The organism is Paractinoplanes rhizophilus (assembly GCF_042664765.1).
GTDB lineage: Bacteria > Actinomycetota > Actinomycetes > Mycobacteriales > Micromonosporaceae > Actinoplanes > Actinoplanes rhizophilus.
Genome location: NZ_JBHTBJ010000002.1, coordinates 345,559 through 400,207 on the forward strand (window position 1 = coordinate 345,559; position 54,649 = coordinate 400,207).

56 protein-coding genes, 1 other RNA gene and 1 pseudogene (2 of these 58 running past the window's edge) are annotated in these 54,649 nt (G+C 71.1%); 27 read left to right on the forward strand and 31 right to left on the reverse strand.

Annotated elements, in window-relative coordinates; translation table 11 throughout:
* The 4 genes from ACFQS1_RS05475 to mptB all read right to left on the reverse strand — a co-directional run.
* Positions 1 to 651: the 5' portion of an ABC transporter permease gene (locus ACFQS1_RS05475; protein WP_378964945.1), read on the reverse strand. It extends 141 nt beyond the left edge of the window; only the first 651 of its 792 coding nucleotides appear in the window; the start codon lies at positions 649 to 651; its stop codon lies beyond the left edge, outside the window.
* A complete protein-coding gene (locus ACFQS1_RS05480; RefSeq protein ID WP_378964946.1) occupies positions 648 to 1,592 on the reverse strand; it encodes an ATP-binding cassette domain-containing protein in 945 nt (314 codons plus the stop codon). Before ACFQS1_RS05480 ends, ACFQS1_RS05475 begins: the two co-directional genes overlap by 4 nt.
* Before the next feature lie 104 nt (positions 1,593 to 1,696).
* A complete protein-coding gene (locus ACFQS1_RS05485) occupies positions 1,697 to 2,866 on the reverse strand; it encodes a glycosyltransferase 87 family protein (RefSeq protein WP_378964947.1) in 1,170 nt (389 codons plus the stop codon).
* Entirely contained in the window at positions 2,790 to 4,172 is a 1,383-nt protein-coding gene (gene mptB / locus ACFQS1_RS05490; protein ID WP_378964948.1) for a polyprenol phosphomannose-dependent alpha 1,6 mannosyltransferase MptB, read from the reverse strand. The genes ACFQS1_RS05485 and mptB overlap by 77 nt, the downstream gene beginning before the upstream one ends.
* Positions 4,173 to 4,230: 58 nt before the next feature.
* On the opposite strand from mptB, the gene ACFQS1_RS05495 reads away from it, so the two are divergent.
* The 3 genes from ACFQS1_RS05495 to ACFQS1_RS05505 all read left to right on the forward strand — a co-directional run bounded on the left by ACFQS1_RS05495 (position 4,231) and on the right by ACFQS1_RS05505 (position 7,063).
* Entirely contained in the window at positions 4,231 to 5,760 is a 1,530-nt protein-coding gene (locus ACFQS1_RS05495) for a hypothetical protein (protein ID WP_378964950.1), read from the forward strand.
* Between the two features lie 211 nt (positions 5,761 to 5,971).
* Complete coding sequence (locus ACFQS1_RS05500) at positions 5,972 to 6,274, forward strand: putative quinol monooxygenase (RefSeq protein WP_378964951.1); 303 nt, start codon at positions 5,972 to 5,974, stop codon at positions 6,272 to 6,274.
* A 36-nt stretch (positions 6,275 to 6,310) separates the two neighbouring features.
* Positions 6,311 to 7,063, forward strand: a complete 753-nt coding sequence (locus ACFQS1_RS05505) for a helix-turn-helix domain-containing protein (protein WP_378964953.1) — start codon at positions 6,311 to 6,313, stop codon at positions 7,061 to 7,063.
* A gap of 237 nt (positions 7,064 to 7,300) precedes the next feature.
* Here ACFQS1_RS05505 and ACFQS1_RS05510 read toward each other — a convergent pair whose 3' ends face one another.
* The 3 genes from ACFQS1_RS05510 to ACFQS1_RS05520 all read right to left on the reverse strand — a co-directional run bounded on the left by ACFQS1_RS05510 (position 7,301) and on the right by ACFQS1_RS05520 (position 9,790).
* Positions 7,301 to 7,576: a hypothetical protein gene (locus tag ACFQS1_RS05510; RefSeq protein WP_378964955.1), complete on the reverse strand. Its 276-nt coding sequence runs from the start codon at positions 7,574 to 7,576 to the stop codon at positions 7,301 to 7,303.
* Positions 7,573 to 8,640, reverse strand: coding sequence for a nucleotidyltransferase family protein (locus ACFQS1_RS05515; protein WP_378964956.1), 1,068 nt, complete (start codon positions 8,638 to 8,640; stop codon positions 7,573 to 7,575). Before ACFQS1_RS05515 ends, ACFQS1_RS05510 begins: the two co-directional genes overlap by 4 nt.
* Positions 8,641 to 9,334: 694 nt before the next feature.
* Positions 9,335 to 9,790, reverse strand: a complete 456-nt coding sequence (locus ACFQS1_RS05520; protein WP_378964957.1) for an Lrp/AsnC family transcriptional regulator — start codon at positions 9,788 to 9,790, stop codon at positions 9,335 to 9,337.
* Between the two features lie 109 nt (positions 9,791 to 9,899).
* On the opposite strand from ACFQS1_RS05520, the gene ACFQS1_RS05525 reads away from it, so the two are divergent.
* Positions 9,900 to 10,904 (forward strand): Leu/Phe/Val dehydrogenase, encoded by a 1,005-nt coding sequence (locus tag ACFQS1_RS05525; protein ID WP_378964959.1) that lies wholly within the window; start codon positions 9,900 to 9,902, stop codon positions 10,902 to 10,904.
* A 94-nt stretch (positions 10,905 to 10,998) separates the two neighbouring features.
* On the opposite strand, the gene ACFQS1_RS05530 is transcribed toward ACFQS1_RS05525, so the two are convergent.
* Together ACFQS1_RS05530 and ACFQS1_RS05535 are read right to left on the reverse strand one after the other, a co-directional pair.
* The gene (locus ACFQS1_RS05530) at positions 10,999 to 14,049 is read right to left on the reverse strand and encodes a bifunctional [glutamine synthetase] adenylyltransferase/[glutamine synthetase]-adenylyl-L-tyrosine phosphorylase (protein ID WP_378964960.1); all 3,051 of its coding nucleotides are present in this window, start codon (positions 14,047 to 14,049) and stop codon (positions 10,999 to 11,001) included.
* 79 nt (positions 14,050 to 14,128) lie between these two features.
* On the reverse strand, positions 14,129 to 14,914 hold the full coding sequence (locus ACFQS1_RS05535) for a type 1 glutamine amidotransferase (RefSeq protein WP_378964961.1): 786 nt from the start codon (positions 14,912 to 14,914) through the stop codon (positions 14,129 to 14,131).
* 98 nt (positions 14,915 to 15,012) lie between these two features.
* On the opposite strand from ACFQS1_RS05535, the gene ACFQS1_RS05540 reads away from it, so the two are divergent.
* The gene (locus tag ACFQS1_RS05540) at positions 15,013 to 15,405 is read left to right on the forward strand and encodes a VOC family protein (RefSeq protein WP_378964962.1); all 393 of its coding nucleotides are present in this window, start codon (positions 15,013 to 15,015) and stop codon (positions 15,403 to 15,405) included.
* Between the two features lie 64 nt (positions 15,406 to 15,469).
* Here the strand turns inward: ACFQS1_RS05540 and ACFQS1_RS05545 are convergent, their stop codons facing one another.
* Complete coding sequence (locus ACFQS1_RS05545; RefSeq protein ID WP_378964964.1) at positions 15,470 to 16,165, reverse strand: helix-turn-helix transcriptional regulator; 696 nt, start codon at positions 16,163 to 16,165, stop codon at positions 15,470 to 15,472.
* A 265-nt stretch (positions 16,166 to 16,430) separates the two neighbouring features.
* On the opposite strand from ACFQS1_RS05545, the gene ACFQS1_RS05550 reads away from it, so the two are divergent.
* Positions 16,431 to 17,075 (forward strand): hypothetical protein, encoded by a 645-nt coding sequence (locus tag ACFQS1_RS05550; RefSeq protein ID WP_378964965.1) that lies wholly within the window; start codon positions 16,431 to 16,433, stop codon positions 17,073 to 17,075.
* A gap of 31 nt (positions 17,076 to 17,106) precedes the next feature.
* Here ACFQS1_RS05550 and ACFQS1_RS05555 read toward each other — a convergent pair whose 3' ends face one another.
* Positions 17,107 to 17,301, reverse strand: coding sequence for a hypothetical protein (locus tag ACFQS1_RS05555; RefSeq protein WP_378965047.1), 195 nt, complete (start codon positions 17,299 to 17,301; stop codon positions 17,107 to 17,109).
* On the opposite strand from ACFQS1_RS05555, the gene ACFQS1_RS05560 reads away from it, so the two are divergent.
* Positions 17,225 to 18,124, forward strand: coding sequence for a fibronectin type III domain-containing protein (locus tag ACFQS1_RS05560; protein ID WP_378965044.1), 900 nt, complete (start codon positions 17,225 to 17,227; stop codon positions 18,122 to 18,124). The two genes, ACFQS1_RS05555 and ACFQS1_RS05560, sit on opposite strands and share 77 nt — an antisense overlap.
* Entirely contained in the window at positions 18,028 to 18,432 is a 405-nt protein-coding gene (locus ACFQS1_RS05565) for an Ig-like domain-containing protein (protein ID WP_378965048.1), read from the forward strand. Before ACFQS1_RS05560 ends, ACFQS1_RS05565 begins: the two co-directional genes overlap by 97 nt.
* Before the next feature lie 200 nt (positions 18,433 to 18,632).
* On the opposite strand, the gene panB is transcribed toward ACFQS1_RS05565, so the two are convergent.
* Both panB and ACFQS1_RS05575 read right to left on the reverse strand, forming a co-directional pair.
* Positions 18,633 to 19,463, reverse strand: a complete 831-nt coding sequence (panB, locus tag ACFQS1_RS05570; protein ID WP_378964966.1) for a 3-methyl-2-oxobutanoate hydroxymethyltransferase — start codon at positions 19,461 to 19,463, stop codon at positions 18,633 to 18,635.
* A 99-nt stretch (positions 19,464 to 19,562) separates the two neighbouring features.
* Positions 19,563 to 21,521 carry an NAD+ synthase gene (locus ACFQS1_RS05575; protein WP_378964968.1) on the reverse strand — a complete coding sequence of 653 codons (1,959 nt, stop codon included), beginning with the start codon at positions 21,519 to 21,521 and terminating at the stop codon, positions 19,563 to 19,565.
* On the opposite strand from ACFQS1_RS05575, the gene ACFQS1_RS05580 reads away from it, so the two are divergent.
* Positions 21,472 to 22,824, forward strand: coding sequence for a glutamine synthetase family protein (locus ACFQS1_RS05580; RefSeq protein WP_378964969.1), 1,353 nt, complete (start codon positions 21,472 to 21,474; stop codon positions 22,822 to 22,824). The two genes, ACFQS1_RS05575 and ACFQS1_RS05580, sit on opposite strands and share 50 nt — an antisense overlap.
* Before the next feature lie 28 nt (positions 22,825 to 22,852).
* On the forward strand, positions 22,853 to 23,278 hold the full coding sequence (locus ACFQS1_RS05585) for a DUF350 domain-containing protein (RefSeq protein ID WP_378964970.1): 426 nt from the start codon (positions 22,853 to 22,855) through the stop codon (positions 23,276 to 23,278).
* 125 nt (positions 23,279 to 23,403) lie between these two features.
* On the opposite strand, the gene ACFQS1_RS05590 is transcribed toward ACFQS1_RS05585, so the two are convergent.
* Together ACFQS1_RS05590 and ACFQS1_RS05595 are read right to left on the reverse strand one after the other, a co-directional pair.
* Complete coding sequence (locus ACFQS1_RS05590; protein ID WP_378964971.1) at positions 23,404 to 24,825, reverse strand: RNB domain-containing ribonuclease; 1,422 nt, start codon at positions 24,823 to 24,825, stop codon at positions 23,404 to 23,406.
* A 194-nt stretch (positions 24,826 to 25,019) separates the two neighbouring features.
* The gene (locus ACFQS1_RS05595) at positions 25,020 to 25,805 is read right to left on the reverse strand and encodes a hypothetical protein (RefSeq protein WP_378964972.1); all 786 of its coding nucleotides are present in this window, start codon (positions 25,803 to 25,805) and stop codon (positions 25,020 to 25,022) included.
* Here ACFQS1_RS05595 and ACFQS1_RS05600 point away from each other — a divergent pair.
* A complete protein-coding gene (locus ACFQS1_RS05600; protein WP_378964973.1) occupies positions 25,804 to 27,066 on the forward strand; it encodes a pentapeptide repeat-containing protein in 1,263 nt (420 codons plus the stop codon). The genes ACFQS1_RS05595 and ACFQS1_RS05600 overlap by 2 nt on opposite strands.
* A 248-nt stretch (positions 27,067 to 27,314) precedes the next feature.
* Here the strand turns inward: ACFQS1_RS05600 and ACFQS1_RS05605 are convergent, their stop codons facing one another.
* Both ACFQS1_RS05605 and ACFQS1_RS05610 read right to left on the reverse strand, forming a co-directional pair.
* Positions 27,315 to 27,521 (reverse strand): hypothetical protein, encoded by a 207-nt coding sequence (locus tag ACFQS1_RS05605; protein ID WP_378964974.1) that lies wholly within the window; start codon positions 27,519 to 27,521, stop codon positions 27,315 to 27,317.
* Positions 27,522 to 27,662: 141 nt separating this feature from the next.
* Positions 27,663 to 28,685, reverse strand: a complete 1,023-nt coding sequence (locus tag ACFQS1_RS05610) for an aspartate-semialdehyde dehydrogenase (RefSeq protein ID WP_378964976.1) — start codon at positions 28,683 to 28,685, stop codon at positions 27,663 to 27,665.
* Positions 28,686 to 28,797: 112 nt separating this feature from the next.
* On the opposite strand from ACFQS1_RS05610, the gene ACFQS1_RS05615 reads away from it, so the two are divergent.
* On the forward strand, positions 28,798 to 29,595 hold the full coding sequence (locus tag ACFQS1_RS05615) for a class I SAM-dependent methyltransferase (RefSeq protein ID WP_378964977.1): 798 nt from the start codon (positions 28,798 to 28,800) through the stop codon (positions 29,593 to 29,595).
* Between the two features lie 28 nt (positions 29,596 to 29,623).
* Here the strand turns inward: ACFQS1_RS05615 and ACFQS1_RS05620 are convergent, their stop codons facing one another.
* Positions 29,624 to 30,253 (reverse strand): M15 family metallopeptidase, encoded by a 630-nt coding sequence (locus ACFQS1_RS05620; protein ID WP_378964979.1) that lies wholly within the window; start codon positions 30,251 to 30,253, stop codon positions 29,624 to 29,626.
* A 157-nt stretch (positions 30,254 to 30,410) separates the two neighbouring features.
* Entirely contained in the window at positions 30,411 to 31,547 is a 1,137-nt protein-coding gene (locus tag ACFQS1_RS05625) for an ABC transporter permease (protein WP_378964980.1), read from the reverse strand.
* A gap of 485 nt (positions 31,548 to 32,032) precedes the next feature.
* On the opposite strand from ACFQS1_RS05625, the gene ACFQS1_RS05630 reads away from it, so the two are divergent.
* Positions 32,033 to 33,091 (forward strand): type I glyceraldehyde-3-phosphate dehydrogenase, encoded by a 1,059-nt coding sequence (locus ACFQS1_RS05630; protein ID WP_378964981.1) that lies wholly within the window; start codon positions 32,033 to 32,035, stop codon positions 33,089 to 33,091.
* Between the two features lie 44 nt (positions 33,092 to 33,135).
* Positions 33,136 to 34,059 (forward strand): threonine/serine dehydratase, encoded by a 924-nt coding sequence (locus tag ACFQS1_RS05635; protein ID WP_378964982.1) that lies wholly within the window; start codon positions 33,136 to 33,138, stop codon positions 34,057 to 34,059.
* 53 nt (positions 34,060 to 34,112) lie between these two features.
* On the opposite strand, the gene ACFQS1_RS05640 is transcribed toward ACFQS1_RS05635, so the two are convergent.
* Positions 34,113 to 34,877, reverse strand: coding sequence for a sulfite exporter TauE/SafE family protein (locus ACFQS1_RS05640; RefSeq protein ID WP_378964983.1), 765 nt, complete (start codon positions 34,875 to 34,877; stop codon positions 34,113 to 34,115).
* Positions 34,878 to 34,932: 55 nt separating this feature from the next.
* Between ACFQS1_RS05640 and rnpB the strand changes: the two genes are divergently transcribed.
* From rnpB to ACFQS1_RS05665, 5 genes are all read left to right on the forward strand, one after another.
* Positions 34,933 to 35,335: RNase P RNA component class A (rnpB, locus tag ACFQS1_RS05645), an RNA gene on the forward strand.
* Between the two features lie 499 nt (positions 35,336 to 35,834).
* The gene (locus tag ACFQS1_RS05650) at positions 35,835 to 37,118 is read left to right on the forward strand and encodes a glycoside hydrolase family 18 protein (protein ID WP_378964984.1); all 1,284 of its coding nucleotides are present in this window, start codon (positions 35,835 to 35,837) and stop codon (positions 37,116 to 37,118) included.
* A gap of 144 nt (positions 37,119 to 37,262) precedes the next feature.
* Positions 37,263 to 37,550 (forward strand): DUF3311 domain-containing protein, encoded by a 288-nt coding sequence (locus tag ACFQS1_RS05655; protein WP_378965045.1) that lies wholly within the window; start codon positions 37,263 to 37,265, stop codon positions 37,548 to 37,550.
* Between the two features lie 4 nt (positions 37,551 to 37,554).
* Complete coding sequence (mctP, locus tag ACFQS1_RS05660) at positions 37,555 to 39,201, forward strand: monocarboxylate uptake permease MctP (protein WP_378964985.1); 1,647 nt, start codon at positions 37,555 to 37,557, stop codon at positions 39,199 to 39,201.
* Between the two features lie 832 nt (positions 39,202 to 40,033).
* Entirely contained in the window at positions 40,034 to 40,423 is a 390-nt protein-coding gene (locus ACFQS1_RS05665) for a ClpX C4-type zinc finger protein (protein ID WP_378964986.1), read from the forward strand.
* A 215-nt stretch (positions 40,424 to 40,638) separates the two neighbouring features.
* Here the strand turns inward: ACFQS1_RS05665 and ACFQS1_RS05670 are convergent, their stop codons facing one another.
* Entirely contained in the window at positions 40,639 to 40,776 is a 138-nt protein-coding gene (locus ACFQS1_RS05670; RefSeq protein WP_378964988.1) for a hypothetical protein, read from the reverse strand.
* A 190-nt stretch (positions 40,777 to 40,966) separates the two neighbouring features.
* Here ACFQS1_RS05670 and ACFQS1_RS05675 point away from each other — a divergent pair, with 190 nt between their 5' ends.
* Positions 40,967 to 41,443 (forward strand): VOC family protein, encoded by a 477-nt coding sequence (locus ACFQS1_RS05675; protein ID WP_378964989.1) that lies wholly within the window; start codon positions 40,967 to 40,969, stop codon positions 41,441 to 41,443.
* 68 nt (positions 41,444 to 41,511) lie between these two features.
* Entirely contained in the window at positions 41,512 to 42,399 is an 888-nt protein-coding gene (locus tag ACFQS1_RS05680) for a GNAT family N-acetyltransferase (RefSeq protein ID WP_378964990.1), read from the forward strand.
* 18 nt (positions 42,400 to 42,417) lie between these two features.
* Here the strand turns inward: ACFQS1_RS05680 and ACFQS1_RS05685 are convergent, their stop codons facing one another.
* Genes ACFQS1_RS05685 through ACFQS1_RS05695 form a run of 3 tightly spaced genes read right to left on the reverse strand, consistent with a single transcriptional unit; the run spans position 42,418 to position 44,156 of the window.
* On the reverse strand, positions 42,418 to 42,966 hold the full coding sequence (locus ACFQS1_RS05685) for a GNAT family N-acetyltransferase (protein WP_378964991.1): 549 nt from the start codon (positions 42,964 to 42,966) through the stop codon (positions 42,418 to 42,420).
* Positions 42,963 to 43,670, reverse strand: coding sequence for a hypothetical protein (locus tag ACFQS1_RS05690; protein ID WP_378964994.1), 708 nt, complete (start codon positions 43,668 to 43,670; stop codon positions 42,963 to 42,965). The genes ACFQS1_RS05685 and ACFQS1_RS05690 overlap by 4 nt, the downstream gene beginning before the upstream one ends.
* 30 nt (positions 43,671 to 43,700) lie before the next feature.
* Positions 43,701 to 44,156 (reverse strand): MarR family winged helix-turn-helix transcriptional regulator, encoded by a 456-nt coding sequence (locus tag ACFQS1_RS05695; RefSeq protein ID WP_378964995.1) that lies wholly within the window; start codon positions 44,154 to 44,156, stop codon positions 43,701 to 43,703.
* A gap of 191 nt (positions 44,157 to 44,347) precedes the next feature.
* Here ACFQS1_RS05695 and ACFQS1_RS05700 point away from each other — a divergent pair, with 191 nt between their 5' ends.
* A complete protein-coding gene (locus tag ACFQS1_RS05700) occupies positions 44,348 to 44,980 on the forward strand; it encodes a TetR/AcrR family transcriptional regulator (RefSeq protein ID WP_378964996.1) in 633 nt (210 codons plus the stop codon).
* On the opposite strand, the gene ACFQS1_RS05705 is transcribed toward ACFQS1_RS05700, so the two are convergent.
* On the reverse strand, positions 44,874 to 45,179 hold the full coding sequence (locus ACFQS1_RS05705; protein WP_378964997.1) for a histidine kinase: 306 nt from the start codon (positions 45,177 to 45,179) through the stop codon (positions 44,874 to 44,876). The genes ACFQS1_RS05700 and ACFQS1_RS05705 overlap by 107 nt on opposite strands.
* A gap of 135 nt (positions 45,180 to 45,314) precedes the next feature.
* Here ACFQS1_RS05705 and ACFQS1_RS05710 point away from each other — a divergent pair, with 135 nt between their 5' ends.
* The 3 genes and pseudogenes from ACFQS1_RS05710 to ACFQS1_RS05720 all read left to right on the forward strand — a co-directional run.
* Positions 45,315 to 45,734 (forward strand): SHOCT domain-containing protein, encoded by a 420-nt coding sequence (locus ACFQS1_RS05710; protein ID WP_378964999.1) that lies wholly within the window; start codon positions 45,315 to 45,317, stop codon positions 45,732 to 45,734.
* A 108-nt stretch (positions 45,735 to 45,842) separates the two neighbouring features.
* Positions 45,843 to 46,679, forward strand: coding sequence for a 1-aminocyclopropane-1-carboxylate deaminase/D-cysteine desulfhydrase (locus tag ACFQS1_RS05715; protein ID WP_378965000.1), 837 nt, complete (start codon positions 45,843 to 45,845; stop codon positions 46,677 to 46,679).
* A 46-nt stretch (positions 46,680 to 46,725) separates the two neighbouring features.
* Positions 46,726 to 46,851 (forward strand): annotated as a pseudogene (locus ACFQS1_RS05720) (DNA-binding response regulator); the annotation flags it as partial.
* A gap of 14 nt (positions 46,852 to 46,865) precedes the next feature.
* Here ACFQS1_RS05720 and ACFQS1_RS05725 read toward each other — a convergent pair.
* From ACFQS1_RS05725 to ACFQS1_RS05745, 5 genes are read right to left on the reverse strand one after another with little or no spacing between them, the layout of a single operon-like run.
* Complete coding sequence (locus ACFQS1_RS05725; protein ID WP_378965002.1) at positions 46,866 to 48,020, reverse strand: bifunctional RNase H/acid phosphatase; 1,155 nt, start codon at positions 48,018 to 48,020, stop codon at positions 46,866 to 46,868.
* Positions 47,978 to 48,712 carry a zinc ribbon domain-containing protein gene (locus ACFQS1_RS05730; protein WP_378965003.1) on the reverse strand — a complete coding sequence of 245 codons (735 nt, stop codon included), beginning with the start codon at positions 48,710 to 48,712 and terminating at the stop codon, positions 47,978 to 47,980. Before ACFQS1_RS05730 ends, ACFQS1_RS05725 begins: the two co-directional genes overlap by 43 nt.
* Positions 48,709 to 49,572 carry a Nif3-like dinuclear metal center hexameric protein gene (locus ACFQS1_RS05735; RefSeq protein WP_378965004.1) on the reverse strand — a complete coding sequence of 288 codons (864 nt, stop codon included), beginning with the start codon at positions 49,570 to 49,572 and terminating at the stop codon, positions 48,709 to 48,711. Before ACFQS1_RS05735 ends, ACFQS1_RS05730 begins: the two co-directional genes overlap by 4 nt.
* Before the next feature lie 10 nt (positions 49,573 to 49,582).
* Positions 49,583 to 50,167 (reverse strand): flavoprotein, encoded by a 585-nt coding sequence (locus ACFQS1_RS05740; RefSeq protein WP_378965005.1) that lies wholly within the window; start codon positions 50,165 to 50,167, stop codon positions 49,583 to 49,585.
* Between the two features lie 58 nt (positions 50,168 to 50,225).
* Positions 50,226 to 51,452 carry a helix-turn-helix domain-containing protein gene (locus ACFQS1_RS05745; RefSeq protein ID WP_378965006.1) on the reverse strand — a complete coding sequence of 409 codons (1,227 nt, stop codon included), beginning with the start codon at positions 51,450 to 51,452 and terminating at the stop codon, positions 50,226 to 50,228.
* Between the two features lie 241 nt (positions 51,453 to 51,693).
* Here ACFQS1_RS05745 and ACFQS1_RS05750 point away from each other — a divergent pair, with 241 nt between their 5' ends.
* Complete coding sequence (locus tag ACFQS1_RS05750; RefSeq protein ID WP_378965007.1) at positions 51,694 to 52,383, forward strand: bifunctional DNA primase/polymerase; 690 nt, start codon at positions 51,694 to 51,696, stop codon at positions 52,381 to 52,383.
* 359 nt (positions 52,384 to 52,742) lie between these two features.
* Here ACFQS1_RS05750 and ACFQS1_RS05755 read toward each other — a convergent pair whose 3' ends face one another.
* Positions 52,743 to 53,594, reverse strand: a complete 852-nt coding sequence (locus ACFQS1_RS05755; RefSeq protein ID WP_378965009.1) for a hypothetical protein — start codon at positions 53,592 to 53,594, stop codon at positions 52,743 to 52,745.
* A gap of 236 nt (positions 53,595 to 53,830) precedes the next feature.
* Between ACFQS1_RS05755 and ACFQS1_RS05760 the strand changes: the two genes are divergently transcribed.
* Positions 53,831 to 54,649, forward strand: the 5' portion of a protein-coding gene (locus ACFQS1_RS05760; protein ID WP_378965010.1) for a hypothetical protein. Its footprint extends 54 nt past the window's final position; the window shows 819 of its 873 coding nt (coding positions 1-819); it begins with the start codon at positions 53,831 to 53,833; the stop codon falls past the right edge of the window.

The window sequence follows — 54,649 nt, forward strand, 5'->3', positions numbered from 1 at the left end:
GACCGGGTTGACCTTGACCCAGGCCTGGAGCCAGCCGGGCATGGTGGCGGTCGGCGCGAACGCGTTGCTGGCGAAGGTCAGCGGGAACAGCAGCACGAAGCCGAAGATCTGCACCTTCTCGGGCTCGCTGACCAGCATGGCGACCAGCACCGACATCCACGACGCGGCGAAGGCGAACAGCAGCAGGAGGCCGAACATGCCGATCACCTCGGCCGGGCCGGTGCCGATCCGGAAACCGAGGATGGTGCCGACGACCAGCAGCAGCGCGATCGCCCACGCCTGCTTGACCACGTCGGCCACGATCCGGCCGGCGAGCGGGGACCAGCGCGAGATCGGCAGCGACCGGAGCCGGTCGAAGACGCCCTTGCTGATGTCGGTGTTCAGGCCGACGCCGGTGTTGAGCGTGGCGAAGAGCATGTTCTGCACGATGATGCCGGGCAGGCCGAAGGCCAGATACTCGCTGGTCGACCCGGCGATGGCGCCGCCGAAGACGTACGTGAAAAGCACCAGGAACATGATCGGCTGGACGCTGAAGTCGAGCAGCTCGAAGGGGTTGTGCTTGATCTGCACGAGCGTCCGCCAGGCGAGCGTGGCGGTGTTGCGCACGGCCACGACGGGGCGGACGCGGGGCTCGATGGTGGTGGCGGTCATGCGGCGCCCTCCTCTGCGGGGTGGCCGGTCAGGGTGAGGAACACCTCGTCGAGGCTCGGGCTGCGCAGCGCGAGCTCGGCGACCAGCAGGCCCTTCTCGTCGAGGCGGCGTACCAGGTGGGCGAGCGCGGCGGGATCGGTCACCGGGGCGCTGACGATCGAGCCACGCAGGTCGACCGGGCCGGAGGCGATCGAGCCGACCAGGGCGGCGACGGTGTCCCGGTCGTCGTCCGAGGCCGGGCGTACGGTGACGGTCTGCGCGCCGGTGCGGGACTTGAGCTCGTCGGACGTGCCGGTGGCGATCACCTTGCCGTGGTCGATGACCACGATCTCGTCGGCGAGCTGGTCGGCCTCGTCGAGGTACTGGGTGGTGAGCAGCACGGTGACGCCGTCGCCCACCAGCTCGCGGATGATGTCCCACATGTCGTTGCGGCTGCGCGGGTCGAGGCCGGTGGTCGGCTCGTCCAGATAGAGCAGTCGCGGCCGGCCGACCAGGCTGGCCGCGAGGTCGAGGCGGCGCCGCATGCCGCCGGAGTACTTGCCGGCGGCGCGGTCGGCCGCGTCGTCGAGGTGGAACTGGGCCAGCAGGTCGCGGGCGCGCGCCCGGGCATCGCGCCGGGACAGGCCGAGCAACCGGCCGATGAGCAGCAGGTTCTCGACGCCGGTGAGAGTTTCGTCGACCGAGGCGTACTGGCCGGTGAGGCCGATCAGGCTGCGCACCTGATGCGCCTGCCTGACCACGTCGTAACCGCCCACCGTGGCGTGCCCCGCGTCCGGCTGGATCAGCGTGGCCAGCACCCGGACCGCGGTGGTCTTGCCGGCACCGTTCGGCCCGAGCAGGCCGAGCACGGTCCCCTCGCGTACGGCAAGATCGACGCCGCCGAGGGCGGTGGTGTCGCCGAAGCGCTTGACCAGCCCCTCGGCGACGATCGCGTTCGTCATGTGAAGACTCCCGTCATGTTGTTCGACAGGAGCCAGCGTGCGCCGGGCCGCTGATACGGCGCTGACATTTTCCACGGCGCCGTGTCAGCGCGCGTCAGCGCCCGCTACGCGACGATCCGCTGCGGTTCCTCGACGGCCGGCGAGCGCGCGGCGCCGATCGGGGTCCAGGCCAGCAGGGCCAGGCTGAACCAGACGTAGAGGTTGCCGCCGATGATCTCCAGGGGCGGGCGCGGCGCCGTCTCCCACAGCCAGGTGACGCGCGAGGTCATGATCAGGTACGCCGAGCCGGCCAGATACCGCGGCCAAGCTGTTCGGCCCGGGCCGGCCGGTCCGGCGTCGACACACCGGATCAGGGCCGGGATCAGCCACACGCAGTGGTGGACCCAGGTCACCGGGCTGATCAGGCAACCGGCCACGCCGGTCAGGGCCAGGCCGCCCATGACATCAGCCGGCGCCCGCCGTACCCGGAAAATCCAGAATCCCAGGGTGACCAGTACGCAGAGCAGCCAGACGCGGGATTCGACGCGGTCGATCGGGAGCCGGGCCAGAAAGCCGCGCTCGGACTGGTTGGAGAGGAACGAGAGGACGCCGACCCGGTTGGTGTCCCACAGCGCCGAGGTCCAGAATTCGCGGGTCTCGTCGGGAAATACGGCGCCGGCCAGCAGGGTGGCGCCGGCGGCGGTGCCGGACGCGACGGCCGCCGCCCGCCAGCGCCTGGTGATCAGCAGGTAGACGATGAAGATCCCCGGGGTCAGCTTGACCGCGGTGGCCAGGCCGATCCCGACGCCGGCCCAGCGCCGGCCGCGCGCGACGCCGAGGAGCATGTCGCCGGCCACCAGCGTGAGCAGCAGCGTGTTGACCTGGCCGAAGGTGATCGTCTCGCGGACCGGTTCGAAGGCGAGCGCCAGGCAGCAGGCGACGCCGAAGGCGAACCACACCGGCGTGGGCAGGCGCTTGAGCAGCGGGCCGGCGAACCACCAGACGAGCAGGGCGGTGGTCAGCACGGTGGCGATCACGGCGATCACCACCACGGCGCCGAACGGCAGGAGCGCCATCGGCGACATGACCAGGCCGGCGAAGGGCGGATAGGTGAAGCCGTACGGGGTGTCGGGGCGCAGCCAGTCGTAGACCATCCCGCCGTCGCCGTGGAACCAGTACTGGATCGCGCCGTAGTAGACCTTGGAGTCGAAGTACTCGTTACGGGTCTCGGCGAGGTAGTTGATCACCAGCGTGACCAGGCCCAGCAGCGACAGGATCAGGATTTTTGGTCGCATACCTTTTTATCCCGAGATAGCAGAGCAAGGCGGTCACGGCGATCGCGCCCTGGGACTTGACGGCCAGCGCGAGGTTGTAACCGTCGGGCAGGCACAGGGCGGCGGCGACGGCGGCCGGGACGATCAGCCAGCGGGTCTCGCGGCGCACCGTCGCGGCCAGCGGGATCAGGGCCCAGACGGCGTACCAGGGGTGGAAGACCGGCGCCAGCAGGACGGTGGCGGCCAGGGCATAGGCCGCATGGACCAGCGGGTCTCTCGTCAACGCCCGCCACCAGAGCACGACCAGCGTCACCGCCAGCGCCACGATCCCGATCGCCCGGGTCACCGGCACGGCATCCACCCCGAACAGCCGGAACACCATGCCGACGGCGGTGGGCGGCGAGGTCCACTGCACCGAGACGCCGCTGCCCTCGAGCCCGGTGATCCACCCCAGCCCGCGCCCGGACGCCAGCGACACCGCTCCCAGCGTGACGACCACCCCGCCGATCAGCTGGGCGACGGCTTTCTTGGCCGGCAGCACCATCAGCAGCGCGAACGGGACCACCACGACGGCCGTGGCCTTGACGCCGACCGCCAGCCCGAGGAGCAGGCCGGCCGCCAGGGGACGCCGGGTGACCGCCAGGGCCAGGCCGGCCACCATGAAACCGACCATCACCGCGTCGTTGTGCGCGCCCGACACCAGGTGGATCGGCACGAGCGGGCACGCCAGCGCCAGCCAGACCGCCCGCTCGACCGGCACCCCGGCGCGGCGGGCCAGCACCGGCAGGCATGCCGCGATCAGCACGACGCCCAGCACCGCGAACAGGCGAAGCACGGCGAGGGCGGCGGTGAGCGAACCGGCCTTCGCCGCCACCGCGGCCAGCAGCAGAAAGACCGGGCCGTAGGGCGCCGGGGAGTCCCTCCAGGTGGGCGCGACGGCGTCGGCCCAGGGACACCCCAGAAGATCCACCCCACCGGCGTACGGGTCGAGGCCCGCCGCCTGCTGCCAGCCCTGACACGCGTACGAGTAAATGTCGTAACTGCCGAGCGGAAGGAACGGCAGCAGCGGAACCACCCACAGGCCCGCCGTCGTGTACGCCCAGCGGGCCGCCGGCACGTGCCGGCGGCCGGCCCACCACGCGCCGATCAGCAGGACCGTCCCGAACAGCCAGGCCAGCGGCAGGACCACGCCGTCCCGGCCGGCGTAGATCGTGCCGGGGGTGATCGTCGGTTGCCACGGGGTGCTCGCCCCGCCGAGCCAGGCGGCGACCGCGAGCAGCAGGCTGCCGGCCAGGCCCGCGTAACGGACCAGGGCGGGGCGGGACATGGCGAGCACCCTACCGTGACAGCCTGCAACCATCGGGCCGCCCGGTAGGTTGGGGCGCGTGTTGGCCCGGCACCGTCTCGAGTGGGGCACGGCCGTGGTGGCGGCCGTGCTCGGCGCGGTATACCTGGCGCTGCCCCCACTGGGGTCGGATCTGTCCGCCCAGGTGGCCCGGGCCTCGTTCTTCGCCGATCACGGGTACACGCCGATCGACTTCCGGTGGTACGCCGGCGTCGCTCAGCTCGGTTACAGCCTGTTGTCGCAGCCGGTGATGGCGCTGCTCGGCGTACGCGTCACCGGCGCCCTCGCCCTCGTCGCCGCCGCCGTCCTGCTGGCCGTGCTGTTCCGGCGCACCGCCGCGCCCCGGCCCTGGCTGGGCGCGCTGACCGGGGTCGCGTGCGTGGCCGGCAACCTGGTGAGCGGACGTGTCACCTATGGCCTCGGGGTCGCGTTCGGGCTCGGCGCGCTGGTCCTGCTCACGGTTCCCCGCTGGCGATGGCTGGCCGTGGTGCCGGCGCTCGCCGCCGGGGCGACCAGTCCCGTCGCCGGCCTGTTCCTCGGGCTGGCCGGGGCGGCGCTGCTGCTGAGCGGGCGCGTCGTGAGCGGACTGCTGGTCGCGGTGCCCGCTGCGGTGCCGCTCGCGCTGACCGCCCTGCTGTTCGGCGACGGCGGCTGGATGAACATCAGCCACGACGACACGCTGCGGGCCGTGGTGGCGAGCCTGGCGGTGGCGGTGCTCGTGCCGCATCGCCCGGTGCGGATCGGGGCGCTGCTGTCCGCGCTCGGCGTGCTCGGGGCCGCGCTGCTGCACACGCCGGTGGGGCTCAACGCCACGCGGCTCTCGGTGATGTTCGCGCTGCCGCTCCTGGCCGGCTATGCGGCTCTGCCCGTCGTTCGGCGAGGGGCGGGTTTGCCGCTCTGGGCCGTTCTCGGCCTCCTGATCGTGGCGTGCTGGTGGCAGCCGCCCGTGGTCACCGGTGACGTGCGTGACCTGGGAAATCCGACCTCCTCGCCGGAGTATTTCGCGCCGCTGCTTTCCCGGCTGGCGCAGGAGCAGCTGACCGGCCGGGTCGAGATCCCGCCCACCCGGGACTATTGGGAGTCGGCCCACATGGGAGACGTGCCGCTGGCCCGGGGTTGGTTGCGCCAAGCCGACATTGCCCGAAACCCGTTGTTTTTCAATAGAATCCCCGGCACTTCGGGTACGGGGGTGGCCCTCACCGCCGATTCGTATCGCGCCTGGCTGTCCGACATGGCCGTGCAGTTCGTGGCCGTCCCCGACGCCTCGCTCACGTGGTCGGGCCGGCCCGAAGCCGATCTGATCGCCGCCGGCCTGCCGTATCTGAGCGAGGTGTGGCAGGGCGAGCACTGGGTCCTCTACCGCGTGGCCGGCGCTTCGCCCATCGCGCCCGGCCTGGTGTCCCAGAACGCCACCTCGGTCACCTTCGTCGCCGAGACGGCCGGGAACGTGGTCGTGCGGGTGCATTACTACCGCTGGTTGCGCGCCTCCGGCGGGGCTGTCGTCTCGCGCAGCGGGCCGTGGGCGCTGGTGCGGGTGCCGGAGCCGGGCCGCTACACGCTGACCAGCTGAATCCCGTCGGTCTGACCGGCGCTCCGATGGCACGTGTCCGATGCGAGCGTGAAGCTGTCCGGCCGGCGGCGGCATGCCGGCCCGCCGCCGCGTGAGGATCGAGCGGTGACAACGCGGCCGGCGCCGCTCGATTCCGTGACCGCTCGATTCGGTCGCGGCTCGATTCCGTCACCGCTCGATTCCGTCATCGCTCGATCCGAGGAGTTCTTCTATGTTCATCGCGATTCTGGACTTCAGCACGACCGCCGCCGACCGGCCGGCCGCCCTCGCCCAGCTCGACCGGGAGCGTGCGGAGGTGCGAGCCATGCCGGGCAATCTCGCGTTCCGGGTCTACGCCGGGCGGGAGGACGACACCCAGATCACCCTGGTGCACGAATGGCGGGACGACGAGTCGTTCGCCGGGTATCTGGGGTCGGCGTCGTTCGCCCGCTCCGGGGAGGTGCTTCGCCCGATGATGGTGGGCGCGCCGGTGAGCCGGCGTTTCCGCGCCGACCTGATGGAGACCGTGGGCTGATCCCGGGCCTTACGATCAGCGCGTGCGAGAGCGTCGATGAGCCGTCCGGCGTACAGCTTCGTGCGCACGTTTCCGGCCGAGCCGGAGCGTGAGCTTTGCGTCGACCGCCACTACCTGCTCTGCGCCTCGGCCGGCGTGCTGCGGCTCGAGGCGGACGGGCAGGCGTGGCTGCTGCCGCCGGCCCGGGCCGCCCTGATCCAGGCCGGCCGGCCGATCCGGGTGAGCATCCCGCAGCCGGTGACGACGGCGTCGGTGCTGTTCGACGCCGGGTTCGTCCCGGCGCCACCGGCGGCGCTGGCGGTGTTCGACCTGAACCGGCTGGCCGGCGCCCTGCTGGCCGAGTGCGGCGCGTGGGGCCCGAGCGAGGAGCCCCTGCCGGCCTACGCGGAGACGCTGTTCGCGGCGCTGGCCGCCGTCTGCTGGCGGCTGGCCGAGCATCCGAGCCCCATCGTGGTGCCGGCCGGCCGCTCGCCCGAGCTGCGGAAGGCGCTGCGGCTCACCGAGCAGCGGCTCGGCGGCCGGGCCCGGTTCGAGGAGATCGCGGAAGACGTGGGCCTGACGGCGCGATCGCTGGCCCGGCGGTTCGAGGACGAGACCGGCATGACGTGGCGTGCGGCCCTGCGAAGGATGCGCATCCTGGCGGCCGTCGAGAAACTGGCCGACGAGAATGTGCCGGTCACCGCCATCGCGTTCGACGTCGGCTACAACTCCCTGTCGGCGTTCAACGCCGCGTTCCGCGAGCTGACCGGCCGCACGCCGACGGAGTATCGGCTCAGCTTCCGCCCGTGAGGGGCTCGTCGTGACCCGAGCCCGCAGCAAACGGGCCGCGCGGCCCGCACTGACCGAACCCAGCACGTGGGCCGTTCGGCTCGCCCTCCCTTGAGCCGGGCTGCGGCTCGCCCTGACCCGGGCCGAGCGCACCGGACACGCGAGACGGCCAGCCGGCGACCTGCCATGCCAGGTTCGGTCGGGGACTGGCGGCCAAGACCGGGTTAGGACTCGCTCGGAGGGCGATCGGCTGCGTTGCTAGGCGACGCGCGCTTGGGACGCGGCCTCGAATCGCCGCAGCCTGGTGAGAGCGCTGCTGGCTATCTCCAGCGTGCCCTTGAAGTAGCGCGCGTGCGTCTTGAGCAGGGAATCCTTGGATGACGCACCGAGAACAACGACTTCGATGTCGGCGTTGTCCGCGTACTCGTTCTCAGCGTCGAACCGTGCTGTCAACGCATCATCGGCGTTGCTGAACTCCTGGAACCGGACAACGGCACCGGACCGGCGATCGAACACCACAAGGTAGTGCCTCACCTGATGCCCCCTTGGTCCACGTACTCGGTCAACGTTTGAAGCGTATCCCGCAGACTAGCTTGCTGCTGCTTCAACCGCGACCCAAACTCGTCAGCCGCACTGTCAACGACTTTGTCGCACAGAAGTATCTTCCGGCGAACGAAGTCCGCGTTCGGTGCCTGGATGTTGGGTACCGTGCGCCGGATGATCCTGCCGGCGACGCGTCTTGCGCTCTGCATACGGCGGCGAAGGCTCAGCCGCAAGGCTCGACTCTCGGTCCCTCTGGTGATGAAATCCTTGAAGATTCTCCGCAAACGAGGGTAGTACAACACGGCATCCGCATCCGGATCCGTCATCTCGCGATGGAAGGTGTTGGCTATTCGCTGTTCGAGGCTGGCTGGGGTTCGATTCTGGAAAACGTTCATCTGACGTTCGGTTGCCTCGATAGCCGCGATCTCCAGGGAGACAGCTCGTAGGTTGCGGATTACTTCACCGCGAGTGACCGGGCTGCCGTCGCGGTGATGAATCCCCTCGGCGGGCAACTGAGGGTTTTCGGGGTCTGCGCCGTAGCGAATGTTTCGTCCCCAGCGGTCCGCGAGACGTTCGACGATCTGGGCCCAATAGTTCTGGAGTTCGGTTCGAACCTGAATTTCAACCGGTACGCCGTCGGGGAAGACGATGACGTGAACTGCCCGGTAGCCGTGGCTGGGTGCCACGCGGCGGTCGACGACCTTCGGTGCTTTGCCGGTCCAGGCGTGAAAGTGGGTCACGATATTGCTGACAACACCGTCCTGCTCGGTCCAGCCGCCGTCGATGACGGTGCGGGCGCCGGCGAGGTCTTGGACGCGAGCGAGCAGCATCCCGTGTTCGCGGCGAAGCTTCTCGATGAGGACCGAGCGAGTCTTCACCCGAGTCGTTGCGTGAAGGCCAATGCCGGCCAGCTGCTCCTCGACGGTATCCAGGATCGCCTGATATGCACGAAGGACCTGGTTGAGCTGGGTGAGGTCTTCCCTGGCCGGAGGGTCGCCGGCGGCAATCCGCTCGCCCAGCCTGTTGAACTGCTGTTTGGAGATTGGCAAGGCCACCCGGTGACCGTACTCGCTGGAGTCGATCACGAACGGTGCGGGTGAATGCCAGAATATTGCGAGTAGAACGGCCCCGGTCTGACATGAAGCGTCGTCATATCGTGCATATGTGATCTGTCATTGGGCCTGATCGCGGGGGCGAGTGTTTGCGTGGCCGGGGCACGCGGCTGGGTGACCGGTGCCGGTGGTGGGAGGGTGCTACCGCCGGAGGATGGCGACATGCGCCGCCGATCTTGGACAGAGGACACCAACAAGAGCGGTACGGCCGGCGCTCAGGCATTCCACGCCGACGATCACCCTCAACGAGTACGTGCACGAGTGGCCGGACGTGCTTGATCGCACTCGGTCGCTGGTGGATGGGACGCTCGGGACAGGCGAAACGGCGTGGAGGCGTTGGTAGCTGTTGGCACCGGAAGGTTATTCCGGCGACACTGTGCAAGATCGTCTCCCAGGCTTCTCCCGGTGGTCGGGGGCTACGCCGTGGTCGGCACGATCGACGCGCTGGGCTGGGCCGGCGGCGTCTCCGCCCTGGTCGCGGCGGCCGCCTGGCTCGGCGGATCCGTCTGGCTGGTGCACCGGCATACCCGCATCGAGAACAATCCGTTCCGCCTACTGCTTGCCCTGGACCAGCGCATCATGAACACCCGGGCCACGTTCATCGCGTCGATCCCGACCGGCACCTCCGCGGCGCCGGCTAGCCGAGCGGCTCGATCACCGGCTTCCGCACGTGCTGATAGATCACCGAGCTGCGGAACCCGACGATCTCGCGCCGCCCGCTGAACTTGTCCATCAGGAACGCGTGCAGGGCGTCGACGCTCGGCACCGCGACCTGCACCAGGAAGTCGTCCCCGCCCGCCACCACGAAGACCGCCAGCACCTCGGGCAACCCGGTCGCGTACGCCTTGAAGCCCTCGATCACGTCCCGGCTCAACGGCCGCACCTGCACGTGGAGGAACGCCTGCACATGCCGGTTCAGCGCGCCCAGGCCGACCTCGGCGTGGTAGCCGGTGAGCACCCCGCGATCGCGCAGCAGCCGCACCCGCTCGAGGCAGGTCGACGGCGCGATGCCCACCGCCCGCGCCAGGTCGCGGTTGGTCTGCCGGGCGTCGCGCTGCAATTCCCGCACGATCGCCGAATCAACGTCGTCCACGGCCACCCTTTCCGGCCCGGTGCCGAACAAAGTTCGGCAACCCCGCGTGCGGTCACTCCAGGCGCTTAGCTTTCGATCAATTCTCATGCGATCGTACGGAGGAAGAGCGATGTTCCCGCATCAGCGAGTGATTGTCCGCCGCGGCCCGGAGTCCGGTCTCCCGATCATCGTCGCGGTCCACTCCACCGCCCGGGGACCGGCGATCGGCGGATGCCGCATGGCCGCGTACCCCGACTGGCGGGACGGTCTCGACGACGCCCTCCGCCTCTCCGCCGCGATGACCACCAAATGCGCCCTGGCCGGCCTCCCGCACGGCGGTGGCAAGACGGTGATCGTCCTGCCGCCCGGCGCGGCCGGGCCGGCCCGCACGGCCGCCCTGCACGACGCCGGTACCACCATCGAGGAGCTGGCGGGCGCCTACGCCACCGGGCCCGACGTCGGCACCGGCCCCGACGACATGGCCGTCATCGGGGAGCGCACCGAGCACGTCTTCTGCCGGCCGGCCGAGGCGGGTGGCAGCGGCGACTCCTCCCCCGCCACGGCGGCCGGCACCATCGCGGCCCTGCGCGCCCTCTGCGAGTTCCGTTTCGGCTCGCCGGATCTGTCCCGCCGGTCCTTCGCCGTCCTGGGCCTGGGCCGGGTCGGCGCGCGCGTGGCCCGCCTGCTGGCCGACGCCGGCGCCGAGCTGACCGTCAGCGACATCGACGACTCGAAGCGCCCGGAGAACGTCGCGTGGACCGATCCGGGCAAGTGCCTGGCGGCCGAGGTCGACGTCCTGGTCCCCGCCGCCCTGGGCGGCCTGCTGACCCCGCGGACCGTGCCCACCCTGCGCTGCCGGGCGATCGCCGGCCCGGCCAACAACCAACTCGACCGGGAGAGCACCGCCGCCCTCCTGCACGACCGCGGCATCGTGTGGGCACCCGACGCGGTCGTCAGCGCCGGCGGCATCATCCACGCCACCGCGGTCGAGCTGCGCCACGAGCCCCCGGCCCGCGCGATGGCCCGGGTCGAGGCCATCGGCGACACCCTCGGCCGGGTGCTGCGCGCGGCGGCGACCGACGGCATCCCGCCCGCCGAGGCAGCGACCCGCCTGGCCCGCGCCGCCATGCCGTAGCTGGCGCCCGTGCTCGCGGGCCGGACGACCTCGACCGGGCCGGCCCGTGCGGCACACCGCCGGCGCGATCGTCGGGCGTCCGGGCCCAGCCTCGCTACGAGTCCATCACCCGTTCCATGGCCGCGCGCGAGCGCCGGGTCAACCGCAGATACCGGTCCACGAACTCGCCCGGGTCGCCGCCGCCGAGCAGCTGCACCGCGCCGGCCAGCTCCACCCCGTGCCGGGGCAGCTGGTCGGTGGGCCGGCCGCGCACCAGGGTCAGCGCGTTGCGCACCCGGGCGGCGAGGGTCCACCCGGCCTCCATCGCCGCCGCGTCGGCCGTGCCGACCAGTACGGCCGCCACCGCGGCGCTCAGCGCCTCCAGCGTCTGCGTCTTGCGCAGCTCCGGCACCGCGTACGCGTGCCGCAGTTGCACCAACTGCACCGCCCACTCCACATCGGAGAGTCCGCCCCGGCCAAGCTTGGTGTGCGTGTTCGGGTCGGCGCCGCGCGGCAGCCGCTCGGTCTCGACCCGCGCCTTGATCCGCCGGATCTCGGTGACCTGCTCCCGGCCGAGCCCGCCCGCCGGGTACCGCATCGTGTCGGCCAGCCGCTCGAACTCCCGGCCCAGCGACTCGTCGCCGCAGACGAAGCGGGCCCGCAGCAGCGCCTGCGCCTCCCACACCCGCGACCAGCGGGCGTAGTACTGCTGGTAGGCCCCGAGGCTGCGCACCAGCGGACCCTGGCGTCCCTCCGGCCGCAGGTCGGCGTCGATGCCGAGCGGCGGGTCGGGCGCGGGCGCGGCGAGCAGCCGGCGCAGCTCCTCGGCGATCGCGTGGGCCTCGCTCTCGGCGGCGCCGCCCCCGGCCGGCGGGTCGTAGACGAACAGCACGTCGGCGTCGGAGGGGTAGCTCATCTCGTACCCGCCGAGCCGGCCCATCCCGATGATCGCGAAGCGCAGGCCGGGCGTGCGGGACTTCGCGGCACGCGCGACCTTGAGCACCGCGTTGAGCGTGGCGTCGGTGACGTCGGAGAGCGCCATGCCGATCGTCGTCACATCGATCGGCCGCGCGGTGCCGCTACCGGCGCCGGGTCCTCCGGCCGGCGCGGCGAGCCCGGGCTGTTTCGGCGCCAGCACCCCGGCGTTGCTCAGGATGTCGGCGCAGGCCAGCCGGAACAGCTCGCGGCGACGCAGCGCCCGGACCGCGGCGGTGGCCTTGGCTGGGTCGTCCGCGTGCCGTTCGGCGGCGGCCGCGAAGCCCTCGATCAGCGCCTGCCGGTCGCGCGGCACCAGCTCGGCGTCGTCGGCGAGCAGCCGCAGCGCCTCGGGGTCGCGGGTGAGCAGGTCGGTCGCGTACCGGGACAGGCTCAGCACCCGGGCGAGCCGGCGCGCCACCGGGCCGCCGTCGCGCAGCAGGCGCAGATACCACGGCGTGCTGCCCAGCTTGTCGGAGACGTCGCGGTAGTTGAGCAGGCCGCGGTCGGGCTCGGGCGCGTCGGCGAAGTCCTGCAGCAGCATCGGCAGCAGGGTGCGCTGGATGGCCGCGGTACGGGTGACGCCGCCGGTGAGGGCCTGCAGGTGGCGCAGCGCGCCGGCCGGGTCGGCGAAGCCGAGGATCACCAGGCGCTTGCGGGCCGACTCGGGGGTCATCCGCAGCGCCTCGGCCGGCACCCGGGCCACCGATTCGAGCAACGGCCGGTACAGCAGCTTCACGTGCAGGCGGCGCACCTGAGCGGCGTGGCCGACCCAGTCGGAGCGGAACGCCTCGACCGCGTTGCGGCCCGGCATCGCGGTGTAGCCGAGCGCGGCGGCCAGCCACTTCAGCGCTTCCGGATCGTCCGGCACGGTATGCGTACGCCGCAGATTTTGCAGTTGAAGCCGGTGTTCGACGCCGCGCAGGAAGCGATATCCGCGCAACAACGTCTCGCCGTCCTCGCGGCCGACGTATCCCCCGGCGACCAGCGCCCGCAGGGCCGGCAGGGTGCCGCCGCTGCGCAGGGTCTCGTCGATGCGGCCGTGCACGAGCTGCAGCAGTTGCACGGCGAACTCGATGTCGCGCAGCCCGCCCGGACCCCGCTTGATCTCGCGGTCGAGCTGGTTGGCCGGCACGTTGTCGATGATTTTGCGGCGCATGTCGCGGACGTCGGCGACCGCCTCCGGACGCTCGGCCGCGTGCCAGACCAGCGGCGCGAGGTCCTCGATCCACTCCTGGGCGAGCGCGAGATCGCCGGCCGCCGGGCGCGCCTTGAGCAGCGCCTGGAACTCCCACGTGCGCGCCCAGCGCCGGTAGTAGGCCTGGTGGCTGGCGAGCGTGCGCACCAGCGGCCCCCGGTTGCCCTCGGGCCGCAGCGCCGCGTCGACCTGCCACGCGACCTGCCCGCAGATCTCGATCAGGCGCGCCGCGACCGTGGTGCCCGCGCTGAGGTCCTCGTCGGCCGCCGCCACGAAGATGACGTCCACATCGGACACGTAGTTGAGCTCGTTGCCGCCGCACTTGCCCATCGCGACCACGGCAAGGCGCGGTTCGGGCACGCCGGCCGGCAATCCGGCGACGGCGATCTCGTACGCGGCGGCGAGCGTTTCATCGGCGAGCCGGGACAGCGCCGCCATCGTCGGCTCGAGCCCCCGCCCACCGGTCAGGTCGGCCGCCGCGATGCGCAACAGCGAGATCCGGTAGGCGTGGCGCAGCACCGGCACGGTGCGGTCGCCGTCGATCTCGAGGTGGCCCTCCGCGTTCGGCGGCAACCCGGTCACGCTGGTCGCCAGCACCCGCCAGTCGTCCGGGTTGGCCACCAGGTGATCGCCGAGCGCCGACGACGCCCCCAGCACCGCGACCAGCCGACGGCGCAGCCCGTGATCGCGGAACAGCGCCTCGAACAGCGCGTCGGTCGCCTCGTTGGTGTTGATCTCGCCGCCCGGCCCGGCGACCCCGCGGCCGTTGCTGCGGTCGGCGGCGCGTCCCGCCGCCTCGACCAGCCGGTGCAGCTGGCGCAGCGCGAGCGTCGGGTCGGCGGCGCGCGACAGCGAATGGATCAGCTCGGCCGCATCGGTGCCGGCCGGCCCTTGCGCCTCGGCCTCCCACAGCCGCAGCCCGGTCGGGCCGAGCAGGTCGGCGGCGTGCTTCTCGGCAAAGCCGTACCGGGCGAGCCGGCTGGGCCGCGTCACGCCGGCCCCTCGGCTGTGCGTGCTCCAGCTGTGCTTGCCTCGGCTGTGCTTGCCTCGGCGCGCGCGCCGCCGGCCATTGTCACTGCCCCAGCAGCGGGAGGGTCCGGCCCGTGCCCGCGTCCGGGATGTCGGCGTCCGGCAGCGTGCCCAGCGCGAGGGACGCGAAGCGGGCGGCGAACGGCTGCCACACCTCCTCGACGTCGGGCAGCGCCTCGGCCACCGCGTACGCCACCGCCTCGGGGTCGTAGCCCAGCTCGTCGAGGGTGTCCGCGTCGTCGGCCGCCCACCGCTCGATCATCTCGACGTCGCACTCGATGTGGAACTGCACGCCCCACGCCCGGTCGCCGAGCCGGAACGCCTGGTGCGGATACCGGCTCGAGGCGGCCAGCAGCGTCGCGGTCAGGGGCAGCTCGGTGATCTCGTCGCGGTGCCACTGGATCACGTCGGGCAGCAGCGGCACCCACCGGAACAGCGGGTCCTTCTCGGCCGCGTCGCGCTTGCCGACCAGGCCCGGCCCGATCTCGGGGCCGGAGGTGCTGCGCTCGACGAGGCCGCCGTGCGCCTGGGCGAGCAGCTGGGCGCCGAGGCAGACCGCGAGGGTCGGCACGTGGTTGCGCACGGCCTTGCGCAGCAGCCCCTCGAGCGCCGGAAACCAGGGCGCGCCGGGGGTGCCGTCGGCCGCCGCGTACACGCTCTGGTCACCGCCCATGACGACCAGCGCGAGATAGTCGTCGAGCGTCTCGGGCAGCGCGTCGCCCGCGTGCGGGCGCAGGACGGTCAGCTCCAGGCCGGCCTCGGTCAGCCACTCGCCCAGCCGGCGCAGGTCGTCGGTCGGGTCGTTCTCGATGACAAGTGCGGTTCCCACGCCCCGAGGCTAGTCCGAACCGATTCCGGAAACACCGACAGGAGGCTGTCGCCGCCGCCCGCGAAGGTTCACCTACCTACTGATGCGAGGAGAACGACATGTCCGCAGTGAACGGGATCGGCTGGTTCGAGATCGCCACGGACGAGCCGGCGGTGGCCGAGCGCTTCTACGCCGACGTCTTCGGCTGGACCTACGGCAACGACCGGGGCGAGGCCACCGGCGCCGACGACATGGCCTACCGGATGGTCACGCCGCCGGGCGCCGAGCGGCCGGCCGGCGGCATCTTCCCCACCGGCGGCAAGGCGCCGAACTACGCCATCTTCTACGTCCTGGTCACCGACCCGGCCGAAACGTGCCGCGCAGCCGAGGCAGCGGGCGGCAAGGTGCTGCTGGCGCCGAGGACCACCCCCGACGGCCTGTCCTTCGCCCACCTGCTCGACCCGTCCGGCAACCACTTCGGCATCTTCACCCCACCCCCCGCCAGCGAGTGACCGACCTGGCCGGGCGCGCCACCCGGGCCCGGCGCGGTCCGGCCCGGCGAGCCGCGGGCATGGGTCAGGTCAGCGCGAGGCTGCGCACGGCGTGGTCGGGCACGTCCAGGTCGTCGGGCTGCAGCGCGCGCGGTGGCGGCACCTCGGCGGTCACCGTGACGGAGGCGATCCGGTCGGTGCGGAAGGCGCGCACCGACCGGCGCAGCCGGCAGTACGCCACCAGATACCAACTGGTCGGCGTGCCCAAGAACGCCAGCGGCTCGATCTCGCGCACCGTCGCGGCGCCACCCCGATCGCCGTAGTGAATGCGCAGCACCCGCCGCACCTCGAGCGCATCGGCGATCACCCGCGGCACCGTCGTGGCCGGCCCACCGCCGACCAGGCGAATGCGCCCGGCGAGCGCGCGGGCCGCGGCCGCATCGGCGGCCGGCATGGCGACAATAAGCTTGCGCAGCGCCGTCGAAGCCGGGCCATGGAACGGCGTCCCCTCGAGGCGGTGCAGCGCAAGCGCCATCGCGACCGCTTCGGCCGCGGTGAAGTTGACCGGCGGCAGCGTGTGCGCCTTGTCGAGGCAGTAGCCACCGGTGCGCCCCGCCTCGGCATAGACCGGGGTGCCCGACTGCTGCAGGGCCGAGATGTCGCGCTCCACCGTGCGCACGCTCACCTCGAAGCGGTCGGCCAGCCAGCGAGCACTGCGCGGCCGCGGCGCCACCGCACGAAGCTCCTCGACAAGGGCGTACAGACGATCGGTCCGGTTCACGTGCGAGACGCTAGTCCGGGGCTACGACATTCAGCCCTCGACGATCTATACCCAAAGGCCCGAAAGCCGTCTCGGCCTCACCACGATCGGCGCCGGCCTGCGAGCCGTCCGCCGCTGATCTCATCACTCAGGCGAAACGCCGTAAAAGCCGGAAATACCTCTTGATACATACACAACTTAACTTCATGCTCAAATCTCTACAGCGACGACGTAGCGCCGCGTTACTTGCGGTGACCGGGCTCGACCTGCTGGCGGTGGTCGGCCCGTGCCGGCCGAAGCCAACGGCGGACCGACCGGCGTGGCCGCCTACTACGTCGACGCCAGCACCAGCGAGGCCGTGCGCGTCGGTCAGGACGGAAGCCACGAAGTCCTCGGCAACAACCTCGGCGGCAGCCCCGGCATCGCGGTCGGCAGCGACGGCACCGTCTACGTGGCGAGGTCCTCCGACGGGAACGTCTACCAGATGGAAGCCGGCCAGGCGGCGGTAGAGATCGCTTTCAGCACTGACATCCCGGAGGCCTTGGACCTCGCCGTGGATGACGCGGGCACGCTGTATGTCGCCACCGAGGAGGACGGGGTGGTGAAGCGGCTGGCCGACGGCACGGAGTCCGTCCTCAAGTCCGACGACATCTCTCAGTACTCGTCCATAGCTGTCGGTCAGGACGGCGTCGTCTATGTGCTCGACCGCGTGAACGGATCAGTCAACCGAATGGACCCTTCCGGTACCTCGTCCACCCAGGTCGCCGCCGACCCCGAGGTCAACGAGATCAGCTATCTCTCCATCGACGGCCAGGACCGGCTGTACGCGGGCACCGCAACCGGAACAATCTATCGAATCACCCAGGGGTCGGCCAGGCGTCGGTGGATGCGCTCACCACGACCCTCGGGGCCACGACCGACATCGCGGTGACGCCCGACGGCACCGTCTATGCGACCCTGGGCTACCCAAACCCGTACACCTTGATCCGCCTGACCAGCAACGGCGACCCCGAGACGGTCGACACCAACGTCAACGCGAGGGGCCTGAGGGTCATGCCCCTGCCGGAACCGCCGGCCACCGTGACCGCCGTCGCCGGCGACAGGTCGGCCGAGGTCAGCTGGGACCCGGCGGGCACGAACGGCGGCAGCGCGATCAAGCGCTACACCGCCGTTGCCGACCCGGGCGGCGCGACCTGCGTCCCGGACGTGCACAGCGACACGAGCTGCACCGTCACCGGGCTGACCAACGGCACCGAGTACACGTTCCGGGTCAAGGCGTCGAACACCGACAACGATCGCGGTGAGTCGGCGCTGAGCGCCGCCTCCAACGCCGTGACACCCGGAACGCCGAGCCCGTCGCCGTCCTCGTCGTCGCCGTCGCCGTCGCCGTCGGTGTCGTCGAGCTCGCCGTCGCCCTCGCCCTCGCCGTCGCCGTCGGTGTCCCCGAGCTCCCCGTCACCCTCGCCCACGACCATCCCGACCACGCCGCCGACCCCCTCGACGAGCCCGAGCCCCACGCCCACACCAACGACCAGCCCGAGCCCGACGCCCACACCAACAACCAGCCCGACCCCGCAACCCACCAAGCCGCTCACGCCGACCGGCCTGACCGTCGTCGCCGGCACGTCCTCGATCCAGGTTTCGTGGCAGCCTCCGGCGGACAACGGCGTCGCGATCACCGGCTACCGCGCGATCGCCGACCCCGGCCCCGCCGTCTGCACCACCACCGGGGCGACCAGCTGCCTCCTCGGCGGCACGGCCGGCGTCTCCTATCGGGTCCGGGTGGTCGCGCTCTCCGCCGCCGGCGCCTCGCGGCGTCCGGTTACTCGGCCGCTGTGGTACCGACCGCCCCACCGATCGCCGCCACACCGCCGGTCACGAGCATGCCGTTGGACACCGACCGCGGGCAGATCTCCAGCGCCGCACCCGGCCAGCAAGTGGTCCTGGTCGGCACGGGGTACGCGCCCTATTCCACCGTGACCCTCACGCTCTATTCGGATCCGATCGTGCTGGGCCAAGTCCGGGCCGACGCGAACGGCGCGTTCCGGAAGGCAGTCACCGTGCCGGCGGACCTGGCGACCGGCAAGCACTCGTTCGCCGCGACCGGGGTTGACGCCGGCGGCAAGGCGCGGGCGATGCGCCTGGATGTGACGGTCCGCACCGTACGGCACAACCTGCCGGTCACCGGCGCGCCGATCGTCTGGCTGATCGTCATCGGCCTCGGCCTCACCGCGACAGGCGCCGGCCTGCGCCTGGTCAAGCCAGTGAGGCACCAGCCGCCGGCATAAGAGACGGCCTGGCCCACCGAGGAGCCCCGCCCAACGAGGAGGCCCCGGCACAACAGAAGCCGGCCCCAGAAAGCCGCCCGCGTGATAGAAGCGAGATCTCGCGGCAGCCCAGCCCGGCGCCGGCGGCACGGAGGCCGGGACGGCACCGCCCGGCCCCGCGGACAGCGGGACCGGGCCGTCAGTCGTATCAAATAATGGTTTTAGAAGGTGTGCTCGGCCGCCGGGAATTCGCCGCCGCGCACCTCCGCCGCGAACTGGCGGGTGGCTTGCGAAAGGGCGCCGGCCAGGTCGGCATACTGCTTCACGAAGCGCGGGGTGCGTCCGGTGCGCAAGCCGGCCATGTCCTGCCAGACCAGCACCTGCGCGTCGGTGTCCGGACCGGCGCCGATGCCGACGGTGGGGATGGGCAGCTCCTTGGTGATGGTCTTGGCGACCTCGCCGGGGACCATCTCGAGCACCACGGCGAAGGCGCCCGCGTCGGCCACGGCCCGGGCGTCGGCCACGACCTGCGCGCCCTCCTCCTCGCGGCCCTGGACCCGATAGCCGCCCAGGTTGTGCTCGCTCTGCGGGGTGAAGCCGACGTGCCCCATCACCGGGATGCCGGCGGCGGTCAGGGCCTCGATCTGGGCCGCGACGCGGCGGCCGCCCTCGAGCTTGACCGCGTGGGCGCCGCCCTCCTTCATGAACCGGACGGCGGTGCGCAGGGCCTGGGTGGGGCCCTCCTCGTAGCTGCCGAACGGCAGGTCGGCCACGATCAGCGCGGTCCTGGTGGCGCGGACGACCGCGCGGACCAGCGGGAGCAGCTCGTCGACGGTGACCGGCAGGGTGGTCTCGTAGCCGAACACGTTGTTGGCCGCCGAGTCGCCGACCAGCAGGACCGGCACGCCGTTCTGGTCGAAGATCGACGCGGTGTACTGGTCGTAGGAGGTCAGCATCGGCCAGCGGTCGCCGCGGGACTTGGCGGCGAGGAGGTCGCGGGTGCGTACCCGGCGGGTGGCCGGGCCACCATACAGGGTGGGAATATCCGACATAACCGTCTCCTTCCCTCGAGGCCGCGACGTATGCGGTCCCCGGGTGCTGACCATGGTGGCACCCGGAGCCGCCGCGCGGTCAGGGGTCAGTGGACGTTGTCACAAACCTTCTCGAAACCTGTTCGTAATCGGCAGGCGGCGGTCGCGGCCGAACGCCTTGCCCGAGATCTTGGGGCCGGGAGCGGACTGCCGGCGCTTGTACTCGGCCAGGTCGACCATGCGCAGCACCCGGTCGACCAGCGCGGCGTCGTTGCCGGCCGCGATCAGCTCGTCGCGACCCATGTCGTGGTCGACGTAGCCCTGGATGATCGGGTCGAGCACGGCGTAGTCGGGCAGCGAGTCGGAGTCCTTCTGGTCGGGCCGCAGCTCGGCGCTCGGCGGCTTGGTGATCGAGTTCGCCGGGATGGGCGCGTCGGCCTGCGTGTTCCGCCAGCGGGCCAGCCGGTAGACCATCGTCTTGGGCACGTCCTTGAGCGGGTTGAAGCCGCCCACCGAGTCGCCGTAGAGCGTCGAATATCCCACCGCCAGCTCGCTCTTGTTGCCGGTGGTGAGCACGAGGTGGCCCTCCTGGTTCGACAGCGCCATCAGGATCACGCCACGCACCCGGGCCTGCAGATTTTCCACCGCGAGGCCGGAGACGGCCAGCTCGGCCAGGAACGCGTCGACCATCGGCTGGATCGGCTGGACGCGGTAGTCGATGCCGGTGCGCTTGGCCAGCTCGGCCGCGTCGTCGCGGGAGCCCGGCGAGGAGTACGAGCTCGGCATGGAGACCGCGAAGACCCGCTCGGGACCGAGCGCGTCGACCGCGATCGCCGCCACCACGGCGGAGTCGATCCCGCCAGACAGGCCGAAAATTACCGATTGAAACCCATTTTTCGTGACGTAGTCCTTCAGGCCGAGCACGAGAGCCGACCACACCTCGGCCTCGTCGACGATCCGGGCTGCGATCCCGCCGTCCCTTTTGTCCCGGTGAGCCGGCCGCGGGTCGACGGAGAGCGTGACACGCGAGACCGACATGTCGTCGTCGATCCACTGCTCGACGATCGGCAGCGGCTCGGCATCGGTCTTCTCGGCCCGGTTGGGCGTGGCGTCCGCCGCCGGCAACGGCAGATCGTGGATCAGCAGCGACGAGGTGAACTGCCCGGCCCGTGCCAGCAGCTCGCCGCCGGCCGTCACGATCATCGAGTCGCCGTCGAAGACCAGCTCGTCCTGGCCGCCCACCGCGTTCACGTACGCCACCGTCGCGCCCGCCTCGGCCGCCCGCCGCATCACCAGCGGCAGCCGCACGTCGTCCTTGTTCAGCTCGTACGGCGAGGCGTTGATGTTGAGCACCAGCCCGGCCCCCGCCCGCCGCGCCGCCGTGAACGGCCCGCCGGCCTGCCAGATGTCCTCGCACACGGTCAGCGCGATGTCCACCCCGCCGAAGCGCACGATCGTCAGCGACTCCCCCGGCTCGAAGTAGCGGTCCTCGTCGAAGACCCCGTAGTTGGGGAGGTGATGCTTGAAGTACCTCGCCGCCACGCGCCCGCCCAGCAACAGCGCCGAGGCATCCCGCCGCCCCCGGCCCGGCGTCGCATCCGAGCTGGTGGCCGCGGGACCGTCGGAGTCCACATAGCCGACCACCACGGCCAGGTCGCCGAGCCCGTCGGCGGCGAGATCCGCGGCTAAAGACGACAAAGCAGACACCGACGCCGAGACGAACGAGTCCCGGAACACCAGGTCCTCGATCGGATAGCCGGTGAGCATCATCTCGGGAAAGGCGACCAACTGGGCCCCGGCATCGGCGGCGGCACGAGACCAGGAACGCACCGCGGCGGCGTTGCCGGCGATGTCACCGACCGTGGAGTTCACCTGGGCGAGGGCGATCCGAAGAGTGGGCATGACGCTTATTCTTCCGCACGCGACGGGAAGCCACCCGGGACGCCCGGCAGGGCCGGGCCAGCGTAATCTCGGCGTAACGGAGCCGGGAAACACTGGCCCGTCAGGCGCGCGACGAGCAGGAGTGAACGTGGACCGACAGCAGGAGTTCGTGCTTCGCACTCTCGAGGAGCGCGACATCCGTTTTGTCCGGCTCTGGTTCACCGACGTGCTGGGCACCCTCAAGAGCGTCTCCGTCGCCCCCGCCGAGCTCGAGTCCGCCTTCGAGGAGGGTATCGGCATCGACGGCTCGGCGATCGAGGGCTTCGCCCGGGTCTACGAGTCCGACATGGTCGCCATGCCCGACCCCACGACCTTCCAGGTGTTCCCGTTCGAGGGCGGGGCCAGCGGCGAGAGCGCCCGGATGTTCTGCGACATCCTGCTGCCCGACGGCAGCGCCGCCTGGGCCGACCCGCGCCACGTGCTGCGCCGCGCCCTGGCCAAGGCCGCGGAAAAGGGGTTCACCTTCTACACCCACCCCGAGGTCGAGTTCTTCCTGGTGCAGGACGGCCCGCTGGACGGCTCGGTCCCGGTCCCGGTCGACACCGGCGGGTACTTCGACCACACCACCCACTCGGTCGCGCGCGACTTCCGCCGCCAGGCCGTGCTCGCCCTCGAGCGGATCGGCATCTCGGTCGAGTTCAGCCACCACGAGGTCGCTCCCGGCCAGCAGGAGATCGACCTGCGGTACGCCGACGCGCTCACCACGGCCGACAACATCATGACCTTCCGGCACGTGGTCAAGGAGGTCGCGCTCTCCCAGAGCGTGCGCGCCACCTTCATGCCCAAGCCGTACACCGACCAGCCCGGCAGCGGCATGCACACGCACCTGTCGCTGTTCGAGGGCGAGCGCAACGCGTTCTACGACGGCGACGACCCGATGAAGCTGTCCAAGACGGCCCGCGCCTTCATCGCCGGCCTGCTGGTGCACGCCCGCGAATACACCGCGGTCACCAACCAGTGGGTCAACTCGTACAAGCGGCTGTTCCCGCTCCAGCTGCCCAACGCGATCACCGAGTCGCCGGCGTTCGTGAGCTGGGGCCACCTCAACCGCAGCGCCCTGGTCCGGGTCCCCGCGTTCGGCAAGCCCAACTCGGCCCGCGTCGAGGTCCGCTCGATCGACTCGGCGACGAACCCGTACCTCGCGTTCGCCGTCATGCTCGGCGCCGGGCTCAAGGGCATCGAGGAGGGCTACGAGCTGCCCCCGGGCGCCGAGGACGACGTCTGGTCGCTGTCCGCCGCCGAGCGCAAGGCGATGGGCTACGACGCGCTGCCGGAAAACCTGTCCGAGGCGATCGACGTGATGAGCCGGTCCGAGCTGGTCGCCGAGGTGCTCGGCGAGCACGTCTTCGACTTCTTCCTGCGCAACAAGCGGGCCGAGTGGGAGCAATACCGCCGCGAAGTGACCCCCTACGAGCGGGAACGCTACCTCGGCGCCCTGTAATCTCTCCTGACCTTGGAAAGGAGAGAGCGTGCTGCAAGATTTGCTCGAGGGCGCCGGCCGCAGCATCGTGTTCGGGCTCGTCGGCATCGGCCTGATGGCCCTGGGATACGTCCTCATCGATATTCTGACGCCCGGCAGGCTGCGTGATCTGATCTGGGCCGACCGCAACCCGAACGCGTCGCTGCTGCTCGCGGCCAACCAGCTGGGCATCGCCCTGATCGTCTTCACGGCCATCTTCACGAGCTACGACTCGTTCGGCCGGGGGCTCGCCTCCACGGTCATCTTCGGCCTCATCGGCATCGTCATCATGGGCCTGGCGTTCCTGGTGCTCGATTGGATGACCCCCGGCAAGCTCGGCGAAGTCATCTGCACCCCCGAGCGCCACGGCGGCGCGATGGTCTCAGCCGCGACCCATTTCGGCGCGGCGCTCATCATCTGCGCCTGCATTTCCTGAAAGGCTTTTTCGGGTACGACCAGCGGCCGGTCCCCTAGTCTGCCGGGCCGGCCGCTGCCGTCCCGGCCTCCGTGCCGCCGCTGCCGGGCTGGGCTGCCGCGAGATCTCGCCGCGCGGCCCGCCCCTCACCGGCCCCCGTGCTCGAACTCCACCTTGCGGGTCACCGGGTCGGCGACGGTCAGCGTGGCTCGGATGCGCTCGCCCAGCGGCAGATCGCCGACGCAGCGCGCCCGCACCGCCGGGTCGTCGAGCGCGACCGTCCCGCCGGCCGGCCTGCTCCCGCGCGCCTCGTCCCGGTCGACCACGCCCGCCTCGAAGGTCTCACCGACCCGGTCGCGCAGCAGCACCGCCTCGGCCAGGTCGATCGCGCCCCGGTTCGCCGCGCCGGCCAGCCGGTCGGTGTCCCCCATCGCCTTCGGCAGCTTCGGCAGCGCCTCCCGTGCCCACGACGGCACCTCCGCGCCGGCCGCCAGCGCCAGGCACACCTCGGTGGCATACCGGTCGGCCAGCCGCCGCAGCGGCGCGGTCACGTGCGCATAGGGCGCGCCCACTCCACCGTGCCCGGTGTCGGCCGGCGCCGCACCGTCGAAGGGCGTGTAGGCCGCACCCCTCAGCAACTCCGCCGCCTGATCGAGGAAGGCCGCGCCGCGCGGCGTGCCCGGATCGACCGCCGCGATCACCGCGCCCACCGAAGCGCCCTCGGGCCAGGCGACCCCCAGCGACCCCGCCGCCGCGCGCAACTTCTCGATCCCCTCCGGCCGAGCGGCCGGCATCGTGCGAAGCAGCCCGATCCCGCCGCGCAGCATCAGCTCGGCCGCGGCCATGCCGGTGAGCAGTGAGATGTGCGCGTTGTGCTCCTCGACCGGCAGCGGCGCCCGCAGCACCAGCCGCCACCCGTCGCCGTCGCGCTCGACCTCCTGCTCGGGCAGCGGCAGGTTGACCGCGCCCCGGTCGGCCGCCCGCGCCGCCAGCAACCGGCCCAGCTCCGGCAGCAGCGCGATCGGCTCGGGCGCCGTGCCCGCGTCGACCTGCCCCTGCACACTGTCGTAGTCGAGCTTGGCCCGGCTGCGCACCAGCGCCCGCTCCACCGCGACCGCCGTGGTCGCGCCCTCCTCGTCGAGGTCGATCGTCCAGACCACCGCGGGCCGGTCGCCGTCCGCCAGCAGGCTCGCCGCGCCCTCGCCGAGCACCTCCGGGTGCAGCGGGATACGCCCGTCCGGCAAATAGATCGTCTGCCCGCGCACCCACGTCTCGGCCTCGAGCGCGCCACCCGGCCGCACGAACGACGCCACGTCCGCGATCGCATACCGCACCCGATAGCCACCGTCGCGCCGGCTGAGATGCATCGCCTGGTCGAGATCGCGCGAGCCCGCCGGATCGATGGTCACGAACGGCACGTCCGTCCGATCGACGACCGGCCGCAGAGGCTCGGCCGCCGCGGCGCGCGCCTCGCTCAGCGCCGCCTCCGGAAACTCGCCCGGCAACCGCAACTCCCGCCGCAGCACCGAGAAGTCGATCTGCGGCGCCCACACTCTCTTGATCGGCACGGCTCATTCCTACCAGCAACGCCGTCGCCGGCGCCCATCGAGCAACCCAAAAGCGTGGCCATTCATCAACGCAAGCCCGTGGTCACCCCAGCACGCAAAAGCCGGTGGCCACGCCCCAAGGACATGACCACCGGCACAACGCTCGTTTCTCCGGGCCCGCCGTTTCTCCGGGCCCGCCGTTTCTCCGGGCGCGGTTATCGCGCCCGCTTGGCGGCGACCTTCCGCCCGGTTGCCGCACGCCCCGAGCCGGCGCCCGGAGCGTTCCCCGCCGCCGCCTTCCGCGCCGCCGCGGCCGTGGCCGCCTTGGCCACCTTGGCCGCGTTGGTAGCCGACGTCTTGGCGGTCGGGCTCGCCTTGGCCACGTTGGTAGCCTTCGCCACGTTCGTGGTCTTGGCCGCCCGCCCGCGCGCCGTAGCCGTCTCGTTGGTAGCCGACCGCTTGGCCGCCTTGACCGGCGCCGCCCGGTTGGCCGCCTTGGCCGCCATCGACCCCGCCAGCCCGGCCCGAGCCGCGCCCGCCTTACCGGCAGGCGCCTTGCCGACAGGCGCCTTACTGGACGCCGCCTTGCCGGCAACCGCCTTACCGGCCACGGTCTTGCTCCCGGTCATCCCGCCGGCGGTCTTCTTGGCTGTCGTGGCCGTTGCCCGCCCGCCGACGACCTTGGCCGCGGCATTTTTCGCCGTGCCGACCGCCTTGGCCGCCGTCTTGTTCGCCGTGCCAACCGCCTTGGCCGCCGTCTTCTTCGCGGTCGTCGCCTTGGCCGCCGTGCTCTTGGCGACCTTCGTCGCCGCCGTCTTGGTCGGCGCGGCCGTCTTCTTCGCCGTGCCAACCGTCTTGGTCGGCGCGGCCGTCTTCTTCGCCGTGCCGACCGCCTTGGCCGGCGCGGCAGTCTTCTTCGCCGGGCCAGCCGTCTTGGCCACCTTGGCCGGCGCGGCCGCCTTGGCTCGAGTCCCCGCAACCTTGGCGGCGGTCTTGGCCATGCCCTTAGCGGACGCCGACCGGGCCGCCTGCTTGTTTGCCGTCGCCGTATCCGACTTGCCGGCCGCGGCTCGCGCCGCACCCCGGTTGGCGGCCGCCGTCGTGGCCGCCGCCGACTTCGCCGCCGCGCTCCGGGTGCCCGCGGTCCGGGTAGCCGCCGACTTCGCCGCCGCAGTCTTGGTCGCCGCCGACTTCGCCGCCGCAGACCTGGTCGCCGCCGACTTCGCGGCCGTGGTCTTGGTCGCCGCCGACTTCGCCGCCGCAGTCCTGGTCGCCGCCGACTTCGCGGCCGTGGTCTTGGTGGTCGGCTTGGTGGCGGTTCCGCCCGTGGTCGTCGACCGGGCCATCGTCGCGGTCTTGGCGGCCATCGTGCTGGCCTTGGCCGCCCGGGTGGCCGCCGTCGTCTTCGCCGTGTTCCCGGCCGCGGTCATACCGGTCGCCTTCCTGGTGCTCTTCGCGGCTGTGCCCATCTTGGCGGCCGACGCCCTGGCGCTCGCGGCGGTGGCCGTCCTCGCTGTGGCGGTCTTCGCCGCCGGCGCCTTCGCGGTCGCCTTGGCCGCCGCTGCCTTTGTGGTCGCCTTCGCCGCCGCGGCCTTCGTGGACGCCTTCGCCGCCGCGGCCTTCGTGGTCGCCTTCGCCGTCGCCGTCTTTGTGGTCGCCTTGGCCGCCGCCTTCTTGGCGGTGGCCGCGCCGGCGCTCGTGGTCTTCGCCGCGCCCGTCGCCCTGGCCGCCGCGGCCCGGGCCCGCGTGGCCGCCCTGCCCGCCGCCTTGGCGGCCGCCGCGGCTGCCTTCTTCATCTCGGGGTCCGGCTTGACCGTCGGCATCCCGCTGATCGAGCCGATCGTCGTCAGCATGTCGCCGGTGCGGCTGCGCCGCCCCACGTTGCCGCCCGCCGAGCGGACTCCCGACTCGGTGGGCTCGTCCAGATCCGGCGCCGGCGGCATCGAATCGTCCATGTCCGCCGCGGGCGTGGGCTCCGGCGGAATCGTCGCCGACATCATCCCCGGCATCGGGCTCAGCGCCGCGGCCGCCCGCCGTGAGGTCACCGGCCGCCGGTTGATGGCCGGCCGGGCCGCCTTACGGACGGCGGACGCCGCCTTGTTGGGCGAGGTGGGCTTGGGCACGGCGGGTCGCGTCGTGGTGGTCGTACGGATGGCGGCCTGGCGGGCGGCCCCGGCCGTTCCCCGATTCGCCACCGGCTTCGCGGCAGCCGACTTCGAAACGGCCCGCTGGGGAGAGGCCTGCTTCGAAACGGCATGCTGAGAAGCGGCCTTTTTCGAACCGATTTGCTGGGGAGCGGCCTTTTTCGCTGCGGCTTGTCGGGGGACGGCGGCCTTCCTCGCCGGCGCCTTGGCGACGCCTGCGGTCTTTTTCCCGGCGCCTGTGGATGCTCTGGTCGGAGCCTTTTTGGCAGCGGCCATCAGGGTGTTCCTCCTTGCGAATGACTGCGGGCTCGTCTCCGCCTGGAGACTGCGAATTCCGGCGTGGACACAGGGGGTCGCGTGCCGGTGCTAGCTGACCTCCCCGGTCCAGCGGGCATCCTCGGCGTCCCACTCGGCATTGCGCTTCTCGACGGTTTCGAGTGCCCGCGTCGCTTCGTCGGCCGTGGCGTAGGGACCGAGCCGGTACTGGGCGGGACATAGGTCGTCGCCGGTCTCGACACGGCGGTCGCGAAGGCACCAGAAATAGCCGCCTCCGCCGGGCCCACTGTCGTTCATGTAATCACTCTGCACCTCAAACCGACCATCCGCCACCGATTCGGGCAAAAAGTCCCAATTTTCCACAGTGGAGGTGAAGTGATCTCAACAAAAACCGCCCCGGCCATGGTCGGCCGGGGCGGTTCTCGGGAAGTCAGAAACCTACAGCTCGGCGGCGACCAGCTCGGCCACCTGGACGGCGTTGAGCGCGGCGCCCTTGCGCAGGTTGTCGTTCGAGACGAAGAGCGCGAGGCCGTTCTCCACCGTCTCGTCGGCGCGGATGCGGCCGACGTACGACGGGTCGCGGCCGGCCGCCTCGAGCGGGGTCGGCACGTCGGAGAGCTCGACACCCGGCGCGGTCGCCAGCAGCTCCCGGGCCCGGGCCGGCGTGACCGGCCGGGCGAAGCGGGCGTTGAGCTGCAGCGAGTGGCCGGTGAAGACCGGCACGCGGACGCAGGTGCCGGAGACCAGCAGCGACGGGATGTCGAGGATCTTGCGGCTCTCGTTGCGCAGCTTCTGCTCCTCGTCGGTCTCGTCGCGACCGTCGTCGACGATCGAGCCGGCCAGCGGCAGCACGTTGAAGGCGATGTTCTTGGCGAACGAGCGGGGCGCCGGGAACTCCACGGCGGAACCGTCGTGGGTCAGCTCGGCGGCCCGGTCGGCGACCTTCTTCACCTGCTCGTCGAGCTCGCTCACGCCGGCCAGGCCGGCGCCGGAGACGGCCTGGTACGTGGTGACGACCAGCGCGACGAGACCGGCCTCGTCGTGCAGCGGGCGCAGCACCGGCATCGCGGCCATGGTCGTGCAGTTCGGGTTGGCGATGATGCCCTTGGGCCGGTTGCCGGCCGCAAGCGGGTTGACCTCGCTGACGACGAGCGGGACGTCCGGGTCCATCCGCCAGGCCGACGAGTTGTCGACGACCACCGCGCCGGCGGCGGCGACCCGCGGCGCGAGCTCCTTGGAGCTGCCCTTGCCCGCCGAGAACAGCACGATGTCGAGCCCGGCGAAGTCGGCCGTCGCGGCGTCCTCGACGGTGACCTCACCGTCCTTCCACGGGAGCGTGCGACCGGCGCTGCGAGCGGAGGCAAACAACCGAAGCTGGTCTACAGGAAAGTCGCGCTCGGCCAGGATGCGTCGCATGACGCCGCCCACCTGTCCCGTCGCGCCCACAATGCCGATCCTCATGCCGACAAAAGTACGGCCTGACGTGCCCGGGAAGAAATCGCTTAACTCACCGCGTACCAAATAATGGGATCTTTCTCTCAAATAGAGAGACGGCGGGGTTAGTTTCGGAGGCATGGCGACCTACACGCACGGACATCATGAGTCGGTCTTGCGCTCGCATCGGTGGCGCACCGCAGAGAATTCGGCGGCATACCTGTTGCCCCGGCTGACTTCCGGGGTCTCGGTCCTCGACGTCGGGTGCGGCCCCGGCACCATCACGGCCGACCTCGCGATGCTCGTCACACCGGCCCGCGTGACCGCGCTGGAGGTCACCGAGGAGGCGCTCGACCTGGCCCGCGCCGAGATCGCCCGGCGCGGCCTGGCCAACATCGACTTCCGGGTCGGCGACGTGCACGCGCTCGACTTCCCGGACGACACGTTCGACGTGGTGCACGCCCACCAGGTGCTGCAGCACGTGACCGACCCGGTGGCCGCGCTGCGCGAGATGCGCCGGGTCACCAAGCCGGGCGGCGTGGTGGCGGTGCGCGACAGCGACTATGCGGCCTTCACCTGGTTCCCGGAGGTCCCCGAGCTGACCGAGTGGCTCGATCTCTACGAGCGGGTCGCCCGCGGCAACGGCGGCGAGCCCGACGCCGGGCGCCGGTTGCTCGCCTGGGGGCGCGAGGCCGGCTTCACCGAGCTGACCGCGACCTCCAGCACCTGGTGCTTCGCGACGCCGGCCGACCGCGCCTGGTGGGGCGGCATGTGGGCGGAACGGGGGCTGAAGTCCGATTTCGCCGCCACCGCGGTGCGCACCGGCGCCGCGACCGAGGCGGATCTCCGGCGCATCTCGGACGGGTGGCGGCGCTGGGCGGCCGACCCGGACGGCTGGTTGTCGCTCCTGCACGGCGAGCTGCTGGCCACCGCCTGAACCGCCGCCTGAGCCCGCCGATACGGCGCTACCGCACGCCTGGCGGCTGGCCACCGCCTGAGATCGAGTCGGGCTTGAAGCCCCAGTGCCAGCTCTCGCGGGAGGCGGTGTTGAAGTATCCGTACTTCGCGCCGTTCTCCCGCACCCAGGCCAGCGCCTTGGCGTTGAGGTCGAGGTCGGCGGCCATGCCCCAGCCGTGTTCGCTGGTGCCGGGCTTGGCCGCCAGCCCGCCCTGGGAGTACAACCCCTTCCGCCGGACGAGGTCGACCTGCTCGGCGTACGGGCGGTAGGAGTCGGTGATCCCGATGTGCACGCCGTCCTTCTCCGCGTCCGACATCATCCGGGTGAGCGCCTCGGCCGCCGGGCCCCAGAGCTTGTGCCGGGTGGTGCCGACCGGCTCGAGCTCGCTCGCCGGGATCTTGCCGTTGCCGTACGCCTCGAGGTCGGTCGGGATCCCCTTGCCGTTCAGCGAGTAGCTACGGCCGGACGCCGGCGTCTGCGAGACGGCGTCGGACAGATAGCTGGCGAAGTCGTCCCCGCCCGCGCCGGTCGACGACGTCGTGCCCGACTGCGCGGTGCGGCCGGCCTGCTGGGTCTGCAGCGCGATGATCCGGCTCTGGATGTCGGCGATCCGGTTGTTCACTCCCTCGATTCCCACACCATTCCGTTCGGCGCGGGCCTCGAAATCTGAGCGTCAGCCCGCGATCGGCAGCGAGATTGTGTGCCCGGTCTCCGACGCCTTGGCCTGCGGGACGGTGACCGTCGTGCGAACCGGCATGGCCAGAGCAATCGGCCGGCCGGGCGAGAGATGAGGGTTAGATCGGGACCGGCTCGCGCCGCTCGGCGCCCTCGAGGCGCTCCACCAGGGCCAGCTCGACCTCGGAGGTGGTGTTCCGGCCGTGCGGGAGCATGTTGGTGATCAGCACGATCAGCGCGCCGATCCCGGCGTAGAGACCGAGCACGACGAGGTGCTCGTGGATCGGGGCGGCCGGGAAGTAGAGGTCGTCGCGGACCGCCTGCACGCCGGCGCCGGTCGGCAGGTTCTCGCCGAGGCGCCGACCGAACGCCGGCAGGAACTCGGGCAGGATGCTGGCGCCCGAGATCACCGTGCCGAGCGTGAAGTACATCGCGCCGATCAGCGCGCCGGCCGGGCCGAGCAGCGCCACCGCGCCGGCCGTGGACGCCGTGATGGCGAGCGAGATCAGCGAGAAGATGCCGAGCATCTCGCCCCGGTCCGCGGTCTCGCCGACACCGAACCAGGTCATCGACCAGAGAATGACGGCGGCGGAGCCCACGGCGTACCCGATCAGGATCGACACGTGCGCGATGCCGCGCCGCCAGGAGCGCCGGGCGCGCGGGATGAGCCGGCCGAGGCCCATCGACGCGATCGTGCCGCCGAGCGCGAGCGCCTGGGTGAGGAAGCCGAGCGAGACGCCGTTGACGTCGTCGCTGGGCAGCGGCACCACGTCGGTGATCGCCGGTGGCGTGTTGAGGCCCTGCGCGTCGCTCACCCGCATCGTGTCGCCCTGCTCGGCGAGCGCGCTCAGGGTCTCGGCGGTCTGCTGCTGCACGACGCTCGTGTAGGTGGTGCGCAGCAGCGTGGCGGCCGGCACCCCGGCGGCGCTCGCGACGTACAGGTGCGGCTTGCTCGCGGTGATGTCGACGCCGCCGTACACGTCGCGGCGCTTGATCGCGGTGATCAGATCGTCCGAGGTGGCGTAGTCGGTGATCCGGAAGTAGTCGTTCCGGGAGAGCAGGGCGATCACGCCGGCCCGCTTGGCCGGCGGCGAGACCAGGCCGACCGGCAGGTGGTGCGGTTGCGCCTTGTGCCCCATGCCGAGGTAGTAGGCGGTCAGACCGAGCTGCACGAGTACGCCGATCACGCACACCGCCAGCGCGAATCGCCGGAACCGCATGAGCGACTCCACCTGCTGCTCCTCCGGTGCGACCACACCAGCAGCATTACGGACGAAACCGGATCATGCGGCCGTTTCGCCGATGCTCGCCCAGCGGGGAGGCGTCGCGCCGGCGGCTCGGCCGGCGCGTGATTCTCCGGACGCGGCTGATCGGCTCCGGAATACCGATCGGCCGTCCCCCGGGTTGGAATTCTCACCAAAAATGGCACGCCTGGCCGGAAAACGCATCGCCGATCCGGAAGACGCGGACCGTCCGGACGACCCAATTCACCTTTCCCGAGGGAAGCCGCATCAAGCACCACCAATGCCCGAAAGTCCCTTTTCACGATCGCGTGACTCACGTGACCAGGTCTTATGTGGATCTAGCCACTCCTGTGACGTGTCCTGCGTTGACGTGCAACTTGCACGACTCATAGTGTCGAGGGCGTGACGGTGGGTGGTATCCGGGGTAACCGGCCCTGCCTGGCGGCACAGGACAAGCACGGGACAAGCACGGGACACAAGCGGCCGAGGAGCCTTCGATGACTGTCACGATCGGCATCAACGGAATGGGCCGGATCGGCCGCAGTATCACGAGGATTGTAGCGGCGGCGGGTGATTCCGGAATATCCATTGGCGCCGTGAACGACCTTACGTCGACCGAGAAAATGGCGTACGGGCTGCGCCGGGACAGCATTCGCGGCTCATTTCCCGGCACGGTCACGGCCCGCGCCGACCACCTTGTCGTCAATGACCACGCGATTCGCGCCTTCCACCACCCGCGCCCCGAGCGCATCCCGTGGGCCGACGCCGGCGTCGACGTCGTCATCGAGGCCACCGGCCGGTTCCGGGCCGGTACCAGCGCCCGCCGGCACATCACCCACGGCGGCGCCCGCAAGGTAGTGATCAGCGCGTCCGCCGACGACCCCGACGCCTTCCTCGTCTACGGCGCCAACCACCACGTCTACGACCCGGCCCTGCACGACGTGGTCTCCCCCGGCTCGTGCGGGGTCAACGCGCTCACCGTGATGGCCAAGGTCCTGCTGGATCGATTCGGCCTGCGCTCGGTGAACACGTCGGTGATGCTCGCCGTCCAGGGCTGGCAGAAGGCGCAGGACACGGTGGTGGGCACCTCCCGCGAGGACCCACGGCTCGGCCGGGCCAGCGGCGAGAGCATCATCCCGCACAATTACGTCGTCGGCGACCTGGTGCGGGTGGCGCTGCCCGAGATCGGCGAGATGCGCTACAGCTACTACTGCGTGCCGACCCCGATCGGATCGCTCGCCGAGCTGTCCGGCCAGACCCACCGGCCGGTGAGCGTCGAGGAGGTCAACCGGGCGATGGCTCAGGCCGCCGCGGGGCCGCTGCGCGGGATTCTCGCGTACGACCCGGACCCCACCGTCTCGATCGACGTGAAGAACAACCCGGCGTCCTGCCTCTTCGACCCGTCCGGGACGCAGACGACGGCCGACGGCGGGGTGAAGGTGCGGGGCTGGTTCGACAACGAGTGGGGCCTCTCCAGCCGCTGCCTCGACCTGGCGCGCCTCGTGGGTGAAGCGTCGCCGGTCGCCTCGCGGCGGGTGAGCTGGAGCATCGCGTAGGCGGCCCGGCGGCCGGCGGGCCGTGCCGCGTTAAAGTCGTGGCGATGATTGACATCGGGGATGTGCGGGCGGCGGCACGGCGGATCGGCGATCGGGTGCGGCACACCCCCGTCATGCGGGCCGGCCCCGGCCTGTGGTTCAAGCTCGAACACACCCAGCACGCCGGCAGCTTCAAGACCCGCGGCATGGTCAACCAGATCGTCGCCGCCGCCACCCGGGGCGTCCTGCCCTCGGCCGGCATCGTCGCGGCGTCCGGGGGCAACGCCGGCCTGGCGGCCGCCTACGCGGCGCGCGAGCTGGGCGTTCCCGCCGAGGTGTACGTGCCGTCGACCGCCCCCACAGTCAAGGTCAACAAGCTTCGCAAGCTGGGCGCGTCGGTCGTGCAGACCGGCAACGAGTACGCCGAGGCGTACGCGGCCGCCGTCGAGTGGGCCCAGGCGTCCGGGGCGTACTTCTGCCACGCCTACGACGACGAGGACATGGTCGCCGGCAACGGGACGCTCGGCCTCGAGCTGCTCGACCAGCTGCCCGGCGGCTTCGACACCGTGCTGGTCGCCGTCGGCGGCGGCGGCCTGATCGCCGGCATGATCGCCGCCCTCCGTCCCTCCGACGTGTCGGTCGTCTCGGTCGAGCCCACCACCTCCGCGGCCCTGCACGCGGCGCTGGAGGCCGGCGGCCCGGTCGACGTGCCGGTGTCCGGGGTGGCGGCCGACTCGCTGGGCGCGCGGCGGGCCGGCGACATCGCCTTCGCGCTGGCCCGGGACGCCGCGATCCGGTCGTTGCTGGTCGACGACAAGGCGATCGTGGACGCCCGCCGCCGGCTGTGGGACGACTACCGGCTTGTGGTCGAGCACGGGACGGCGGCCGCGTACGCGGCCCTCACCTCCGGCGCCTACATGCCGGCGCCGGGCGAGCGGGTCGTGGTGCTGCTCTGCGGGGCCAACACCGATCCCTCGGATCTCGCCTAGCCGTTCGCCCGGCTCAGCTCTCGTCTCGCCGGATCGCCCGGCACAGGTCTCGGCTACCGGATCGCGCGGTACAGCAGGATCAGGCCGATCACCGTGCCGAAGGTGACGATCAGGTACCGCAGGACCTTGGCCGGCAACCGGCGGGCCAGCTTCGCCCCCGCGTACCCGCCCACGATCGTCGCCGGGGCGAGCACCAGCACCGACCCCCAATGCACGTCCGCGAAGATCGCGAAGACCACCACCGTGACCAGTCCCACCGACGCCGACAGCACGTTCTTGAGGGCGTTGATCCGCTTCAGCGGCTCGTCCAGGATCAACGCCAGCGCCGCCACGTACATCACCCCGAGCGCCGCCCCGAAGTAACCCCCGTAGATCGCCCCCACAAAGACAACCAGCTGAAGCGTGACCGCGGCCCGGCGCGCCGACATGTGCCGCGGGTGCCCCACCAGCCCGCGCAGCCGGTCCTGGAACGCCAGCGTCGCCGCCGCCCCCAGCACCAGGAACGGCACCACCAGCTCGAAGACCCGCCCCGGCGTGAGCAGCAACAGCGCGGTCCCCGCCACCGACCCCACCACGCTGGTCGGGATGATCGCCCGTACCCGGCGGCCCTGTCCGGCCAGGTCGGCCCGGCTCCCCACGACGCTCGACACGTATCCCGGAAAGACGGACACCGAGTTCGTCACGTTGGCATCGACCGACGGCAGCCCCGTCGCGATCAGGCTCGGAAACGTGATCAGCGACCCGCCCCCGGCGATCGCGTTCACCGTCCCCGCCGCCACACCGGCGACGAGCAGCAGAAGTATGTGCGAGAGATCCATGGTGGGTGTGAATCTACGGCCTCAACCCGCCACCCGTAGAATTCTTGGTGACGGACGAGTCGGCCGGGCGGTCGCGTCGGCACTCCCCGCTTCGGGAGGTGTCACCGAGGAACGTCCGGACTCCGAAGAGCAGGGTGGTTGTTAACGGCAACCCGGGGCGACCCGCGGGACAGTGCCACAGAAAACAAACCGCCGGCCCGCAAGGCCGGTAAGGGTGAAACGGTGAGGTAAGAGCTCACCAGCACCCCGGGCGACCGGGGTGGCTAGGTAAACCCCACCCGGAGCAAGGCCAAGCAAGGCCGGGGTTCGCGAGAGCCCCGACCGGCGCAGGCGCTCGAGGGCTGCTCGCCCGAGCCTGCGGGTAGGCTGCATGAGCCTGTCGGCAACGGCAGGCCGAGATGGATGACCGCCCCCGGCGAGAGCCGGGACAGAATCCGGCGTACAGGCCGACTCGTCCGCCATCCCGCAAGTCAGGACTTTCGCCATCTTGGGCGTCTTGACCTCTTCCGCGTCAAGGAACGATCACTTCGTACTCGGTGATCCTGCGACAACGCCTTTCCCAACTGAGCCCGCCACACCGCCACCGATGCCTCGTCACCCGGCGTCCCAGCGACCTCGACCACCGCCGCGCGGACCGGCTCGCCGCGACCCGAGGCGAACAACCGGCGCGCCAACCGCCGGCACAGGCTCACCATCGCAAACCGGCCATTCGGGCGAACGCGTCCGGCCGGCGGCCGGCGACGGCTCGATGGCGCACGGAGCCGGTCCGCGGCGGCGGGGGCCGCGCCCCTGCGGTTGTCGCGCTCCGTTCCGCGTACGGGAAAAAATGCGCAAGAAATGCGACAAGCGCGGCCACCGGCCCGAAGTCGGCCCGGCTGACCATTGATTCGGCGCTTGTGGACGTTTAGCTTCCTCGATTAGGAAACTTTGTTCACCGTTTACGCCCCTGGAGGGCTCATGCGCGGTCTGACCCGCCGTCTCGTCGCCGTGGCCGCTGTGGCTGCGTCGATCGTGGCGGTTTCGCCTGTCGCGGCACAGGCGCATGGCAGGAGCAAGTCCTACGTCAAGGTCGGCTACTTCACGCAGTGGGGTATCTACGGCCGCGACTTCCAGCTCAGCAAGGTGCAGAACTCCGGTGCGGCGGCGCGGCTGACGCACCTCAACTACGCGTTCGGGCCGGTCACGGCGGATGGCGTGTGCGCGTCGGCCGATCCCTGGGCGGACTGGCAGACCCCGTTCTCGGCGGAGCTCAGCGTCGACGGGGTGGCCGACGTCGCGGGGCAGCCGATCGCGGGCAACCTCAACCAGCTCGCGGAACTGAAGGCGAAGAACCCGAAGCTGCGGGTGCTGATCTCGCTCGGCGGCTGGACCGGGTCTGCCTATTTCTCGGACGCGGCGCTCACCGGCGCGTCACGCAAGAAGCTCGTCAGCTCCTGTATCGACTTGTGGATCAAGGGCAATCTGCCTGGCCTCTCTGCCGGGGTCGCGGCGGGCATCTTCGACGGGATCGACCTCGACTGGGAGTGGCCGGGGTCGGAAGGGAACGCCGGCAACGTTATCCGCCCGCAGGACAAGCACAACTTCACTCTGCTGACAGCAGAGTTCCGGGCGCAGCTTGACAAGCTCGGCAAGTCCACGCGCAAGCACTACGACCTGACGGCGTTCCTGCCGGCGGCGCCCGCGAAGGTCACGGCCGGGTTCGAGGGCAAGATCTTCAAGTACCTCGACTTCGGGACCGTGCAGGGGTACGACTACCACGGGTCCTGGGAGCTGCGGTCGAACCAGCAGTCCTCGATCTACGTGCCGAAGGGCGCACCGGACAATCCGGACTTCTCCGCCGACGGCGCGATCAACGCGTGGGTGCGGGCGGGCGCGCCGAAGCGGCAGCTCGTCCTCGGCCTGCCCTACTACAGCCAGGGCTGGACCGGGATCACCTCGGGCGGGAACGGCCGGTTCGCGACGGCCACCGGTCCGGCGCCCGGCGTCTTCGCAAACGGGACAGAAGACTACAAGACCGTGAAGAACCTGCCGGGCTTCCGGCTGTACCGTGACTGGCGGGCCGGCAACTCCTGGCTCTTCGACGGCACCACCTTCTGGACCTACGACGACCCGGCGCAGATGCTGCAGAAGACGCTCTACATCCGGGCGAAGGGCCTGGGCGGGGCGATGATGTGGTCGCTCGACGGCGACGACGAGAAGGCGTCGCTGACGAAGGCCATCAATCTCGGGCTGACCTCGTAAGGGTGTTTTGCGCGGGCGTGGCGGTGCCGTTGAGCGCACCGCCGCGCCCGTTCGGCGCACGGTGATCGACTCGCTTCACCCCGCCTCGTTAGCGTTTTCGTGGGCCACATCCCCGGCCCACCAGAATGCTAGGAGGTGCGGCTGATGGCCGAGCCTGAATCTCCCGAAACGCCGCCGGAGGAAACCGGGGCGGAAACCCCGGCGGAAAGCCGGGCGGAAACCCCGGCGGAAGCCCCGGTGGCACGCAAGTCCGATCGAAGCCCGTGGAACTGGCTTCTGCTCATCCCCATCGTGGTGCCGCTGCTGACGTTCATCTACAACCACGACGCGCCCCGGATCGGCGGTTTTCCCGCCTTCTACTGGATCCAGTTCCTGTTCATCCTGGTCGGCGTGGCGACCACCAGCCTTGTCTACCGGATGACGAGGCGGTGACCCGATGAGCGACCACATCACCGAAATCATCATCTTCACCGCGCTGTTCCTGCTGGTCAGCGGCATGGGATTCGTGGCGGCGCGGTGGCGGGCGCCGAAGGACATGGCGCATCTCGACGAATGGGGTCTGGGCGGCCGCAGCTTCGGCGGCTGGATCACCTGGTTCCTGGTCGGCGGCGACCTGTACACCGCGTACACCTTCGTCGCCGTGCCGGCACTGATGTTCGGAGCCGGCGCCGCCGGATTCTTCGCGGTGCCCTACACCGTGATCATCTACCCGATGTTCTTCCTGATCCTGATCCGGCTCTGGTCGGTGTCGCATCGGCACGGCTTCGTCACGCCCGCCGATTTCGTCCGCAGCCGTTTCGAATCCCCCACGCTGGCCCTGCTCGTCGCGATCACCGGCATTGTCGCCACGATGCCGTACATCGCCCTGCAATTGGTGGGCATCGAAGCCGTTCTCAAGACGATGGGCGTCACCGGCGACAGCATGCTCGCCCGGCACGCGCCCATCATCATCGCCTTCGCGATCTTGGCGGCGTACACCTATCAGTCCGGCCTGCGGGCGCCCGCGCTGATCGCCTTCGTCAAGGACACATTGATCTACATCGTGATCCTGGTGGCGATCCTCTACCTGCCGTACAAGCTGGGCGGCTGGGGCGGCATCTTCGATGCGGCCGACAAGAAGTTCCAGGCCAGCCCCAATCCCGGCGACGGCATTCTGCTCAATGCCAACAACCAGCTCCAGTACGTCACCTTGGCGCTCGGCTCGGCGCTCGCGCTGTTCCTCTACCCGCACAGCATCACCGGCGTCCTGGCCAGCCGGAATCGCAACGTCATCAAGCGGAACATGTCGGCGCTTCCGGCATACAGTTTCCTGCTCGGCCTGATCGCGCTGCTCGGCTTCATGGCCATCTCGGCCGGCGTCAAGCCGCTGCCCGGCTCGAGAGCGGGCACGGTCGACAGCAACACCGTGGTGCCGCTGCTGTTCGACCAGCAATTCCCGTCGTGGTTCGCCGGCATCGCCTTCGCCGCGATCGGCATCGGCGCGCTCGTTCCCGCCGCCATCATGTCGATCGCCGCGGCCAACCTTTTCACCCGCAACATCTACAAGGAGTACTTGAAGCGCGACGCCACCCACGCCCAGGAGGCGCAGGTCTCGAAAATCGCCTCGCTGGTCGTCAAAATCGGCGCGGTCGCCTTCATCGTCTTCCTCGACCCGCAGTTCTCCATCGACCTGCAACTCATCGGCGGCGTCATCATCCTGCAAACCGCGCCCGCGGTGGCGCTCGGCCTCTACACCCGCTGGATGCATCGCGGCGCGCTGATCGCCGGCTGGGTGGCCGGCATGGGCCTCGCACTGTGGATGCTCTGGCAGATCCCGAACGCCGCCGCCAAGCGGGCACACTTCGGCGGTTCCGCTTTCCCGCTCGAGAAATTCTGGTTCTTCGACTCCCCGAAGACGATTTACGTCGGCTTCGTGGCGGTCGCGGTCAACCTTGTGGTAGCCGTTCTGGTGACATTCCTGTTGCGCGCCATGAAGACCCCCGAGGGCGCGGACGGGACCACCCCGGACGACTACTTCGCCGACGAGGGCGACCCCCGCGTCGACAAGAGCACCACCACCGTCGAAACGATTTCGTCCACTTGAGACAGGGCCCGCTCCGGGTCGGAGAACGCCGCAACCCCGCCGTGGGTGCGGCGTTCTCGCCTTTCTCGCGCAATTTTTGATCGTACGGGCGGAGGGGCGCGACAAACGCAGCCGCGGCGCACCCGGCGCGCGGGACCGGCCACTGCAACTCAAGGCCGTCCCCCCGCCGCCGGGCCAAGCGGCCTTAGATTGCTTGGGTGGATCTTTCCGAGCTGGGCACGCCGATCTGTCCGGCGGGCTCGGCTCGACCGCGCTGAGCCTGGCGAAGGCCCCGGCCTCGACGACATCGAGCCGGCCATCTTCCACTCGGTCCTCGACGGCTACGTCGCCCCGGGCGGAGTGTTGCCGCCGTGGGGGTGATGAAGACGTGCTGAGCTGGGCGCCATGGCCAGGGCGCGTGCGTGGTCACGACAAGTGCGCCCGTCACCCGTGCGGGTGGGTGGCCGGCGCTTGCCGGGCGGCGTTTGCCGGGCGGCGGCCCCGCGTTTGGCTCGCTTGCCGGCGCCGCACCGTCGATCTTGATGAACTACGGCTTGTGGCGAACGGAATTTCATCACCGCTAGTCGCTCAGGATCAGCGTCCGCCCGATTTAACCTGATATATAAGGGCAGCCGTAGCTACGACGTCCACAATGTGGACTCCTTCTCCCAGTCACCGGGACGCACGGCTACCCCGGTCCGAGCTGGTTCGATTGCATGATCGACGGCTGGCTGGGGCACACCAGCGACCCCGCTCAGGTGATCCGCTGTCAGCGCCTTGCCCGCAGGTGCCGTCAAGCATAGCCTGACAGGCGTCAGGGCAACCCTGACAAACTGCGACCGCCGGAGGAATCATGACAAGCGAAACGCACGCCGCCGCGACGGCAACCGCGTTGTCCTGCTCCTTCTGCGCCAAGCCAAGCTCGGCCGTCGAGAAGGTGATCGCCGGCCCCGGCGTCTACATCTGCAACGAGTGCGTCGGGCTGTGCAACGACGTCCTCCGTTCCGAGCAGGGCGATCCTGCGGCCTCCGACGCACAGCTGTCAGCCTGGGAGAACGGCCTGACAGACGAGCAGATCCTCGATCAGCTTCCGCGCTTGGCAGCGGCCGCGGCCCAGGCCGAGGCCGGCCTCCAGCGACTGGTCACCATCCTGCGGGAACGCGGGGTAACTTGGGCACGCATCGGCACGGCCCTTGGGGTTACGCGGCAATCCGCATGGGAACGCTTCTCCGGCGACGAGTAGCGCCCGCGGGCCAACTACATCGGTGGATCTAACTGTCGATGGCGACGCCGGTCTGCAGGTAGGTTGTCGGACGGCCCCGTCGACGCGCGGCCAGGAAACTGGGTCTCCAATCGGAGAGTGGGAAGTCACCGTCGTAGCCGCGCAGGTACGCAATGCCGGTCGCGGTGGCCCGGCGCAAATGTAACCGACCTCTGGTTACATTTCAGCCTAGGTCATTACATTTGAGTTCCATTCGCGCTCTCCGCCGCCAGCCGCTCGCCGTCGACCGTCACAGGGCGGTTCGCATCGTGCGGCTGGTTGCCGATGGCCTCGGTGATCAGGCCGGAGCTGGCGAAGAAGTCGGCGAACAGCACGGCGAGCGGTCAACCTGCTGCGCGAACGAGGACTGGTCTACACCGTCCCGCAGCGAGGAACGTTCGTGAGTCCCAAGTAACCTCGGCCAGAGCGACGACCAAGACTTGGAGGATGGCGGACGAGTCGGCCTGTACGCCGGATTCTGTCTGCGTTGAACGCCGCGCGCGGCCAAAGTCATACACTGCGTCGATGTCCGAGACCGACGCTCGGCGCCCCGAGGATCTCCGGTTCCTCTCCGGCATCATTCTGGTGTCCGGCGACCCCGCTCGCCTGGTCGCCTTCTACCGCGACGTTCTCGGCCTGCCCCTCGCCGAGGAACAGCATGGCGACTCCGAGCCGCATTGGGCGTGCGAGCTTGGCGACGTCCACTTCGCCATCCACCCCACCGCCGACTACCCGGGCGAGCCCGCCGCCACCGGCGCGGTCAAGCTGGCCCTCATGGTCTTCGACCTGGATGCGTTCGTCGCGTGGCTGTCCGGCCGTGGCGTCGAGCTCTGCTACCCGCCGGTCGCGTTCGGCACCCAGTCGCGGATCACCGCGGTCTGCGACCCGGACGGCAACCTCGTGGAGCTGACCCAGCTGGGCCCGGCCTGGCTGGACCACCTCCGCGCCAACCGGGCGGCCGGCGGCGATCTCGTCGCACACTGGACCGGCCGCGGGCGGTGACCTTAGGCTGGGCCGGTACCGCGCGGTAGCGGCTCGTCCATCGGCATGCCCGCCTGGAAGGTCCGCTCATGATCCGTCCGTTCGTGCGGAGTGACCGCGAACAGGTCACCTCTCTGGTCAACGCGCACATCGCCGCCGTCGTCCCCGGCGCCTCGGTTTCCGTTCAGGCCCTGATGAGCCAGCTCGAACGCGAGCCCGGCGAGTTCATCGTCGACCGCTGGGTGCGCGACCGGGTCACCCTGGTGGCGGAGCAGCGCGGCCGCGTCGTGGCCGCCGCCCATCTGCTGCGGTACAGGGACGACGCCGACACCGCCGAGAACTACCGCGACGCCGGGGAGATCCGCTGGCTGGTCTGCTGGCCGGACGCTCCCTACTGGCCGGACGCCGAGGCGGCCGGCGAGACCCTCGCGGTCGCCTGCCACGCCCAGTTCCAGCGGTGGGGTGTGGCCCGCCGGTACGCCGACGGCCAGCTGCCGGCCCCGGGGGTCTACGGCGTGCCGGAGCAGTGGCCGCACATCCGGGCCCTCTACGAGCGGATCGGCTTCCGCCACGAGGGCCGCACCGAAATCGTCCACATCGCTCGCGTCGACCGGCTCGACCGGCCGGAGATGCCGCTGGCCACCCGCCGCACCGTCGGGATCAACGGCACCCGGATCACCGCGGTCCGAGGGGCGGAGGATGTCGGCTACATCGAGGTGGACACCAACCTCGACGCCGGACCGCGGATGTCGCGCCTCGGCACCTGGGCCGACGTCGGCAACCTCTGGGTCGAGCCGGCCCACCGGCGCCGGGGCATCGGCCGCTGGCTCGTCGGCCAGGCCGCCACCTGGCTGGATCTCGGCGGAGCGACCCGGCTTCTCGACTACGCCGACGCCGACGAGCAGGACTATTCGGCCTTTCTCGCCGCGGTCGGCTTCACCGTGCTGACCCGCACCGCCCGCACTTTCGTCGGTTGAATCAACAGCGGAACGAGATCAGGCCTCGTTGGCCGCCCACCATTCCCGGTCGAGAATCCCCATGCGCACTTGGTCGTGCCACTTGCCCGCGCGGAAGACCGCTTCGCGGTCGCGTCCCTCTTCGACAAAACCGGCTTTCGCGTACGTGTGGATCGCGCGCTCGTTGAATCCCGTCACCACCAGCTGGATCCGGTGGAGCCCCAGCTCGGTGAAGCCGTACCGCACCATCAGCCGGGTCGCCTCGGCGCCGTAACCCCGGCCCTGGTGCGGCGGCCCGATGATGATGGCGAAGGTCGCCGTACGGTTGTGGGCATCCGCCCCGAAGAGCGCGACGTGACCGAGCACCGTGCCCTCCGCCAGGTTCACCACCGTGAAGCCGGCGTCGGTGCCCGCGTTGCGATTCCACGTGCGGAACTGCTCGGCGATCGGCTCGGCCGGGCGCGGGTGGTACGGCCCGGCGGTCTGCGTCACCATCACGTCCGGGTCCTGCCACCACGCCACCAGCTCGGTCAGGTCTTCCTCGCGCAGCTCACGCAGCCGGATCCGCTCACCGGTAAATGGGTTCATGGTCCGACGATAACGACGCCCGCGCCGGCCCGCGCCTGCACGTCTACGCCGGGCGCGGCATCGCTCCAGCCATTGGCGGTGAACGATTGCCCGCCGGGCACGCCCTGATGGGTCTGCCCGAAGAGGGTCACTGTCCCGGCGCCGGCGGACGCTGTCACGCGGACCGGGGTGCCGGCCGGCAGGCGTACGCGAAATTGGTCGACGCCGCCGGTCATCGCCACCGCAACCACCCGCGACGGGCGCGCCAGTGCCACGTCGATCAAGCTCGCACCGCCCGCCAGCGAAATCTGGTCGGTGGCCGCGCCGGACATGTCGATGCGCATGTCCCGCGCACCGCCGGTCATCCGCAGCGTCCACGTCACCGACGAGTTCAGCAGCACGTCCACGACCGCGTCGCCGCCACCGACCCGCAGCCGCACCTCCCCGCCGTCCCGATCGACGCCCGGCTCCGAGCCGGCGTCGGAGGACGAGGAAACTCGGACCCGGTAGAGGTCGTCGCCGAGCGAGGCGGCCCGCACCCGCACCGAGGCGGCGCCGTCGAGAACCTCGAAGGAGGCGCTCCGCAGGCCGCGCAGGGGACCGGAAATGGGGCCGGAGTCGGGGCCGGAGGACGAGCGGGACAGGGACCCGATGATGACCGCCGCGAGGCCGAGCGCCAGCACGGCGGCCAGCGCGATCCCGATGACGGCGGCCGGACGCTTCATGCCGATCGACTTTCCCCGATGCGGACGGCGCTACACCCGGTTGCGCATGTGCTCGGCCAGCGCCTCGGAGAAGCGCTCGAGCACGTCGGCCAGTTCCTTTTTCTCGTCGTCGGTGTAGTTCTTGAGCACCGCGCCGTAGACGACCTTGCGCGCCTGCCGCACCGCGTCGACCTGGGTGAGGCCCAGCGGGGTGGCCGCGATGACCGTGCCGCGGCCGTCGGTGGGGTCGGGGCGGCGCTCGATCAGCCCGTCCTTCTGCAGGGCGGTGACCTGGCGGGTGACGGTCGAGCCGTCGAGGTTGAGCGCGGCGGCCAGCACCGAGACGTTGAGCGGGCCGTCCTTCTCCAGCTGGCGGAGGATCACGTACGCCGCGCGGTCGAGCGCCCGGTGCGGCGGGCCACCGGTGGACCGGCGCGTGGCCTCGCCGAGCCGCATCAGGATGGCCATCTGCGTCTCGATGCTGCCGAGCACGTCGTCATCGCTCATAGCTGCATCTTACAGCGACCTGGCCGGACGCCATACGGCGGCCGGCCGACCCCATCCCCGTGACGAGCACGACAATCAGCGTAAACGACGTGCGCCGATCCCCCGATCCGCCCCGCGAACCCGCGAAGATCATCAAGGTGGCGACGCGTGCCCGGCGCAGCGCCGGAGCAGGCTGGAGGTGTGTGACGGCCATGGGCCAGACGCTGGACGAATCCCGACCAGCCGGTAAGTATTTATCGGTGGGCTACGCGAAGGGCCGCGCCAAGCGGCGCGACATCCTCGACCAGGCGACCGCGCTGTTCGGCGAGGCCGGCTACCGCGGCACGTCCCTGCGCGAGATCGCGGCCCGATGCGGCATCTCCCACCCGGGCCTACTGCACCACTTCCCCACCAAGGAATCGCTGCTGCTGGCGGTGCTCGCCCACCGCGACGAGGTCGACCAGGAGCGCGTCACGGCCGGGCACGCGTCCGGCGCCGCGGCGCTGCTGCGCCTGGTCGACGTGGTCGCGCTCAACATGACCCGCCGCGGCATCGTCGAGCTGTTCACCGTGCTCTCGGCCGAGGCCACGGCCGCCGATCACCCGGCGCACGGCTACTTCGTCGATCGATATTCGCGGATAGTGCGCGAAATCGAGGAGGCGTACGCCGAGGCCCGCGCGGCCGGCGACCTGCGCCCCGGGATCGATCCGGCGCGCGCGGCCCGCGACCTGGTCGCGCTCATGGATGGCCTGCAGATCCAGTGGCTGCTGGGCGATCCCGGGCTCGATATGGCCGCGGCCGTGGCGGCTCATCTGCGCGCCCAGCTAGCGGAACAGCGATCGTGACCAGGACCAGCGCGCGCACCGCGTCGCCGAGGCCCCGGTCGGCCAGCACCGGCGGGTGGATGCTGTGCATGACCGCGCGCAGGTCGTCGAGGGCCGAGCGGGCGATCGACCGCGCCTCCTCGAGCAGCACCGCGACCCGATCCGGGTCGCGCCGCAGCAGGTCGCCGGCGAGGCCCAGGGTGAGCGCGAGCGACACCATCGAGCCTGGTCGAGGCGGCTTTGCGGGACGAGGAGCCTGGAACCCGTCTGGTGGTGGTGCCACTACCCCTATCCGTTGCGGATGAGGACTCGGCGGGCGACAAGAGGTCCACTGGGACGAAAGGAGGGTGGTCACGTGTTCGATGACAACGGATCTTTCCTGCTGGCGCTGTTCGAGTTCTTTCTCTTCTTCGCCTGGTTCATGTGCCTGTTCTGGATCTTCGGGGACCTGTTCCGGGACAAGACCGTCAGCGGGGTGGGCAAGACCCTGTGGAGCCTGTTCCTGATCATTTTGCCGCTGCTCGGCATGCTGGTGTACCTCATCGTCCGCGGCGGCGGCATGAGCGACCGTGCTCTGCGGGACGCGACCGAGGCGCAGAAGCGGCAGGAGGCGTACATCCGGTCGGTGGCGTCACCCGCCGACGGCAAGCGCAGCGCCACCGAGGAGATCGCCTCGGCCAAGTCGCTGCTCGATTCCGGTGCCATCACGGCGGCCGAGTTCGACCGGCTCAAGGCGAACGCGCTGGGGCAATCCGCGGCGCCGACCGCCGCCTGACCGACGGACAACGCCGCGGCGATCGCGTCGCGGATCGCGGGCTCGGGCGACGGCCACCGCGCCATGTCGCCGGGCCCGCGCAGGTCCCGGTTCGGGCAGACTACTCGAGTGTTCCGCCTGCCCTCGCCGCTGCACGCCCTCGGCGACGACCGCCTGGCCGCCGCCGGCCTTCGCATGTTCCTCAAGCGGGACGACCTGATCCATCCCGACTTTCCGGGCAACAAGTGGCGCAAGCTGAAATACAACCTCGAGGCGGCGCGGGCGGCCGGCCACACCACGCTTCTCACCTTCGGCGGCGCCTACTCCAACCACCTTCTCGCCACCGCCGCGGCCGGTCACCATTTCCCATTCAAGACCGTCGGCATCGTACGAGGTGAGCACCGCGACCCGCGCAATCCGGTGCTGGCGGCCGCGGTGCGGCACGGCATGCGCCTCGAGTACGTCTCCCGCGCCGACTACCGCCGCCGATCCGACCCGGCCTTCGTGACGAAGCTGGCCGAGGCTTTCGGTGATCCGTACTGCATCCCCGAGGGCGGGGCCAACCGCCCGGGCGTTCGCGGGTGCGCCGAGCTGGTCGACGAGATCGACGTGCCGTTCGACGTCCTCTGCTGCTCGGTGGGCACCGGCGCGACGCTGGCCGGCGCCGCTGCCGGCCTCGCGCCCACCCAGCGGGCGATCGGCTACGCCGCGCTGAAGGGCGACTTCCTCCGGGACGACGTGCGACGCCTCCAGCAACGGCCCACTGACAACTGGGAAATCGACACCGGCCACCATTTCGGCGGCTACGCCAAGCGCACCGAGGCCCTGGACGCCTTCGTCGCGGACTTCCGCCGCCGCCACGGCATCACCCTGAGTTGGGTCTACGAGGCCAAGATGATGTACGGCATTTTCGCCGGCCTGTCCCGCTTCCGGCCCGGCACCACGATCGTCACCGTGATCGCCTAGCCTGGCCCGACGAGGATCGTCGTGGCCGAGGACCTGACCCTGCTCCGAGATCCCCGGCCTCCCGGTCCTGGTCCTGTCCCAGTACGTCGAGCGCCTCTACGCCCGCGAACTGCTGGCCGACGGCAACGGCGGCATCGGCTACCTGCTCAAGGACCGCGTCTCCGACATCGGCGACGGCTGACTCGATCAGCGCAGGTGGGAGGTCTCGTTCACCGAGCGCACCGCGATGTTCCCGTCCGGCCAGACGTCCATCGTGGAGACGCCGGCCGCGTCGAGGAACAGCCGATGTAGAAAAGCGTCCGAGGCCGCCAGCGCGTCCCTGAGGATCAACTTGATCGGGGAGACGTGCGAAACCACCACGACAACCCCTCCCGCGTACGCCTTGAGCACCGTCGCCATGGCGGCGCGCGTCCGCTTGGCCACCGCCTGGAACGACTCCCCGCCCGGCGGCGCCACCGAGGTCGACCCGAGCCACGCCGTCATCTCGGCCGGCCAGCGGGCCTGCACCTCGGCGAAGGTCAGCCCCTCCCACTCGCCGAAGTCGCACTCGATCAGGTCGTCGACCACCGTCACCGGCAGCCCGCCCACCTCGGCGGCGATCAGCTCGGCCGTCCGTACGCAGCGGCCCAGCGGCGACGACACCACCGCCGTGACGTCCCGGGAGATGCCCGCGACCCGCCCGCCGGCCGCCATCGCCTGCGCCTGCCCCTCGTCGGAGAGCCGCACGTCCCCGCGACCCGAGTAGCGCCCCTGCTTGGTCAGCGCCGTCTCGCCGTGGCGGACCAGGATGATCCGGGTGGCCTCGTCGAGCGAGGCCGGCGGCGCCCACGACGCCGTGGACGACTTGTCGGAAATATCGTCCGCGATCGACACCTCGGGCGCGGCCTTCGGGACCTTGCCCGCGGCCTCGTCCATCGCCCGGTTCGCCAGCGCGTCCGCCGCCTTGTTCCGCTCCCGCGGGATCCACTCGAAGGACACCCGCTCGAACTTGCTGACCAGCTCGGCGGCCGAGGCGGCGAGCGGCCGCAGCCCCGGGTTCTTGATCTGCCACCGCCCGGACATCTGCTCGATGACCAGCTTCGAGTCCATCCGGACGTCGACCTCGGTGGCCTTCAGCTCCAGCGCGGCCGAGAGCCCCTCGATCAGCCCCGTGTACTCGGCGACGTTGTTGGTCGTGACGCCCAGCGCCCCGTACCTCTCGAGGAGAACCTCCCCGGTCGGATGGGTGCGCACCACCGCCCCGTACCCCGCCGGCCCCGGATTCCCCCGCGACCCGCCGTCGGCCTCGACCGCGACTCTCACAGCCCCGACTCCGCGGTTCGCACCATGATCCGCCGGCATTCCTCGCACCGCACCACGTCGTCGGCCTCGGCCGCCTTCACCCGCGCCAGGTCCGCGCCGTACAGCTCGATCCGGCACCCGCCGCACCGCCCCGACCGGAACAGCGCCGCGCCCAGCCCCGACTCCAGCCGGATCTTGTCGTAGAGCGCGACCAGGTCGGCTGGCAGGTCGGCGGCGAGCGGCCCGCGGCTGGAGGACTTGAACTCCTCCTCCTTGGCGATCTCGGCCAGGGCCTCGTCGCGCCGCTGCTCGGCGGCGGCCCGGCGCTGGGTCGCGGCGTCGAGGCGCGAGCGCACCTCGTTGAGCGCCGCCTCGGCCGTCTCCCGCTGCTCCATCAGCTCGAGCTCGGAGTCCTCCAGCTCGGACTGCCGGCGGTTGAGCGTGGCCAGCTCGTGCTGCAACCCCTCGATCTCGCGCAGCGCCCCGCCCGCGTCGAGCCGCTGCTGGTCGCGGTCCTTGCGCAAGCGCACCTGCTCGATGTCCTTCTCGAAGCGGCTGATGTCGCGGTCGAGGTCGTCGACGGCCACCTGGGCGCGGACCCGCTCGTCCTCCAGCGCGCTGATCTCCCGCGAGACGGTCTCGATCTCGGCGAGCTCGGGCAGCGATTTGCGCTTGTGCGCGAGCTGGGCCAGGGCGGTGTCGATCGCCTGCAGGTCGAGCAGGCGACGCTGGGCTTCCGGGGAGGCCTTCACGGCTGGGTCTCCTTCTCCGAGGAACTGAAAGCATGGACCGTCCAGGGGTCGGTATCCACATCGGACACCACGACCTCGGCGCCGAACTCGCCGCGCAGCCATTCGGCCACCTCGTCGAGCCAGGGACGCTCGGTCGCCCAATGGGCGACATCGAGCAGTGCGGGGCCGCCCTCGGCGAGATGCTCACTGGCGGGGTGATGACGAAGATCAGAGCAAAGGTACGCGTCGACGCCGGCGCTCTTGACATCGGCGAGGAAGGAGTCGCCCGCGCCGCCGCAGACCGCGAGCGTGCGGATCGTCCGGCCGGGGTCGCCCGCGGCCCGGATCCCGGCCGCGGTGCCCGGCAGCCGCACCGCGACGAACCCGGTGAGCTCGGCGAGATCCATCGGCTCGGGCAGCTCCCCGATCCGGCCGATGCCGCGCCCCTCCCCCGCGGCCGCGCCGGTCGCCGGGACCAGCGGACGCAGGTCGACCAGCTCCAGCCGGCGGGCGAGCGCGTCGGAGACGCCCGGGTTCGCGACATCGGCGTTGGTGTGCGCCGCGTACAGCGCGACATCGCCGCGGATGAGCCGGTGGATGATCCGGCCCTTGTATGTGTCGGGGGCGATCGACGACACCGGCTTGAGCAGCAGCGGATGGTGGGACACGATCAGGTCGACGCCGGCCGCGAGCGCCTGGTCGACGGTCTCGGGAACGCAGTCGACGACGCAGAGCACCCGGGACACCGGGTGCGCGAGGTCGCCGAGCACCAGTCCCACCCGGTCCCATGACTCCGCCCAGTCCCGGGGGTAACGCCGGTCGAGCGCGTTCACCACGTCGAGGACGGTGGGTGGTGCGGCGTTGTCGGTCACGGCCGACAACTCTATCTGCCTACGCGACCGTGTCCGGCTCGACTCGGCTGCTCATCGTCACCGGATTGCTGACCGCCTGCAGTGCGCGCCGCCACGGGAACTGTCCCCGGAAGCGATCGGTCTGCCCCGGGCCACCGAGCCGGCACACGTCCTCGCCGTAGAGCACGTGGACTCCCCAGTCCCGCAGCTTCGCCAGGCTCTCGTGCAGGCTCGGGTGCAGGGCCATGACCTTGTTCGTGTACGGGACGACGGCCGTCGGCACGCCGTACCCGTAGCCCTCGACGAGCAGGCCGAGGACGAGCGTGTCGGTGATCCCGGCGGCCCATTTGTTGACCGTGTTGACCGTGGCCGGCGCGACGATCATCGCGTCCGCCTCGGGCAGCACGTCCGGGTCGCCGGGACTCTTGTAGTCGGTGCGCACCGGATGCCCGGTCTGCTGTTGCAACGCGGCCACGTCGACGAACTTCCGGCCGTCCGGCGTGGTGATCACGCAGACTTCCCAGCCGTCCTGCTGGGCGAGGCCGACCAGGATCCCGACGTCCCTGGCGATCGGCGAGCCGCAGACCAGGATGTACAGGACGCCGGGTGAGGGGTTACCGGTCATCACAGGCAGACCCACCCCTGTGCTGACCGACGTTGCGCCGCTCGGCGATCATCCGCACTCATACGCCGACTCCCATCTGCTCGGCCAGCTCCGCGATCGGAGCCGGCGGCGTGCCACGCGTGCGGCGGAGCACGTCGGAAAGGACTTCGTGGGCGAGCGGGCGGCAACGGATCTCGGACGGCGCGAGCCGGTCACCCTCCAGCAGCATCTCGCTCGCCTTCTCGATGTTGCCGATCTGCGTGTATCCGCGGGCGATGTCCAGGAAGTGGTGCGCCCGCCGCTCGGGCAGCAGCGCATGGAAGCCCACCTGGTCGATCTTCTCGTGGGCCTCCACCGCGGTGCGGCCGTCGCCGAGCTCGACCGCCGTGGCACAGCGGTGCAGCTGCACGTTGGTCGGGCCGAAACTGGTCCAGTAGTGGTTGTAGTCGCCGCCCAGCTCGAACGATGCCTGCTCGGCGCCGCAGAGCAGGTCGCGCACGGTCGCGCTGTCGCCGATGCGTGCCGCCGCCATCGCGCCGTTGAGCAGCAGCATCCCGTACACCGAAAGCCGGTCGCCCTGGGCGGGCTCGCGGCTCGGCGCGAGCCGGTTCGCGATGTTGACGTTGACCTCGAGGGCGGGCCGCACCCGGCCGAGTGCGAGCAGCGCGCTGCCGACGCGATAGCTCGCCAGGCCCGCCAGCAGCTGGTCACCGGCCCGCTGCGAGACCGCGATCGAGCGGTCGGCGGCGAGCCAGGACAGCTCGTGCTCGCCGACCTTGCGCAGCGCCGAGGAGGCGATCTGGTACACCTGCCCCAGCAGGTGAGCCGCGTCCTTGGCCTCGGGGGTGCTGGCGTGCGCGCTGTCCGCGGCCTGCGCGTCGCGCAGCAGCTTGGGCAGGGTTCGCGCCAGCACGCCGTACTTGGCGTGCTGATAGGTCAGCCAGGCGTGGCTGACCGCCTTGCGCATCTCGGTCAGCGGCGGCGAGTGCGGCACGGCCTGGAAGAACGCGCTCATCTGGTCGTAGCGCTCCAGGGCCGCGCGGATCTCCTCGACCTCTACCTGGTCGATGCAGTTCTGCGTTTCGGGCCGGCGTTCCACGTCCTTGCCCAGCAGCAGCTGGACGTCGACCTGAAGGACGTCGGCGATCTCGTAGACGACGGAGAACTTGTCGAGGCGGCGGACCCCCCGCTCCACCTTGTCGACCCAGCTCTTGGATTTTCCCAGCCGGTCCGCGAAGACCTGCTGGGACATCTTGCGTCGGCCGCGCCAGTAGGCGACGCGGCGGCCGATCGGCAGCTCGTCCACGATGCCTCCCCCGACCCGCCGGCGACCCCCGCCGGCGAGCCCTTGTGTCGGTTGCAGTGTGATCGCACCACGTCTGCGCACGTCGCACATCGTGTGTGATCGCTTGCTCACCGATGCTCGTAGTTTTCGTTGCAACTTGCAAAGGGTGGATCTGCCGAACCCAACGACGTGTGTCGCGCTTGGATACGGCGTCGGCGGCTGATATGGCTGCCGAACCGCCCAGATCGGGGGTTATCGAGCCATGCAGTGGACCGCCAATCGGCCGTTCGTGCCACCGCCGCTCGCCGACCGGCTCGACCGGCTGCGGCTACGGCGGCACGCCCTGCGGTACGCGGCGCACGGCTGGGCCGTCACTCCGGGCGCGTGCCTGGCCGGCCACCGGTTCGCCTGCGGCCGGCCCGGTTGCCCGATCATGATGTGTCACCCGGCGCTGGAGTCCTGGGAGGACACCGCGTCGACCGACCCCGGCCTGGTGTCGGACTGGTGGCGGCGCCGGCCGTACAGCGTGCTGCTGGCGACCGGCGGCCGGCTCGACGCGCTGGAGGTGCCGGCGGCGCTCGGCCTGCGCGTGCTCGGCGCCGCGCGGCTGCACCGCAGCCTGCCCGGCGCCGGCCGGGCGGACGCCCTCGGCCCGGTCGCGGTGACCGCGGCCGGGCGCTGGATGTTCCTGGTACGCCCCGGTGAGCCGCTCCGCTCCGAATTGGATCATCGGCTGGACGTGGTGCGGCACGGCTGCGGATCGTGGATCCCGGCCCCGCCCAGCCGCATGCTCGAGGGCCCGGTGCGCTGGGCCGTCCCGCCCGAGCGGACACAGTGGCGGCTGCCCGCCCCGGCCCTGGTGCAGACGCTGATGGCCGACGCCCTCGGCGCCACACCCGCCCCGCGCCCGGTCGTGCCCCGCCAGCTGTCCACCGCCCGGCGAGGCACCTGACCTTACCCGCGGCGGAAAACCCCAGAAGAAACCCCGGAAGGAGGCCGAGAGCGTCCCACCGACCGCCGGATCGTTGACCTTGCTGGCGGACGGTAACGGGGCATGGGCGGGGGCACGCATGTCGTCAGACAAGGTAGTTGCATTCCTGGTGACGGTCGAGTCACACAATGGAATGAATTCGCGTGACCGTGGGGCGGGCACCCGCCCACGCGGATCACGTCCCGCCGGGTCGCGGCCGCCCGGAACCCCGAGGCGCTACTGATCGGCCGGGGCTCGGCCGGTCGGCGCTCAGCCGGTCGGCGCTCAGCCGGTCGGCGCTCGCACTGGCGCGACGCGGTCGTCCAGCGCGCGGTTGGCGCTCACACGGACGCGACGCGGTCGTTCAGCTCGCGGTAGGCGCTGACCACGGCCGCGGTGCGGTCGGCCAGCTCGGGGCCGGCGTCGGCCGGGCCGGTGCCCGCGCCCAGCCGGGCCAGGGCCAGCTCGGCCTGCCGCGCGGTGGCGCCGATCCGCTGCTCCTGCAGGAACGACTCGCCGGCCAGGGCCGCATCGTCGATCGCGCGCAGGATCCGGTTGGCCTGCTCGCCCGTCTCGAGCCACAGCCGCTCGGCCCGGTCACGCTGCTCGGCGAGCGCGAGAACGGCGCGGCTTCCGTCGGGGACGTCCTCGTGACGTACGCCGTCGAGCCCCGCGCGAAGCCGGCGGATCTCCTGCCGCCGGACCAGCACGGCGGCCAGGTCGTCGAGGGCCTGGGTGAGCGAGCGGTCGGCCGATCCGGGATCGATCATGCCGGGCAGCCCCGGCCAGGTGTGCCGGACGCGGCGGGCCGCGGCGACGGCGTGGGCGAACGCGGCGCGCTCCGCCCGGGTACGCAGCACCCGGGCCTCCCCAGGAAGGGCGAAAACGGCACGCTGGGCCCGGCGCCGATCGAACCGGCCGAGGGCCGCCACGGCGCCGGCGATCACGCCCGCGAGCAGCCAGCCCGGCACACCCGCGACGAACAGCAGGGCGCCGGCGAACAGCAGCGGCAGGCTCACCCGGGCCAGGAAGGTCACCCGGACCTCGCGGCTGCGCCCGCTCGGCGGAACCGGCTGAGACTCGATCAGGCTGCCGGTCCGCCGGCGGCGGGCGCGCCCGGTGCGGGTCCGCAGCGGGTACGCCGAGACCACGGTCTTCTCGGCATCCGCGCCGACGTGCAGTTCCGCCGTCACCGGTCCTCCCCTCCACCGATCGTGCGGTGGCCCCGTTTCCCGGGCGGGCCCGATCGCCGAGGGGAATCCGACCGCGGCCCGCCCACCGCCGGGGCATCCCGCCGGCACCAACACGATCGGTACCGGGGGTGGCCGGGTTGAAGGTTCCGGGGGTGCGAGAGGGTTCCGGGGGGTGCGAGAGGGTTGCCGAGCGCGACCCCCCAAAAACTGTCAGAGCCCACCCCTAAAGTCACCCCATGAACGACACCACACTCCAGAGATCGCCCATCACCCTCGACCGCCGCCTCATGATCGGCGACACGGATTACCAGGTCACGGCCTTCCCGGCCGACGATCACCGCATCGATCTGTGCATCGTGAGCAGCGACGGCGACGGCCAGGTGGTGAGCGAGATCAGCGGCGGCCTGTCCCCCGCCGACCTGGTCGGCATCACCGACGTCCTGACCTCCACGCTGGCCGGCCTGATCGCGATGACCAGCCCGCCGCTGTCCACCCGGTCCGACCCTCCGCCCGAGCGCCGGGGCCGCCACCCCAACCAGGGCGCCCGCTGGACCGCCGAGGACGACGCCCGTCTCCTGTCCCGCTATCGCGAGGGCGCCCGCCTCCGCGACCTGATCGACGAGTTCGGCCGCAGCGCCGGCGGCGTCCGCTCCCGCCTCGATCACCTCGGCGAGCTGCGCCAGGGCGACCCGTGGGGCACGGCGCCGGCCCCGCAGCCCCCGGCCGACGCTGAGCCCCCGGCCACGTCCCAGCCGTCAGCCCAGCCGCAGTCTCCCGCTCAGCCGCAGCCCTCGGCCCAACCGCAGTCCCCCGCTCAGCCACAGTCCCCGGCTCAGCGGCAGTCCCCCGCTCAGCCGCAGTCCGCCGCTCAGTCCCAGTCCGCCGCTCAGCCCCAGTCCCCCATTCAGTCGCAGTCCGCCGCTCAGTCCCAGTCCGCCGCTCAGCCCCAGTCCGCCGCTCAGCCCCAGCCCACCGCTCAGCCCCAGTCCCCGGCTCAGCCGCAGCCTTCGCTCGAGACCCAGCCCTCGCCCGACACCCAGCCCCCGATCGATCCG

Coding starts and splice junctions, on each gene's coding strand:
- ACFQS1_RS05630 (WP_378964981.1), top strand. CDS start 32,033: ATGACTGTCACGATCGGCATCAACGGAATGGGCCGGATCGGCCGCAGT.
- ACFQS1_RS05750 (WP_378965007.1), top strand. CDS start 51,694: ATGCAGTGGACCGCCAATCGGCCGTTCGTGCCACCGCCGCTCGCCGAC.
- ACFQS1_RS05725 (WP_378965002.1), bottom strand. CDS start 48,020: ATGCCGGCGGATCATGGTGCGAACCGCGGAGTCGGGGCTGTGAGAGTC.
- ACFQS1_RS05505 (WP_378964953.1), top strand. CDS start 6,311: ATGAGCCGTCCGGCGTACAGCTTCGTGCGCACGTTTCCGGCCGAGCCG.
- ACFQS1_RS05635 (WP_378964982.1), top strand. CDS start 33,136: ATGATTGACATCGGGGATGTGCGGGCGGCGGCACGGCGGATCGGCGAT.
- ACFQS1_RS05650 (WP_378964984.1), top strand. CDS start 35,835: ATGCGCGGTCTGACCCGCCGTCTCGTCGCCGTGGCCGCTGTGGCTGCG.
- ACFQS1_RS05485 (WP_378964947.1), bottom strand. CDS start 2,866: ATGCGACCAAAAATCCTGATCCTGTCGCTGCTGGGCCTGGTCACGCTG.
- ACFQS1_RS05690 (WP_378964994.1), bottom strand. CDS start 43,670: ATGAAGCGTCCGGCCGCCGTCATCGGGATCGCGCTGGCCGCCGTGCTG.
- ACFQS1_RS05575 (WP_378964968.1), bottom strand. CDS start 21,521: ATGTCGCGCTCCTCGAGAGTGCGAAGCACGAACTCCTGCTGTCGGTCC.
- ACFQS1_RS05600 (WP_378964973.1), top strand. CDS start 25,804: ATGCCCTTAGCGGACGCCGACCGGGCCGCCTGCTTGTTTGCCGTCGCC.
- ACFQS1_RS05705 (WP_378964997.1), bottom strand. CDS start 45,179: ATGGTGTCGCTCGCGCTCACCCTGGGCCTCGCCGGCGACCTGCTGCGG.
- ACFQS1_RS05685 (WP_378964991.1), bottom strand. CDS start 42,966: ATGAACCCATTTACCGGTGAGCGGATCCGGCTGCGTGAGCTGCGCGAG.
- ACFQS1_RS05525 (WP_378964959.1), top strand. CDS start 9,900: ATGTTCCCGCATCAGCGAGTGATTGTCCGCCGCGGCCCGGAGTCCGGT.
- ACFQS1_RS05700 (WP_378964996.1), top strand. CDS start 44,348: ATGGGCCAGACGCTGGACGAATCCCGACCAGCCGGTAAGTATTTATCG.
- ACFQS1_RS05695 (WP_378964995.1), bottom strand. CDS start 44,156: ATGAGCGATGACGACGTGCTCGGCAGCATCGAGACGCAGATGGCCATC.
- mptB (WP_378964948.1), bottom strand. CDS start 4,172: ATGTCCCGCCCCGCCCTGGTCCGTTACGCGGGCCTGGCCGGCAGCCTG.
- ACFQS1_RS05665 (WP_378964986.1), top strand. CDS start 40,034: ATGACAAGCGAAACGCACGCCGCCGCGACGGCAACCGCGTTGTCCTGC.
- ACFQS1_RS05740 (WP_378965005.1), bottom strand. CDS start 50,167: ATGACCGGTAACCCCTCACCCGGCGTCCTGTACATCCTGGTCTGCGGC.
- ACFQS1_RS05500 (WP_378964951.1), top strand. CDS start 5,972: ATGTTCATCGCGATTCTGGACTTCAGCACGACCGCCGCCGACCGGCCG.
- ACFQS1_RS05480 (WP_378964946.1), bottom strand. CDS start 1,592: ATGACGAACGCGATCGTCGCCGAGGGGCTGGTCAAGCGCTTCGGCGAC.
- ACFQS1_RS05615 (WP_378964977.1), top strand. CDS start 28,798: ATGGCGACCTACACGCACGGACATCATGAGTCGGTCTTGCGCTCGCAT.
- ACFQS1_RS05655 (WP_378965045.1), top strand. CDS start 37,263: ATGGCCGAGCCTGAATCTCCCGAAACGCCGCCGGAGGAAACCGGGGCG.
- ACFQS1_RS05680 (WP_378964990.1), top strand. CDS start 41,512: ATGATCCGTCCGTTCGTGCGGAGTGACCGCGAACAGGTCACCTCTCTG.
- mctP (WP_378964985.1), top strand. CDS start 37,555: ATGAGCGACCACATCACCGAAATCATCATCTTCACCGCGCTGTTCCTG.
- ACFQS1_RS05540 (WP_378964962.1), top strand. CDS start 15,013: ATGTCCGCAGTGAACGGGATCGGCTGGTTCGAGATCGCCACGGACGAG.
- ACFQS1_RS05675 (WP_378964989.1), top strand. CDS start 40,967: ATGTCCGAGACCGACGCTCGGCGCCCCGAGGATCTCCGGTTCCTCTCC.
- panB (WP_378964966.1), bottom strand. CDS start 19,463: ATGTCGGATATTCCCACCCTGTATGGTGGCCCGGCCACCCGCCGGGTA.
- ACFQS1_RS05565 (WP_378965048.1), top strand. CDS start 18,028: ATGCCGTTGGACACCGACCGCGGGCAGATCTCCAGCGCCGCACCCGGC.
- ACFQS1_RS05640 (WP_378964983.1), bottom strand. CDS start 34,877: ATGGATCTCTCGCACATACTTCTGCTGCTCGTCGCCGGTGTGGCGGCG.
- ACFQS1_RS05610 (WP_378964976.1), bottom strand. CDS start 28,685: ATGAGGATCGGCATTGTGGGCGCGACGGGACAGGTGGGCGGCGTCATG.
- ACFQS1_RS05605 (WP_378964974.1), bottom strand. CDS start 27,521: ATGAACGACAGTGGGCCCGGCGGAGGCGGCTATTTCTGGTGCCTTCGC.
- ACFQS1_RS05595 (WP_378964972.1), bottom strand. CDS start 25,805: ATGGCCAAGACCGCCGCCAAGGTTGCGGGGACTCGAGCCAAGGCGGCC.